The organism is Chryseobacterium foetidum (assembly GCF_025457425.1).
Classification (GTDB): Bacteria; Bacteroidota; Bacteroidia; order Flavobacteriales; family Weeksellaceae; genus Chryseobacterium; species Chryseobacterium foetidum.
In genome coordinates, this window is record NZ_JAMXIA010000001.1 from 115,343 (window position 1) to 173,013 (window position 57,671).

The 57,671-nt window shown below is 36.4% G+C and carries 57 protein-coding genes (2 of these 57 running past the window's edge); 26 read left to right on the top strand and 31 right to left on the bottom strand.

The window, feature by feature from the left end; genetic code table 11:
- From NG809_RS00510 to NG809_RS00550, 9 genes are all read left to right on the top strand, one after another.
- Positions 1-1,650, top strand: partial view of a DUF11 domain-containing protein gene (locus tag NG809_RS00510; RefSeq protein WP_262147125.1) — the 3' portion only. The gene continues 1,044 nt to the left of window position 1, outside the view; the window shows 1,650 of its 2,694 coding nt (coding positions 1,045-2,694); the start codon falls outside the window, past its left edge; it ends in the stop codon at positions 1,648-1,650.
- 121 nt (positions 1,651-1,771) lie between these two features.
- Positions 1,772-2,341 carry a hypothetical protein gene (locus NG809_RS00515; protein WP_262147126.1) on the top strand — a complete coding sequence of 190 codons (570 nt, stop codon included), beginning with the start codon at positions 1,772-1,774 and terminating at the stop codon, positions 2,339-2,341.
- Positions 2,342-2,759: 418 nt separating this feature from the next.
- Positions 2,760-2,936: a histone H1 gene (locus tag NG809_RS00520; protein WP_027381692.1), complete on the top strand. Its 177-nt coding sequence runs from the start codon at positions 2,760-2,762 to the stop codon at positions 2,934-2,936.
- A gap of 370 nt (positions 2,937-3,306) precedes the next feature.
- Positions 3,307-4,815, top strand: coding sequence for a hypothetical protein (locus NG809_RS00525; RefSeq protein WP_262147130.1), 1,509 nt, complete (start codon positions 3,307-3,309; stop codon positions 4,813-4,815).
- 3 nt (positions 4,816-4,818) lie between these two features.
- On the top strand, positions 4,819-5,847 hold the full coding sequence (locus tag NG809_RS00530; protein ID WP_262147131.1) for a caspase family protein: 1,029 nt from the start codon (positions 4,819-4,821) through the stop codon (positions 5,845-5,847).
- A complete protein-coding gene (locus NG809_RS00535) occupies positions 5,837-7,294 on the top strand; it encodes a hypothetical protein (protein ID WP_262147132.1) in 1,458 nt (485 codons plus the stop codon). The genes NG809_RS00530 and NG809_RS00535 overlap by 11 nt, the downstream gene beginning before the upstream one ends.
- A 222-nt stretch (positions 7,295-7,516) precedes the next feature.
- A complete protein-coding gene (locus NG809_RS00540) occupies positions 7,517-8,662 on the top strand; it encodes a hypothetical protein (RefSeq protein ID WP_262147133.1) in 1,146 nt (381 codons plus the stop codon).
- An 80-nt stretch (positions 8,663-8,742) separates the two neighbouring features.
- Positions 8,743-8,910, top strand: coding sequence for a hypothetical protein (locus NG809_RS00545; protein ID WP_262147134.1), 168 nt, complete (start codon positions 8,743-8,745; stop codon positions 8,908-8,910).
- Positions 8,911-8,975: 65 nt separating this feature from the next.
- Positions 8,976-9,326, top strand: a complete 351-nt coding sequence (locus NG809_RS00550) for a hypothetical protein (protein WP_262147135.1) — start codon at positions 8,976-8,978, stop codon at positions 9,324-9,326.
- Positions 9,327-9,408: 82 nt separating this feature from the next.
- On the opposite strand, the gene NG809_RS00555 is transcribed toward NG809_RS00550, so the two are convergent.
- The 3 genes from NG809_RS00555 to NG809_RS00565 all read right to left on the bottom strand — a co-directional run bounded on the left by NG809_RS00555 (position 9,409) and on the right by NG809_RS00565 (position 13,490).
- Complete coding sequence (locus tag NG809_RS00555; RefSeq protein ID WP_262147136.1) at positions 9,409-10,470, bottom strand: 3-oxoacyl-ACP synthase III family protein; 1,062 nt, start codon at positions 10,468-10,470, stop codon at positions 9,409-9,411.
- Between the two features lie 324 nt (positions 10,471-10,794).
- Positions 10,795-11,358, bottom strand: a complete 564-nt coding sequence (locus NG809_RS00560; protein WP_262147137.1) for an RDD family protein — start codon at positions 11,356-11,358, stop codon at positions 10,795-10,797.
- An 8-nt stretch (positions 11,359-11,366) separates the two neighbouring features.
- A complete protein-coding gene (locus NG809_RS00565; RefSeq protein WP_262147138.1) occupies positions 11,367-13,490 on the bottom strand; it encodes a Tex family protein in 2,124 nt (707 codons plus the stop codon).
- A 240-nt stretch (positions 13,491-13,730) separates the two neighbouring features.
- On the opposite strand from NG809_RS00565, the gene NG809_RS00570 reads away from it, so the two are divergent.
- Complete coding sequence (locus NG809_RS00570) at positions 13,731-14,408, top strand: YceI family protein (protein WP_262147139.1); 678 nt, start codon at positions 13,731-13,733, stop codon at positions 14,406-14,408.
- Between the two features lie 74 nt (positions 14,409-14,482).
- On the opposite strand, the gene NG809_RS00575 is transcribed toward NG809_RS00570, so the two are convergent.
- Both NG809_RS00575 and NG809_RS00580 read right to left on the bottom strand, forming a co-directional pair.
- On the bottom strand, positions 14,483-14,929 hold the full coding sequence (locus NG809_RS00575) for a phosphohydrolase (RefSeq protein ID WP_262147140.1): 447 nt from the start codon (positions 14,927-14,929) through the stop codon (positions 14,483-14,485).
- 130 nt (positions 14,930-15,059) lie between these two features.
- Positions 15,060-15,359: a hypothetical protein gene (locus NG809_RS00580; protein WP_262147141.1), complete on the bottom strand. Its 300-nt coding sequence runs from the start codon at positions 15,357-15,359 to the stop codon at positions 15,060-15,062.
- 96 nt (positions 15,360-15,455) lie between these two features.
- Between NG809_RS00580 and NG809_RS00585 the strand changes: the two genes are divergently transcribed.
- The 5 genes from NG809_RS00585 to NG809_RS00605 all read left to right on the top strand — a co-directional run bounded on the left by NG809_RS00585 (position 15,456) and on the right by NG809_RS00605 (position 20,506).
- Complete coding sequence (locus NG809_RS00585; RefSeq protein ID WP_262147142.1) at positions 15,456-15,815, top strand: helix-turn-helix domain-containing protein; 360 nt, start codon at positions 15,456-15,458, stop codon at positions 15,813-15,815.
- 71 nt (positions 15,816-15,886) lie between these two features.
- The gene (locus tag NG809_RS00590) at positions 15,887-16,642 is read left to right on the top strand and encodes an SDR family oxidoreductase (protein WP_262147143.1); all 756 of its coding nucleotides are present in this window, start codon (positions 15,887-15,889) and stop codon (positions 16,640-16,642) included.
- A gap of 258 nt (positions 16,643-16,900) precedes the next feature.
- On the top strand, positions 16,901-17,281 hold the full coding sequence (locus NG809_RS00595; RefSeq protein ID WP_262147144.1) for a hypothetical protein: 381 nt from the start codon (positions 16,901-16,903) through the stop codon (positions 17,279-17,281).
- Between the two features lie 221 nt (positions 17,282-17,502).
- Complete coding sequence (locus NG809_RS00600) at positions 17,503-19,116, top strand: Na+/H+ antiporter (protein ID WP_262147145.1); 1,614 nt, start codon at positions 17,503-17,505, stop codon at positions 19,114-19,116.
- 388 nt (positions 19,117-19,504) lie between these two features.
- Positions 19,505-20,506, top strand: a complete 1,002-nt coding sequence (locus tag NG809_RS00605; RefSeq protein WP_262147146.1) for a bestrophin family protein — start codon at positions 19,505-19,507, stop codon at positions 20,504-20,506.
- A 241-nt stretch (positions 20,507-20,747) separates the two neighbouring features.
- Here the strand turns inward: NG809_RS00605 and NG809_RS00610 are convergent, their stop codons facing one another.
- From NG809_RS00610 to NG809_RS00650, 9 genes are all read right to left on the bottom strand, one after another.
- Positions 20,748-22,523: an acyl-CoA dehydrogenase family protein gene (locus NG809_RS00610; protein WP_262147147.1), complete on the bottom strand. Its 1,776-nt coding sequence runs from the start codon at positions 22,521-22,523 to the stop codon at positions 20,748-20,750.
- A gap of 313 nt (positions 22,524-22,836) precedes the next feature.
- A complete protein-coding gene (locus tag NG809_RS00615) occupies positions 22,837-24,015 on the bottom strand; it encodes a thiolase family protein (protein ID WP_262147148.1) in 1,179 nt (392 codons plus the stop codon).
- 48 nt (positions 24,016-24,063) lie between these two features.
- Positions 24,064-24,417, bottom strand: a complete 354-nt coding sequence (locus NG809_RS00620; protein ID WP_262147149.1) for a four helix bundle protein — start codon at positions 24,415-24,417, stop codon at positions 24,064-24,066.
- 47 nt (positions 24,418-24,464) lie between these two features.
- The gene (locus NG809_RS00625; RefSeq protein ID WP_262147150.1) at positions 24,465-26,858 is read right to left on the bottom strand and encodes a 3-hydroxyacyl-CoA dehydrogenase/enoyl-CoA hydratase family protein; all 2,394 of its coding nucleotides are present in this window, start codon (positions 26,856-26,858) and stop codon (positions 24,465-24,467) included.
- Between the two features lie 299 nt (positions 26,859-27,157).
- Entirely contained in the window at positions 27,158-27,610 is a 453-nt protein-coding gene (locus NG809_RS00630) for a MarR family winged helix-turn-helix transcriptional regulator (RefSeq protein WP_262147151.1), read from the bottom strand.
- A 165-nt stretch (positions 27,611-27,775) separates the two neighbouring features.
- Entirely contained in the window at positions 27,776-28,699 is a 924-nt protein-coding gene (locus NG809_RS00635; protein ID WP_262147152.1) for an ABC transporter ATP-binding protein, read from the bottom strand.
- Position 28,700: 1 nt separating this feature from the next.
- Positions 28,701-28,988 (bottom strand): hypothetical protein, encoded by a 288-nt coding sequence (locus NG809_RS00640; protein ID WP_262147153.1) that lies wholly within the window; start codon positions 28,986-28,988, stop codon positions 28,701-28,703.
- Positions 28,989-29,167: 179 nt separating this feature from the next.
- Positions 29,168-30,139, bottom strand: coding sequence for an iron ABC transporter permease (locus NG809_RS00645; RefSeq protein WP_262147154.1), 972 nt, complete (start codon positions 30,137-30,139; stop codon positions 29,168-29,170).
- Positions 30,140-30,154: 15 nt separating this feature from the next.
- A complete protein-coding gene (locus NG809_RS00650; protein WP_262147155.1) occupies positions 30,155-30,721 on the bottom strand; it encodes a TlpA family protein disulfide reductase in 567 nt (188 codons plus the stop codon).
- Between the two features lie 28 nt (positions 30,722-30,749).
- Between NG809_RS00650 and NG809_RS00655 the strand changes: the two genes are divergently transcribed.
- A complete protein-coding gene (locus NG809_RS00655) occupies positions 30,750-31,874 on the top strand; it encodes a flavin reductase family protein (RefSeq protein ID WP_262147156.1) in 1,125 nt (374 codons plus the stop codon).
- Positions 31,871-32,488: a SanA/YdcF family protein gene (locus NG809_RS00660; RefSeq protein WP_262147157.1), complete on the top strand. Its 618-nt coding sequence runs from the start codon at positions 31,871-31,873 to the stop codon at positions 32,486-32,488. The genes NG809_RS00655 and NG809_RS00660 overlap by 4 nt, the downstream gene beginning before the upstream one ends.
- A gap of 3 nt (positions 32,489-32,491) precedes the next feature.
- Here NG809_RS00660 and tamL read toward each other — a convergent pair whose 3' ends face one another.
- Positions 32,492-35,089, bottom strand: a complete 2,598-nt coding sequence (gene tamL / locus NG809_RS00665; protein ID WP_262147158.1) for a translocation and assembly module lipoprotein TamL — start codon at positions 35,087-35,089, stop codon at positions 32,492-32,494.
- Between tamL and NG809_RS00670 the strand changes: the two genes are divergently transcribed.
- Positions 35,075-35,800 carry a TrmH family RNA methyltransferase gene (locus tag NG809_RS00670; RefSeq protein WP_262147159.1) on the top strand — a complete coding sequence of 242 codons (726 nt, stop codon included), beginning with the start codon at positions 35,075-35,077 and terminating at the stop codon, positions 35,798-35,800. The two genes, tamL and NG809_RS00670, sit on opposite strands and share 15 nt — an antisense overlap.
- Positions 35,801-35,872: 72 nt before the next feature.
- Here the strand turns inward: NG809_RS00670 and NG809_RS00675 are convergent, their stop codons facing one another.
- The 6 genes from NG809_RS00675 to porQ all read right to left on the bottom strand — a co-directional run bounded on the left by NG809_RS00675 (position 35,873) and on the right by porQ (position 40,050).
- Positions 35,873-36,778, bottom strand: a complete 906-nt coding sequence (locus NG809_RS00675) for an IS1595 family transposase (RefSeq protein WP_262147160.1) — start codon at positions 36,776-36,778, stop codon at positions 35,873-35,875.
- 99 nt (positions 36,779-36,877) lie between these two features.
- Positions 36,878-37,375: a phosphoribosyl-ATP pyrophosphatase gene (locus NG809_RS00680; RefSeq protein ID WP_262147161.1), complete on the bottom strand. Its 498-nt coding sequence runs from the start codon at positions 37,373-37,375 to the stop codon at positions 36,878-36,880.
- Positions 37,376-37,379: 4 nt separating this feature from the next.
- Complete coding sequence (locus tag NG809_RS00685) at positions 37,380-37,688, bottom strand: hypothetical protein (protein ID WP_262147162.1); 309 nt, start codon at positions 37,686-37,688, stop codon at positions 37,380-37,382.
- 77 nt (positions 37,689-37,765) lie between these two features.
- The gene (locus tag NG809_RS00690; RefSeq protein WP_262147163.1) at positions 37,766-38,110 is read right to left on the bottom strand and encodes a YtxH domain-containing protein; all 345 of its coding nucleotides are present in this window, start codon (positions 38,108-38,110) and stop codon (positions 37,766-37,768) included.
- Between the two features lie 93 nt (positions 38,111-38,203).
- Entirely contained in the window at positions 38,204-38,878 is a 675-nt protein-coding gene (cmk, locus tag NG809_RS00695; protein ID WP_262147164.1) for a (d)CMP kinase, read from the bottom strand.
- 179 nt (positions 38,879-39,057) lie between these two features.
- Positions 39,058-40,050: a type IX secretion system protein PorQ gene (gene porQ / locus NG809_RS00700; protein ID WP_262147165.1), complete on the bottom strand. Its 993-nt coding sequence runs from the start codon at positions 40,048-40,050 to the stop codon at positions 39,058-39,060.
- A 310-nt stretch (positions 40,051-40,360) separates the two neighbouring features.
- Between porQ and pyrH the strand changes: the two genes are divergently transcribed.
- On the top strand, positions 40,361-41,068 hold the full coding sequence (gene pyrH, locus NG809_RS00705) for a UMP kinase (RefSeq protein ID WP_262147166.1): 708 nt from the start codon (positions 40,361-40,363) through the stop codon (positions 41,066-41,068).
- A gap of 126 nt (positions 41,069-41,194) precedes the next feature.
- A complete protein-coding gene (gene frr / locus NG809_RS00710) occupies positions 41,195-41,749 on the top strand; it encodes a ribosome recycling factor (RefSeq protein WP_262147167.1) in 555 nt (184 codons plus the stop codon).
- A gap of 64 nt (positions 41,750-41,813) precedes the next feature.
- Here the strand turns inward: frr and NG809_RS00715 are convergent, their stop codons facing one another.
- Complete coding sequence (locus NG809_RS00715) at positions 41,814-42,461, bottom strand: hypothetical protein (protein WP_262147168.1); 648 nt, start codon at positions 42,459-42,461, stop codon at positions 41,814-41,816.
- Positions 42,462-42,574: 113 nt separating this feature from the next.
- Here NG809_RS00715 and NG809_RS00720 point away from each other — a divergent pair, with 113 nt between their 5' ends.
- The 5 genes from NG809_RS00720 to NG809_RS00740 all read left to right on the top strand — a co-directional run bounded on the left by NG809_RS00720 (position 42,575) and on the right by NG809_RS00740 (position 49,399).
- Entirely contained in the window at positions 42,575-44,077 is a 1,503-nt protein-coding gene (locus NG809_RS00720) for a carbon-nitrogen hydrolase family protein (RefSeq protein ID WP_262147169.1), read from the top strand.
- 142 nt (positions 44,078-44,219) lie between these two features.
- A complete protein-coding gene (locus NG809_RS00725; protein WP_262147170.1) occupies positions 44,220-44,918 on the top strand; it encodes a hypothetical protein in 699 nt (232 codons plus the stop codon).
- A 148-nt stretch (positions 44,919-45,066) separates the two neighbouring features.
- Positions 45,067-46,110 carry a RelA/SpoT domain-containing protein gene (locus tag NG809_RS00730; RefSeq protein ID WP_262147171.1) on the top strand — a complete coding sequence of 348 codons (1,044 nt, stop codon included), beginning with the start codon at positions 45,067-45,069 and terminating at the stop codon, positions 46,108-46,110.
- 67 nt (positions 46,111-46,177) lie between these two features.
- Positions 46,178-47,821, top strand: coding sequence for an ABC1 kinase family protein (locus NG809_RS00735; protein ID WP_262147172.1), 1,644 nt, complete (start codon positions 46,178-46,180; stop codon positions 47,819-47,821).
- 225 nt (positions 47,822-48,046) lie between these two features.
- The gene (locus tag NG809_RS00740; RefSeq protein ID WP_262147173.1) at positions 48,047-49,399 is read left to right on the top strand and encodes a DEAD/DEAH box helicase; all 1,353 of its coding nucleotides are present in this window, start codon (positions 48,047-48,049) and stop codon (positions 49,397-49,399) included.
- A 36-nt stretch (positions 49,400-49,435) separates the two neighbouring features.
- Here the strand turns inward: NG809_RS00740 and NG809_RS00745 are convergent, their stop codons facing one another.
- The 5 genes from NG809_RS00745 to NG809_RS00765 all read right to left on the bottom strand — a co-directional run bounded on the left by NG809_RS00745 (position 49,436) and on the right by NG809_RS00765 (position 52,343).
- On the bottom strand, positions 49,436-49,879 hold the full coding sequence (locus tag NG809_RS00745) for a lipocalin family protein (RefSeq protein ID WP_262147176.1): 444 nt from the start codon (positions 49,877-49,879) through the stop codon (positions 49,436-49,438).
- A gap of 85 nt (positions 49,880-49,964) precedes the next feature.
- Positions 49,965-50,435, bottom strand: coding sequence for a hypothetical protein (locus NG809_RS00750; protein WP_262147178.1), 471 nt, complete (start codon positions 50,433-50,435; stop codon positions 49,965-49,967).
- Between the two features lie 4 nt (positions 50,436-50,439).
- Entirely contained in the window at positions 50,440-51,096 is a 657-nt protein-coding gene (locus tag NG809_RS00755; RefSeq protein WP_262147180.1) for a GDSL-type esterase/lipase family protein, read from the bottom strand.
- 63 nt (positions 51,097-51,159) lie between these two features.
- Entirely contained in the window at positions 51,160-51,621 is a 462-nt protein-coding gene (locus NG809_RS00760; RefSeq protein ID WP_262147182.1) for a lipocalin family protein, read from the bottom strand.
- A 122-nt stretch (positions 51,622-51,743) separates the two neighbouring features.
- Positions 51,744-52,343: a hypothetical protein gene (locus tag NG809_RS00765; RefSeq protein ID WP_262147184.1), complete on the bottom strand. Its 600-nt coding sequence runs from the start codon at positions 52,341-52,343 to the stop codon at positions 51,744-51,746.
- A 142-nt stretch (positions 52,344-52,485) separates the two neighbouring features.
- Here NG809_RS00765 and NG809_RS00770 point away from each other — a divergent pair, with 142 nt between their 5' ends.
- On the top strand, positions 52,486-55,020 hold the full coding sequence (locus NG809_RS00770) for a phosphoenolpyruvate carboxylase (protein WP_262147186.1): 2,535 nt from the start codon (positions 52,486-52,488) through the stop codon (positions 55,018-55,020).
- 231 nt (positions 55,021-55,251) lie between these two features.
- Here NG809_RS00770 and NG809_RS00775 read toward each other — a convergent pair whose 3' ends face one another.
- The 4 genes in view from NG809_RS00775 to NG809_RS00790 are tightly spaced (at most 8 nt apart) and all read right to left on the bottom strand, a layout consistent with a single transcriptional unit that may run on beyond the window.
- Complete coding sequence (locus tag NG809_RS00775) at positions 55,252-55,596, bottom strand: DUF4377 domain-containing protein (RefSeq protein WP_262147187.1); 345 nt, start codon at positions 55,594-55,596, stop codon at positions 55,252-55,254.
- An 8-nt stretch (positions 55,597-55,604) separates the two neighbouring features.
- Positions 55,605-55,952, bottom strand: coding sequence for a DUF962 domain-containing protein (locus NG809_RS00780; protein ID WP_262147189.1), 348 nt, complete (start codon positions 55,950-55,952; stop codon positions 55,605-55,607).
- Between the two features lie 4 nt (positions 55,953-55,956).
- Entirely contained in the window at positions 55,957-56,562 is a 606-nt protein-coding gene (locus NG809_RS00785; protein WP_262147191.1) for a hypothetical protein, read from the bottom strand.
- Between the two features lie 6 nt (positions 56,563-56,568).
- A protein-coding gene (locus NG809_RS00790; protein WP_262147193.1) for an APC family permease crosses the window boundary here: on the bottom strand, positions 56,569-57,671 show its 3' portion. 574 nt of this gene lie beyond the right edge of the window; 1,103 of the gene's 1,677 nt are visible here — the last part of the coding sequence; the start codon falls outside the window, past its right edge — the gene reads right to left on this strand; the stop codon is at positions 56,569-56,571.

Genomic DNA, 57,671 nt, shown 5'->3' on the forward strand with positions numbered 1-57,671 from the left:
ATACAAAATGGTATCGAAAATTCAACCACTGTCTCTACAACTCCCGATACAGAAATGGAGTTTGGACAAACGTACACATGGAGATATACAGCTTTTGCAACCACCGGATTGCCAAGACAGTCTAACAGAAGAGGTGTGGTTTTCAAAAGTAGTACGATTACTTTTTCAGCATCTACAGCTACTCCTGTTATAAATACTACAGCGTCAACGTGTTCAGCGGCAGGAACTGCTACCGTTGGCAATTATGCCGCTGGTAATACTTATACATTTACACCGTCCGGGCCAACAGTAGGTCCTGGTGGAGTCATTTCTGGTCTGGTATATGGGACTACCTACACCGTTGTTGCCACCGCAGGTGGTTGCCAATCTAATGCAAGTGAAGCATTCAGCATCATATTTAATGACAGTGATGGTGATGGTGTGGCAGATGAATGTGATCTTGATGATGATAATGATGGTATTTTGGACACTACAGAATGCAGTAATACCATTAATGATATGGCAAATGCTTTCAACACCGGAGCTCTGCAGGATATTGTACCATCTGATTTTGGATTAGCCTTAAATGTAAAAAATCAAAATGTAACAGCAGATTTAAGCTCGAAATTTGGATATCCAGCAGATTCGGGAGCTGTTATAGTATCAATTTCAAACGCCTCGGTACATCCCACCGCCAATGCCTGGTGGACTAAACTCGGCCAGCAGCCATCTGTGTGGAAGGTGAGCGGAACTATGAGTGCATTTGTTCTGATGGCTCAGGATGTTCAATATTATGGTCTTGACAGTAAAACGATTCACATTTATGACACTGGAACAGTAATACCCATAGCGTTTCCAGGAATGGTGAATCAAACAGCGGTTAGTGGGCAGTGGAGTATCACTGATACGCCCAGTCAAAAAACCCTGACAAATTTAGATAATAATATTTCAACTATTGAAAATGCTAACTGGAGGTTTGCGAATATGAATTTTGGAACAAAAACTTTTGGATTCTCTACCACAACTCCAAATGCTGATCCTGTTTATGCTGTGCTGATGTATTTGGAATGTGATTCCGATGGTGATGGTATTCCGGATAGATTAGATTTAGATTCCGATGGTGACGGCTGTTCTGATGCGGTTGAAGGTTCGGCAGATATTGTAAATACCCAATTGGTGACAGCAGGGGGTACTGTGAGCGGGGGAAGTACTGCAGTAAATCAGAATCTTTGTGCAACTGGTGCTTGCGTTAATACCTCTGGGATTCCGCAGATTTCACCACTGCCACAAGGTTATTCAAATACTGCAGGACAGTCTGGTGGAGATTCTAAGAATGCTCTGGTAAATGGTTGTGTTTGTTATGAAGATCCTGCCTTGGTTACCGGTGCAACCTATCCTGTAAAACATGGTATCACGCTTCTCGGAAGAGCGGGAGCAACTGACGGAAATTGGCCAATGCTCAGAAATTCCGCATATACTGCATTGGAATCTAAAACTAAAGGTTTTGTAATTACCAGAAACAGCAGTCCTGAAACAACAATTAGCATTCCTGTTGTAGGAATGATGGTATTCGATACGGATGAAAATGCAGGAGCAGGATGTTTAAAAATTTATACAGGATCTGCGGCAAGTGAGGGTTGGAAATGTTTCAGCACTCAGGGATGTCCGTAGTTTGAAACAGATAAAATTTTTAAGTAATAAAAATTAAAAATTCGATAGGATTTGAACAATTATTAGTTTAATTCAATTTTCCGGGATTCAAAGACCCTGAAGGTTTTAAATAAAAAAAATCATGTACAAAACAGTAATTATATTAGCGCTTACATTTTCTGCGTTTTCATACTCGCAGATTAAAATAGGGGCTGCCAATTCAGCCGACAATGTTACCAATACCTCGGTTTTACTCGAATTCGGAACATATAATGACAAAGGCATTATTCTTCCTTACGTAGAAACTATTCCTACGGCGACTGCAGCTTCCCAAGGCGGAACCATCATTTTTGATGTGTCTTCTAATGCGGAATACAAAGTGAAAGTTAAAAACGAAAACGCAGGGTGGAAAGATCTCAGCGTACAATCTGGATATTCAGCGGCAGTAGAAACTGTGGTAAAACCATCACAGGCAATGCCTTTGGCAGACTTAACTAATGCAAAGGCTATCATCGGAAGTGAAACTTCTACAGCAGACGGAGTCTTAGTTTTGGAATCACCTTCTAAAGCGATGGTATTACCTATCGTAACCAACCTTTCCAACATTAAAAATCCATCACCCGGTATGATGGCTTTCTTACAGGGAGCAACTTCTGCAGGGCATCGTCTTGTGGTTTTCAACGGGCAGAAATGGGCCTTCTGGAGACCTTGACTTAATGAAGTATTGTATTATAAGCCTGTTCATTGCGAAGTGTAAGGTTTTTAGATCAAACAGACAACCTTTATTTATTAAATTACCAAATGCACAGTAAGTTTCATTTAGATTTAAAACAATAATTTCACTTTTCGGGAAGTTTTAGATTAAAGTAATATGTGCAGTTAAATGAATGTTTATTATGATAATTGTTTCCGTAAAAGAGACAGGATTTTTCTGCTGATGTGAAGAGAAAAACCAATTATGATTTTTAATTTCATCTTCTTTTTTTAAAAATTTTTGACTTTTAAAATCTGAAAAACAGCAAAAACCAACCTCAAAGCCCATAAAATGTACATTTTTGTGTTAAATTTTTGTAATGGTATTATGCTTATATCGTCTGAAACCATATATTTGCAACCTAAATTTATTAGACATGAAAGAACTTATTGAAAAAATCAACGCAGAATTTGAAGCGTTCACAACAGAAGCAAACCAACAGGCTGAAAAAGGTAACAAGGCAGCTGGAACAAGAGCTCGTAAAGCAGCTTTAGAATTAAGCAAACTTTTCAAAGACTTCAGAAAAGTTTCTGTAGAAGAATCTAAAAAATAATCAGAATTTTTTAACCGGTTTTCTTAACCGGTTTTTTTGTGCGTTTTTTCGAAAATGTAATGTGTATTTTTTCGATGACCTAGGAAGATAAGACGTTAAGAAATTTTGAAGAATTTCCGTTAAGAAATTTCTTATGTTTGAGTGGCGGCAATGTTTATTGTTTTAAAAACAATTCTTCAATCCGCCCGAGTTTAGAAATTTTAGGAAATTGTTTAAAATTTTTAGTCTTAGTTTCCAAGTCTTGAACTTTTGGTTCTTTTGTTTCAAGACAAAAGAACAATTCATCTCATTATTTTCAGTGATTTTTTAATTTATTTAAAATCTAAGCCTAAAAATTTTTATCTTAGATACTATAAAAACAAACTAAATCATGGGAATTCAAGACACTGCGCTAAGCCGCAACAACTACGTAAACGTAGGCAAGGAGGGAACTTTTCTGAAAGGAAATGACCCAATGTTCAACAGTACTCCTGAGGAGATTGACCAGCTTTTCAAAAAACTTAAAGATAAAAATCAGACAAAAATTGTTCTGTATTTTCATGGCGGACTCGTTCCCGCAAAAGACGGAATGGATACTGCGAAGCGCATCGTAAAGTATGTAGAAAAAAACACCAACGCGCATCCTGTTTGTTTTATTTGGGAAACTGGTCTTTCGAAAACCGTTGCTCACAATCTTGACATCGCCGGAAAGTCTGAGTTCTTCAAAAAACTGATGGTGAAAGTCATTAAAGTCGCCGGAAAAAAACTCGGCATCGAAGCCGTAGACAATATCGGAAACTCGAAAGGTGTGGAAACCATGAAGGAATCTGAGATTAATTCTGAACTCAATAAAGAAGAACCTTTTGGAAATTATCAGGTTAATGATTCCTCAAAATCTGCCTCTGTCGTTGATGCCGAAACCGTCAACACTGATGCTGAACTGAAAGCCAGAATTCTGCCTGAGATAGAAGCTGAACTGGAAGAGGAAATCGAAAGCGATGAAGAATTCAAAAGAGTTGCGGCAGAGGAGAAATCTGACGAAGAATCTAAACTTATCAATCCCGAATACGTTGGAGCTGAAGTTGCCGAAGGAAAAGGAATTATCAGTTCCGCAAAATTGATTACAGCGTCTGTAAAAATCACCTACAATGTCATCAAAAGACACATCCAGAAAACAGATCACGATTTTTATCCAACCGTTATCGAAGAGATTCTGCGTGAAATCTACGTATCCAATATCGGAAACTGGCTTTGGGGAAGCATGAAGAAAAAAGCTGCAGCCATGTGGAAGCCATCCGATTTTACCGGAGATTATCAAAACTGGCACGTAGGTTCTTATGTTATCAAAAAGTTGGAAGACTATCAGAAAGAAATCGGAAAGCCTTTGACGATAGACCTTGTCGGGCATTCTGCAGGTTCAATTGTTATCTGTGAATTATTTAAAAAGTTAAAATCTGAAAAGAGTGATTTGAAATTCAGAAACATTATGTTTTTTGCTCCGGCCTGCAGATGTGATCTGTTTGATGAAGCTATTCTGACTTCGCCTCAGAGATTTTCTTCATTCAGGATTTTCACAATGAAAGATGAGCTCGAAAAACAGGACCATTTGGTAAAACATTTTTATCCGAGATCTTTGCTGTATCTTATTTCCGGAATTCTGGAAGAGGAAAGAGATGCGCAAATTTTAGGTTTGCAAAGACATATTATTGGAAATAAACCTTACGTCGGCGACATGTTTACGAGAATTAAAACATTTTTAGCTGACGAAGGAAAGATTGTTTACTCAAAATCTGACGATACAGCTTTAAATGGTTTCAAAACAGGTTCACTTTCTCACAGTGGCTTTGATGATGATGAAGAGACAACTTTAGACAGCATGGTTTATATTATCAATCAGTAATTTATGCCTAAAAACAATAACGATTTTGCGGTTGTAATCGGGGTAAGTCATTACAAAGGGCTTACAAAACTTCAGGGTCCCGGTGATGATGCGCAGAAATTTTACGATTGGCTGACCGGTGAAACTGAAGGCAGTCTTCCCACAGAAAACTGCCATTTAATTTTATCCAAAGAAGATCCTTTAACGCCGGTTCAGGATGGAATTGATACTGCCTTTGCCCATATTCTTGAAGGTTTCAGGTCGGGTGGTAAAGAGGGCAGAAGGCTCTACTTCTATTTCTCCGGTCACGGTCTGGGAATCGACTGGAACGAGACGGCACTGGTTTTACCACCATGGACAGACATTCTCCGAAACTATGCACTTTCTTCCTCAGGATATTTAAAAACATTGATTCAATGTGGATATTTTAAAGAAGTATTTTTCTTTTTAGATTGTTGCAGAAACAGAATGGTAGGCGTGAACGGCGCTCAACCCCTTTTCGCCAATATTAAACCTGCTGCAGGAACCGCTGAATGTGTCTCCTACGTTTTTTCAGCAACTGAATTTGACAATAAAGCTTTCGAAGCAGTCATTCAGCCCGGAAACGGAAGTTTGTTGGATAACAACAGAACTCAGGGGTTGTTCACGACTTCTCTGATGAACGGATTGAAAGGTGCCGCCGCAGAAAACGGGAAGGTGACCACAACATCACTCACCAATTATCTGAAACTTCATTTACCGGAACTTGCAAAATCGGTGCAGAAAATTCAGATTCCAAGGTTTCATTCAGAGAGTGGAGGAGATGATGTTACGATTATTGATGGTTTTAAACCAAAAGAAATTTCACTGATCATCTCTTTTAAAGGAGATAAAAGAACGGTGATTCTGGAGGATTCAGATTTAAATATCATCAGGGAAGACAATACAGAAAACGGTAAGTGGACAGTTTCTGTGAAGAAAAGTTCGTATGCCATTTACAACAAGGGCGAAGCTGACCTTGCCAGATCGATAAGAATAGACGGAACTCAAAACGAAGTGCATTATGAATTCTAAAGAAACAGCAGTTTATCAATTTGACTTCAAAGCAGAAGGTCCGCTGAGTGAATTTGTTTTTCTCGAGCTCTTCGATGGCGATGGAAAATTAGTTGCCGGAAATTATAAAAGTATTTCTGAGCAACTTGCAAGAGGTTTGTACCAGCTGAATATTTATTCCAACGAAAAGCTGGAAACGCAGACCATCCGCTTAGACAAAGACTTTAGCGGAAATTTTATGAACACAGGTTCTTACTCATCCATTTCAGGATATTTCCTTGAAAGTTCCCATGAATATTACACTGAAACCTCAAAATACTGGAGCGATCATTTTACTTTGGATGAAAAAAAATATGATGATGGCTCGTCGGTTTTTGTGTTTTTCAGATATCCGGACAGAGAAATTCGGGATAAGCAAAGAAATGTGGCAGACTCGATGGGATGGAGGTTTTCACTTTTAGACAAAGAGAGAAACTTACTTTTCAGATTAAATGAAAATCATATTAAAGAAGATAAAGATTTTGGCTGGATGGCTTTTCATGCACCGCTCAAGTCGGGGATTTATTATTTGGTTTATAATGGCCCTGTGAAAAGGGAAATTCCTCTTTTTGTATTTGAAAACTGGCAAACGCAGTTCTTTTTAACGTTTAAACGGACTCCGATTTTTCCTACAGCGAGAATTTTATTCAGAAAACCCAATTCGCCTTTTGAGATTTTTGAAAAAGACAATATGGAAACCGACAAGCTGCTCAGAAATATGCAGAATGCCATTCACCACGTTCCACAACCGCTTTTGGAAAGCACAGCATCTGGCGACTGGCAAAATCCGATGCTGGCAATAGTGGTTTGTTACGTTTATCTTTTGAGTTCGGAGATTGAACATAATCATTTAATTAAAAAAATCCTTGAAGATCTGAAACTTAGAATTGCAAATGCTTCCGAATGTCCCGATATTAAGGCGATTGAGCTGTTGGCGGCAGTTCGTTTTGAACTGGCAATTCCCAATTTAATTTTGGATGAACCCTGTATGCTGAAAGTTGGTTTTAAAACATTTTTGGATCAGGCGGCAAGAAATCCCGATAAAGTACAGATCATCGAACTCAACGAGATCATCACAAGCTTGCATGGAGATATGGTCTGGAGCTCATACAAACCTCTTGATAAAAAGAAAAATCAAAGATTAACCGGAAGTGAAATAGGTCTTGAAATGAGTTTTTCTAAACCCATTGAAGAACCAAAAGACTGGCTCAGCCAAACGATAATCGATCAGCTTTCGTCTGAAAAATCGGGGCAGAATACAGTTGCAGATCTGGCAATTCAGTTTCAGGTGAGTCCGAATATGGTGAAAGGCTGTCTTGAAAATTTAGATTCCTATCTTTCTAAATCAGGAGCTGATGTTTTTGAAAGTTTTAATCCTGATCAGGAAGTTTTAAAATCGAATATTCAGAAAGTGATGAATTCACAGTAATCATAGGGAAGTGAAAATCATGAGAATAAAGTCGGGCGGTGATCCGGCTTTTTTCTTTTTAAATTTAATATTATCAAAGTACAATGAGTAATTATCGTTTTGAAGAATTAAATGAGTGCTGAATAAAACAAAATAATTAAAAAATAAATCATTTCATGTTGAGTTGTAACCTTTTTGATTTTATATTTGTCTAATGATATAAACAGTTACAAAAGTTTTACTATGAAATATTTTTCTTTTTTTATTTTCCTTTCGGTATTTTTTCAGGCTCAGAAACTTCAGATTACTGATGCCGAAACCGGAAAACCTATTTCCAATGCCAGAATTATTTTAAAAAACCAGATTCTGTACACCAACGATGACGGTTTTGCGCCTGTTGAAGGTACTTCTGCCAATTTTGAAGTGACTGCGGCGGGTTTCAACAAAGAAACTGTAAAAATGTTTAAAAGTGTAATCAGGTTAAAACCAACTATAAAAGTGCTGGATGAAGTAAAGATTATTAGCGTCGATTTAAAGGCTCTTTTCAATGATTTAAGAAAGAATTATCACAAAAGGTATTACGACAAGCCGTCAGTTTATGATATTACTTACAAAGCGAAAGGCTTTAATAATGATCAGCTTTTCTTTATGATTATTGCCGAAGCTAAACTTTGGAGTAAAAGTAATTCTTACAATTTCAAAGATGGTATAAAGCAAAGGTATGATGAGATTCTTCAATTTCAGCTTAACAATGTAAAATATAGGAAGGAAGTACAATCTGATGTCGTTTTTAATATTACCACTGAAGAATTCAGACACTCTGATATGGGAAATTACTTTTTTTCTTACGAAATCCACAGATTACTGGGGAATATGGACTTGACAAATTCTAAAAGTTCTGGTAAGATAATAGCAGAAGAAGGCGATGAGCAGTTGATTAAAGTGAAAGTGAAATCGGCAAATGGAATTATTATCGACGGAGAATTTAAATATAACAAGGCAGATAAAGCAATCACCTATTACAGCATGAATTATCAGCAAACCGGTTTTCCGCCTTACAACCGAACGAATACTGAGGGTAAAGAATTTCAGTATCAATTAGGCGATGTGGTAACAACATATGATTTTTACAAAAAGAACGGAACATATCTTCCGGCAATGAAGCGTAATGAGGGAAGCAAATTTTTTATTTCATACGAGGATAAAAAAGATGAACGAAGATTTGTAAATGAAATTATTTACAACACTTTCGCAGAGTCTAATAAAAAAGGTTTGGAAAATAAAGCTGACTTCAGCAAAAACGTTTGGGAGAATATTTCAGTAAAAGAAGATAAAGAATCTACCATTCTACTTTCCAAAGAGGAACAGGAATTTGTGAACAAACTTTAATATTCAGAAACTGAAAATCTTCAGAACTCAATTGGTTGTACCGTTATTTTTGCTTTGAATTTTTTGCCTAAATTAACTCCATGAAATTATTCTGTCTCACATTTTTCTGCCTGTCCTCAATTCTATTCAGTCAAAAAATAAAAATAGTTGATGCTGAAAACGGGAAAGCCATTTCGGGTGCCAGAATTATCCTGCCAAATAAAGTTTTGTACACCAATGACGATGGTTTTGCGATGGTAAATCAGTAATCGAAGGAAATTTTAGGTATCATCCTTTGCACAAAGGCATCATGTATTATCAGTCAAAATATTTGATGGAGAAGATTCCCTTACAGCAGAAAGTCTCACAAGACAGAGTAATCTTCATGCAGAAATACGGTGATGCTACGCTTACCTATGGCTTTTACAGCAAAGACGGCAAATATCTCCCATCGTTTGCCAGTTTTGAAGCTGATAATTACAAAATGTATTCACAAAGTAAGTCGCATACCAAAAAGCTTGTTCGGGAAATGATTTTTAGTCATTTTTCTGAATCCGACAAAAAAGGACTTGACCCAAAGGTTGATTTCCGTAAAAATATCTGGGAAAATGTAGAAGTAAAATCTGGCGGTGAAAGCAACATTTTGCTTTCCGAAGAAGAGCAGGAGTTTGTGAATCAGAAATAATTTGAGATAAAAATGGAAAAGCAGCCTGATTTCCAGGCTACTTTTCAGTTTCTAAAGTTGTATTTTTAAAATTAAATCAGTCTTAAAACTGATAAACAATCGCATTGATGTTCATTCCAGCGCCCACAGAAGCAAAAAGAACGATATCGCCTTTTTCAATTTTGTGAGATTCCAGTTCATCCTGCATAATCATGGTGAGGAGTGACGGAATTGTGGCAACACTGCTGTTTCCAAGCTTGCTGATGACCATCGGCATAATATCGGGTGGAGTAGGAACGCCATACAGCTCGTAAAAACGGTTGACGATGGCTTCATCCATCTTTTCATTGGCCTGATGAATAATTATTTTGTTGAGCTGATCAATTGTAAAACCGCTGTCGTCCAGACATTTTTTCATGGCAACAGGAACGTTCAGAAGGGCAAATTCGTAGATTTTTCTGCCATCCATTTTGATGTATTTCGTATCCTGACAGCTGTCATTGTTGTACGATTTTCCAAAATAAAGAAAATCTTTTTCGTTTAAAGTATAGGAAGCCGAAAGGTGAGATTTGATACCTGCATCGTCATTTTCATTGGCTTCAATAATCACAGCACCGGCTCCGTCAGCGTAAATCATACTGTCTCTGTCGTGAATATCAACCACTCGCGAAAGTGTCTCAGCACCGATCACAAGACATCTTTTTGCAATACCCGATCTTACAAAAGCATTTGCCTGAATCACCCCTTCAATCCAGCCCGGACAGCCGAAGAGTACGTCGTAGGCAACACAGAAATTATTTTTAATCTGCAGCAGATGTTTAACCCTTGAAGCAAGACTCGGAACCGTATCCGACTGAACTGTGTTGTGACGCACGTCGCCAAAATTGTGTGCGAATATGATGTAATCCAAGGTTTCAGGATCGATACCGGAGTTTTCGATTGCTCTTTGGGCAGCAATAAGACCAAGATCTGAGGTTACCTGATCGCTTGTGGCGTATCTTCTCTCTTCAATACCGGTAATTTTTTTCAGTTTGCTGGTAATCAGAGCGTTGTCTTCTTTTAAAGTGATGCCATGTTCATTCAAAAAAACATGCTTATCAAAAAATAAATTGGTTATGGTTTCTGAAGGGATGTAGTTGCCCACCCCAATAATTTTGCCGGTCATTCTAAATGTAGATTTCTAATTCTTAATATATAAAAGCTTTTTTATAAATGTTTATGCAGGGTACAATCTATAGTTCCTGAGCAAAACACCTTTGGCTTATGCCTTATCATTCAATGATATTTATTGTAAAAAGTTGTGATCAGTGTCGGTAGAATCTCAAATTTTACGGATAAAGGTAAATGAATAAAAATAAAATATACTATAAAACAGATTTTTTTTTCGATATATTAATAAAAATTAAATTTTATTGAAAAGCTATTTTTAGCATAAAAGATTTGTTATTAAAAATTTAATAATTATCTGATTTTAATAAAGATAATTCTTTCAAATTATTTGTTTGTTACTTTGGTTAAGTAACATTTTGATTTCTCTTAGTTTGCTTTCTTTTACTATATGTGTCTTGCACAGGATATTATTCATATGCATTGTAAAGTTGGCTTCTTTATGTTTGATACCCAAAATTTCATTTAATGGAGGAATGAAATCTGACAACAGCATTGAAAAAACTGCCAGACACAGAATATTTCTACCGATTGATCTTAAAATATGAGGATTATTTCCATTGTCATCTATCACCTTTATTTTGAATATTTTTTTTCCTAATGTGGTTCCAAAAAAACTTTCAGAAATGCTTCCGACAATAATCACTGCCGGAAGTGACAGTATGACTGCTAAAAAAGGAGACTGATCAAGCAACAAAAGTGCGATAAGCAAAACAGGCACAGCGTCAATTATTTTTGCCAGAATTCTTTCCCGTTCGTTGTCTTCATAATCAGTTTTAAAAGGCAGATCGTATTCAAAAACATTATAAACACGTTTTCCGTCAACATCAAAATTCTGAGTTGGCCTGTGAATTACTTTCTTTTCTTTTAATTCTGAAACTTTCATTAGCTTCTCTACAAAATCATGCTCAGCTGAATTCTTTTTCTCTGTTCATCAACTTCCGTCACCTTCACCTGAACGTGCTGATGAAGTTTTACCACCTCATTTACATCAGAAACAAAACCGTCTTTCAATTGTGAAATATGAACGAGCCCGCTTTCTTTAATTCCTAAATCTACAAAACACCCGAAAGCTGTGATATTATTTACTATTCCAGGCAGAATCATTCCCGTTTTCAGGTCTGTAATTTTTTTGACATTAGGATCAAATTCAAAAACCTTCGCCGCTTTTCTTGGATCCAAACCTGGTTTTTCAAGTTCCTTCAAAATGTCTCTGATTCCTAAAATTCCAATATCTTCTGTAATGTATTTCTCAGGTTGAATCAGACTTATTTTTTCTTTGTTTGCGATAAGTTCATTTGTTTTTAAACCTAAGTCTTTTGCCATTTTTTCGATAATCCCGTACGCTTCAGGATGTACGGCAGAATTATCTAAAGGATTTTCTCCATTGGTAATTCTGATAAAAGCCGCAGCCTGCTGGAAAGCTTTTTCGCCAAGTCTTGGGACTTTCTTCAGTTGTTTTCTGTTTTCGAAAGCTCCGTTTTCAGCCCGATAGTTCACAATATTTTCAGCCATCTTTTCGCCAATTCCAGAGACGTAGCTCAGTAAAGATTTGCTTGCCGTATTCAAATTAATTCCAACAGAATTTACGCATCTCATTACCGTAGAATCGAGTTCGTTTTTCAGCTGAGTCTGATCCACATCATGTTGGTATTGGCCCACACCAATAGATTTTGCGTCAATTTTTACCAGTTCCGCCAAAGGATCAGAAAGTCGGCGACCGATAGAGACGGCACCACGAACGGTCACATCAAAGCTCGGAAATTCATCTCTTGCAATTTTACTGGCAGAATAGACCGATGCACCGGCTTCCGAAACCACAAAAACCTGCAAAGGTTTATCAAAACCTATTTTTTTTATGAAAAATTCTGTCTCACGGCTCGCCGTTCCGTTTCCGATAGAAATTGCCTGAATATTATAAGCATTCACCATCGAACGGATTTTCTTCATTGCCATTCCGCTTTCATTTTGTGGAGCGTGAGGATAAATGGTTTCGTTGTGAAGTAAATCTCCTTTTTCGTCTAAACAAACCACTTTGCAGCCACTTTTGTATCCCGGATCGATCGCTAAAATCCGTTTTTCACCCAAAGGCGGAGCAAGCAAAAGCTGACTGAGGTTTTCAGAAAATATTTCAATTGCTTTTTTATCTGCTTTTTCTTTGGCTTCCTGTAAAGTTTCGTTTGAAATAGCAGGTTCAAGAAGTCTTTTGTAGGAATCTTTTATGGCTAAAGCAATCTGCTCAGAGCTTTCATTTTTAGATTTAATAATGGCATTTTCAATAAAATCCAAAGCTTCGTCTTTATCGATTTCGATATTTATTTTTACAAAACCTTCAGATTCAGCTCTCAGCATTGCCAAAAGTCTGTGAGATGGTGTTCTGTTTAAACTTTCTTCCCACTCAAAATATTGTGAAAATTTCTGGGCACCTTCTTCCTCTTTTTTAGCCTTTACGACTTTTGAAGAAATCAAAGCTTTTCTTTGAAAAAGTCGACGGAGATTTTTACGGACATACATATTTTCGTTGATCCATTCAGCAATGATGTCTCTTGCGCCCTGCAAAGCTTCTTCTTCAGACGAAACACTTTCATTTAAATATTTTGAAGCCAAAAACTGAATATCCTGAGCTTTCTGGCTCATGATAATTTTCGCCAAAGGTTCAAGACCTTTTTCTTTAGCCGCATCAGCTTTGGTTTTTCTGCGTTTTTTGAAAGGCAAATACAGATCTTCCAGTTCCTGAAGACCAAAACTTTCGTCAATTCTCTGTTTTAATTCGGTTGATAAAGAATTCTGCTCTTCAATTGATTTTAGAATACTTTCTTTACGTTTTACAATGTCATCAAACTGTTTACTCAATTTTGAAATCTGCTCAATCTGAATTTCATCTAAATTTCCTGTCGCATCTTTTCTATATCGCGAAATAAACGGAATAGTGCAGTCTTCGGATAATAATTTTAAAGTAGCATCAATGCTTTTATCTGATATATTGAGTTGTTTCTGAATGAAATTTAAAGTGTTCATGAAAGAATTTTGATTGGGCTAAAATACTGAAATTTTCAAATGAAGAAAGCAGATTATTCTCTTTATATTGACAATGAAAATTCAAAAAAACAATAACATCCTGAAATTTTCTTGATGTATGTTAATGATTTTCTGTTGATCAACTCTATATCTTTGCCTCATTAATAACTCAAAGATTGGTAAATAAAACAATAAGTATTATATTTATCACTTCTAAAACATTTAAATAATTAAATTAATATGAAAAAACTAAGCGTAATCGCATTGGTAGCTGTAGGTTTGATCTCAGCATCTTGTAACAAAGACAAAACTGCAGACACTGCAAAAACGGGAACTGAGCAAAATGTTGCAGAAGGGAAAGGTGAAGCTTTGAAAGCTGACGTTGCTGCATCAAAAGTTAACTGGAAGGCTTTCCACAAGGGAGGTTTTGCTCCAAGATGGGGAACACTTTCTATTCAGTCTGGTGAGTTAAATGTAGATGGCGGACAGCTTACTGCAGGTAACTTTGTAATCGATATGGCTTCTTTGAAAGTTGATCCGGCCTCAGTAACTGAAAAAGACAAAAAACCTGCTGATCTTGAAGGTCACTTGAAAAACCCTGATTTCTTCGACGTTACAAAATTCCCGACTGCGGATTTCAAAATCACAGGCGTTGCAGATCTTGCAACTGCACCGGCTGATGCTGTAGCGGGAGCTAACAAAACTGTAAGCGGAAACCTAACTTTATTGGGTAAAACGGTAAACGTATCTTTCCCTGCTAAAGTAGATGTAGCTGAAGGTACAGCGGCTGTTCAGGCTAAATTTACGGTAAACAGAGCAGACTGGGGAATCAAATTCGGTACAGACGAAACAGATCCTGCGGAATGGATGATCAGCAAAGACATCGAAATTTCTGTAGATGTAAAAGCTGCTAAATAATTTTTTAAGTTAGATAAAAGTTAAGGCTCATTTCTTTTGAAGTGAGCCTTTGTTTATATATTATTTCTTTAAGTTTAATATTTCTCGGAAAGGTACCTGTAAGCCTTCAGGTATTTATTGAAACGGTGAATATCTTTTTGCGTCAATTCTCTGTTGACCCTTCTCAAATCCATATTATCACGCAGATCGTTCAGTTTTACAGCAACAGCAAGGGGAGAACGCTCGGTACGTTTTACAAAATCGTCATAATTTTCTTCCGGATCGTATTTGGTGAGGCAGTTTATTGCAAAAAGTATGTATTCAGGAAATCCTTCCTCTCTTAAATATTCAAAACTGAATTCTTCAGGATGATCTTCCACCACGTCGTGCAGCACGCCCACAATTTTTTCATCCATCGTCTTTCCGTACTCCATTACACGCATAACATGCGCAATGTAAGGAGCGTGGTATTTATCTTTTTGGCCACGGTGAGCTTTGTCTGCAATTTTAATGGCCCGATGCAGTAATTCTTCTTTGGTCATGTTTTTAAAAGTAGACTGCAAAAATAAAAAATGAATTACAATTTTCAGGATTTGAAGTGATGAAAAAAATATTAAAATTTTATTGTATCATACAGTTTTTTCATCTGCATATAGTTTGAAGAATCTCAAACTATTTCTTCGGAACCGCTTTCGGATCATCAAATGTTACAATCAGGTCTTTCTGCTTACCTGCAGTGAGAATTTCGATCATTTCAGTATCAGTTGTTTTCTTTACGAGACTCAAATATAAAGAGTCTGAAGGTTTTTTAACCAAAATTAAATCCCTTTTCAGCGAGACAGAGTCAAGAGGTTTTTTAAATGAAAATTTCTCAACTGCAGTTGAATCATTTTTGATGATCAAAGGTCTTTTAAGGCTTTGGCTGAAGAATAACGCTGAACTGAAAGTTGTAAAAAGAATAAATAACTTCATAGGTACACAGATTTTTTTTTGGATAATTTTTAATTTGAAAGGTTAAATTAAATCCCTGAGCAATTTATTAATATTTTTGCAGTCAAAACTACATTGATGGAAAAAAAGATCAGAGCAAAAGAAATTGCAGAAAAATATTTCAGTTTTCTTGATGATCATATTGGAAAAGTGACGCGTGGCGAGGTACAGGATTTTTTAGAACTTAAAGAGATTGCTTCCCGGCTTGCGATTTCGCACCAGCATTTAAGTGATACCATCCAAAAAGAATTTGGTCATCATCCCTGTCATTTTTATGATCTTAAAATCATTGAAAAAGCTAAAGAAATGCTTTTGAATAATGAAATTTCTATTGCCGAAGCAGCCCGTAAACTGACCTATGATCCCTCGAATTTTTCAAAATTCTTTAAAAAATGGACAGGCGAAACACCCGGAAGTTTCAGAAAACAAAATACCTGATTTTCCCGAAAAGTTCACCATGTTTTAAATAATCAGTCTTGCGAAATTTGTACCTATAAAATTTACAGATTATGTCAAGAAACGATTTAAACGGAAAAACAGTATTAATTGCAGGTGGAGCAAAAAATTTAGGTGGACTTCTAAGCCGTAATTTTGCCCAGAAAGGTGCAAAAGTAGCCATTCATTACAACAGCGACAGTACAAAAGCAGATGCCGAAAAAACTTTAGCGGAAATCACAAACGCAGGTGGAGAAGCCTTTATTTTTCAGGCAGATCTAACTAAAGTTGAAAATATTTCAAAACTTTTTGAAGCCACAAAACAAAAATTCGGAGGCATCGATATCGCCATCAACACAGTTGGAATGGTCTTGAAAAAACCTTTCCTGGAAACTACAGAGGCAGATTACGACACGATGTTCGACATCAATTCAAAAGTCGCTTACTTCTTTATTCAGGAAGCCGGAAAACATTTGAACGAGAATGGAAAAATAAACACCATTGTAACCTCATTATTAGCGGCTTACACCGGTTTATATTCCACTTATGCAGGTGCAAAAGCGCCAGTTGAGCATTTCACGAGAATGGCTTCAAAAGAATTCGGAGAAAAAGGAATCTCAGTTTCCGCAGTTGCTCCGGGACCGATGGATACGCCATTTTTCTACGGACAGGAAGCTCCAGAAGCAGTTGCTTATCACAAATCAGCATCAGCTTTGGGCGGATTGACGGACATTAAAGACATCGCTCCTTTAGTAGAGTTTTTGGTAACCGACGGATGGTGGATTACAGGGCAAACCATCTTTGCAAACGGCGGTTATACCACGAGATAATTTTTTACCAAATGATATTTGCCACGAATGCACGAATTATTTACAGATTTATTCGTGAATTCGTGGCAATTTATTTTTTAATTATTTGGGCAGCTTAATCCGCCTTCCACTCCCGCTTTTTTGCTCGTCGTACCTCCTCACAAAAAGAGCTCCGTTCAAGTCGGGCTGCGGGCAATTCGATGTTAATTACTGATTTTCTGAAACTTAGTTTTTATTATAAAATTTTTATTAAAATTTAAAAAACTAAAAACCAGGAAAATGAAAAAACTAATTTTATTCACATCTGTAGCTTTGGCGAGCGGAGTTTTGTTTACCAACGTTTTTAACTCGATGGTCATTTCGGAAGCTGTTAAAAGTGATATTCCGAATTCCGTTGTTGCAGCAAGAGCATATTTCAAAACTGTAAATCCCAGAGATTTCTTCAAAATATTTTCGCCGGCAGTACAGATTTTCGCAGTATTATCTCTTATTTTATTTTGGAAGACTGCAAAATCAGTAAGGGTTTTTCTCGGAATTGATTTACTCTGTTCTGTTGCAGGAGACATCTTAGCCTTTACTTATTTTCATCCCCGAAATGATCTGATGTATCTTTCCAAACCCATTTTGGATTCCGAAAGGCTTAAAAAAAATTTCCTGTGAATGGAGTTCCATAAATTGGGTTCGGTCATTTATACTTTTTGTGGGCGTAGTTTGTTCATTTCTGGCTGTCGACAAAATTTATAAACTTCGGGGAAGAGAGTGAGAGCAAAATTCTAATCTTTTGTTTATTTTTGCCGCTTGATTAAAGACAAAACCCTTTCAGTACGAGACATTTTGGGAGGGTTGATTTTTACACAAAATGAATTAAAATTTTAACGACCATGCATCACAATTTACTCCTCATTCTCTTCCTTCTTTTTGCCGTAATGATGCTCGTTTTACTGGCTAAAAAGATAAAAATTGCTTATCCGATATTTTTAGTTATTGCAGGTTTGGGAATAAGTTTTATTCCGGGAATTCCTGTCTTGAAACTTGATCCCGATATTATTTTTCTTCTTTTTCTGCCACCACTTTTGTACGAAGCTGCGTGGTACACATCGTGGAAAGACTTTTGGAAATGGAAAAGACCTATCAGCCTTTTAGCGTTTGGCTTGGTGTTTTTTACATCGCTTATCGTGGCCTATATTTCTACATCGATGATTCCGGGATTTACACTGGCACTTGGATTTTTGTTAGGTGGAATTGTATCTCCGCCGGATGCTGTAGCAGCTGCAACTGTGATGAAAGGTCTTAAAATTCCGAAAAGATTACTGACGATTTTGGAAGGTGAAAGTCTGGTAAATGATGCTGCATCATTGATTGTTTTTAGATTTGCTTTGGCGGCAGTTCTCACGGGAACTTTTTCCATGCAGGAAGCTACCGGACAGTTTTTTCTTGTTGCAGGAATGGGCGTTGTAGTCGGAATTATTGGCGGAAATATTATGTATGCCATTCATCGGTTTTTACCCACAAGTCCGGCTATTGACGCGGCTTTGACGGTGATGACGCCTTATATTTTGTTTCTTGCCGCAGAACAGTTTCACTTCTCGGGAGTAATGGCTGTGGTAACTGGAGGATTGTTTATTTCATGGCGTTCGCACGAAATTTTCAAAACGGGAAGCACGAGATTGAATATGCTCGGCGTGTGGACAACCATGATTTTTGTAATGAATGCTTTGGTTTTCATTTTAATAGGACTTGAACTTCCGGAGATCGTTCAGGGTTTGGGTAAACACTTGGTTTTTCAGGGATTAAAATATGGAATTCTCATCAGCTTGATTGTCATTGTTTTAAGATTTTTGTGGGTGTATCCCATTGCTCATATCCCACGGTTTTTGTTTAGAAGTATCAGAGAAAACGAGCCAAGTCCGGGCTGGAAAGGTTCACTGATAACGAGTTACGCAGGAATGCGGGGCGTGGTTTCTCTGGCAACTGCGTTATCAATTCCGATCTATCTGGATGAAAACGGAACTTTGTTTCCGGAGCGGAATATGATTATTTTCATCACGTTTGTGGTTATCTTTATCACTCTGGTTTTTCAGGGACTTACGCTTCCATTGATTATTAAATGGATTAATATTGGTGAAATCGACAGCACAATTCCTGAAGATCAGCAGCGAAAAAGAATTCAGATTCGTCTGGATGAGTTGGGTCTGAATTACATCAGTGAAAAATATCCGCAGGAAATTTCTGATAACGAGCTGATTGAATTTTATAAAAACAGTCTTCAAAATGAAATTGTAAACAACCAGAAAAGTTTTGATTCCGTAGAATGTCGGGACACCAAAAAGGAAGAGGTAGAGGAGTATCACCACATGCTTTTGGAAATTCATGCACTTCAGCGCAAGGAATTATTTAAAATGAGAAAGCACAAAGAATTTGAAGATTCCGAAATCAGAAAAGCTGAACTGCAACTGGATCTGAATGACCTCAAAGTGACAGGATCGGAACATTAAATATGAATGATAATTGATTATTGATGAGTGATTTGAATGCATTAAAAATTTTGCAAAAACCACTTTTAATCTATTATCAATTATCAATTGTAAAACGAAAAAGGCTTCGACATGCTCAGCCTGACACTGCTTAAAACTTTTTTTCAAATTAGACATAAATAAGCCTAAAGTCTTTCAAAAAAAAAAATTAAATCAAACATCAATTATCAAATGTAAGTCAAAAAGGCTTCGACAGGCTCAGCCTGACACTGCTTAAAATTTTTTTGAAATTGGACATACATAAGCCTAAAGTTTTCAAATGAAAAAAATAAATCAATCATCAATTATCAATCATCAATTATCACTCATCACTCATCACTCATCATTCATCATTAATCAATTATAAAACATGAACGCAGGAAGAAAATTTACACCGAAAGAATTCATTCTCTGGACACGCAGAACCATTTACAAAGTCTTTATTTTAGCCGCTATTCCAACCTTATTTTATTATTTGGGAGCAGAATATCTTTCGCTTCCATGGCAGCCGATTGCTATTTTGGGAACGGCGGTGGCATTTATTGTTGGTTTTAAGAACAATGCAAGCTACGGCAGACTTTGGGAAGCAAGGCAGATTTACGGTGCGATCATTAATGACAGCAGAGCTTTCGGGTATACTTTGAGGGACGCATTGCAGGGAAATAATGAGGAGATAAAAACTATATTTTACCGTCATTTTGCATGGCTTACGGCACTGCGTTTTCAACTCAGAGAGCCGAGAACATGGGAAAATATGGAACAGAAATCGAATCTGGAATATTTGTCGGTTTACGACATTCCGGAACGTAATTCTACGATTGAAAATGAATTAAAACCGTTATTGTCATCCTCTGAATACGAGTATGTTTTGACCAAGAAAAACCGTGCAACTCAGCTTTCGGCTTTGCAGTCGAAAGATTTGGCTGAACTTTACAAAAACGGGAAACTGAATGATTTTCAATGGACTTTTCTTCAGCAATCTTTATCAAAATTTACAGACCATCAGGGAAAAGCGGAAAGGATTAAAAATTTCCCATACCCGAGAAACTTCTCTTCAATTACAACTTATCTGCTTTTTCTTTTTGTGATTTCCGTGCCTTTTGGTTTGCTTAATGAGTTTGCAAAACTCGGTCAGGGAACTGTTTTGGAAGGCTATTCTGTTTGGTTAAATCTTCCGTTTTCTATGATTCTGATGTGGGTTTTCATCACGCTGGATACAGTAGGAGAGAGCTCGATGAATCCTTTTGAAGGCAGCGCCAATGATGTTCCAATCACGCAAATTAGCAGAACGATTGAGATTGATATGCGTGATATGTTGGATGAGGAATTTCTGCCGTCAGCGATTACGCCGAAGAATAATATTGTTTTGTAGGTTTTGGTTTTATTCGGAAAATAGTGATTTTATTGAAACTTATGGATTTCTAAATAATTTCCGATTGCGCCCCGACCTGAGTGGAGCTCTTTTTGTGAGGAAGAATGACGAACAAAAAAGCGGGAACGGAGGGCGGAAACAGGCGCCCAAATAAAGATTAAAAGTAAAAAATCCCGAAATATAATTCGGGATTTTTTAGATTATCTATGAACCTTAAAGGTTTTGTTTTTTAAGGGTAAGATTAATAGTGCCCTTTCCCAATATAATGCGCCGCAACCTTCTCAGTCAAAGCCACAACATTCGGGTTATTGGTGTATTTTGTAAATCTTCTTAATCCTGAAAGCATCATTCTCTGCTCGTCGCCTTCTGCGAAAGAAATAATTCCTTCCTTGGCGGCAACGATAATTTTTTCTACAGCTTTGTAAAGGTTTAATTGAGCCATTGCAACTTCAACAGAATCGGCAGCGAAATGTTTTTCAGCTCTCAAAATTGTAGATTCCGCCATGTAGATTTGATTTAAAATTTCTGAAGCATTCAACAGTAAATGTTGCTGTTTCTCAATATCCATCATGAACTTCTGAAGCGCAGCTCCCGAAACCATCAGGAAAACTTTCTTCAGATTAGCAATAATTGCTTTTTCTTCACTCATCAATTCAGAATAATCCGGAACTTCAAAAGACGGAATTCCCATCAATTCTTTTGAAATTGCCATTGCCGGAGAAAGTAAGTCTAATTCACCTTTCATGGCTCTTTTGATCAACATTCCGACAGCCAAAAGCCTGTTGATTTCGTTGGTTCCTTCGTAGATTCTGCCGATTCTTGCGTCTCTCCATGCAGCTTCCATCGGTGTATCTTCAGAAAAGCCCATTCCACCATAGATCTGAATTCCTTCGTCTGCGGTATTTTGAGTTAAGTCTGAAACATAAACTTTCAAAATAGAAGCTTCCACTGCAAATTCCTCAACACCTTTCAGTTCAGCTTGCTGATGATCCATGCCACCAGCAACCAATTCTGCGATTTTATCTTCCACATTTTTTGCCAAACGGTACGAACCTGCTTCACTTACAAAAACTCCCGTTGCCATTTCAGCAATTTTCTTTCTGATCGCTCCAAAAGTTGAAATATAAACGCCAAACTGCTTTCTCTCATTAGAATATTGAATCGAGTGATTTAAAATTCTTCTCTGTCCGTCAAGGTTTGCGGCAGCCAATTTAATTCTGCCAACATTCAGCGCATTCAAAGCGATTTTGAAACCATTGTTTCTTTCGCCAAGCATATTCTCAACAGGAATTTTCATATCATTAAAGAAAACCTGACGGGTAGACGATGAGCGAATTCCCAATTTGTGCTCTTCTTCACCAAACGTCAAACTTTCAGGGTTCTCAAGTTCAGATCGGTTGATTACAAAACCAGTAATATTTTTATCATCATCAATTTTGGCAAATAAAGTGAACGTGTCTGCAAAACCGGCGTTAGAAATCCACATTTTTTGTCCGTTGATGATGTAATGTTTTCCGTCCTCAGACAGTTTTGCTCTTGTTTTCCCTGAATTCGCATCAGAACCGGCATCAGGCTCAGTCAGGCAATATGCTCCGAATTTTGTTCCCGTTGCCAGATCCGGAAGATATTTCTGTTTCAGTTCCTCACTTCCATAAAGTAGGGTAGGAAGCGTCCCGATTCCGGTATGCGCTCCATAGGCCGTCGCCAGTGAACCATTTCCACCCGAAACATAGTCACAAGCCAACATCGTGCTCACAAATCCCATTCCCAAGCCACCGTATTCTTCAGGAACTGTAATTCCTAAAAGTCCCATTTCGCCGAGCTTACGCATAGTTTCCTCCGTTAAGGCATAATCTTTTTTCTCAAAACGCTCATGATGCGGAATTACTTCTCTGTCGATAAATTCTTTCGCAGAATCACGAAGCATTTTTTGCTCTTCACTCAGTTCTTCCAAACTGAAAATTTCATTTGCAGGAATCTCTCTGATAAGAAATTCTCCGCCTTTTAAATTTGACATATTATTTATTTTTTTAATTTTTTATTTTGGTAACCGTTCGAAAATTTCAGAGAGATTACTTTTATTTGGGCAGCTTAATCCGCCTGAATTTATCCTGAGCCTGACGAAGGGCTCCCGCTTTTTTCTGAAAAAAATCCAGCGCTTTTCCCTTCCCATTTTTTCAGAAAAAGAGCTCCGTTCAAGTCGGGCTGCAATTTCCCCCTGTCCCCCAAGGGAGAAACCGTCAGAAGGTAACAGTTTTTATGTGTAATAAATTAGTATTTATTTTTTAACTCGAATTTTAGAGATGTTCCCCCCTTGGGGGAAATGGGGATTACAGCAACTCAAAAATACTCGCCGCACCTTGCCCCGTTCCCACGCACATAGAAACCATTCCGTATTTATTTCCGCGTTTTCTCATTTCGTCGAGAAGCTGAACCGTCAATTTTGTTCCTGTGCAACCAAGTGGATGACCGAGAGCGATTGCGCCACCATTAACATTTAAAATATCAGGATTTAAATTCAATTCCTTTTTAATCGCAACCGATTGAGAAGCAAAAGCTTCATTTAATTCAATCAATTCAATATCTTTCAATTCTAAACCAGCCTGCTTCAGCGCTTTCGGAATGGCATAAACAGGACCCATCCCCATAATTCTCGGCTCCAAACCTGCAGCTGCGTACGCAACCAATCTCGCTTCAGGTTCCAGTCCTAATTCTTTCACCATTTCTTCAGACATTACGATCACGAAAGCTGCTCCGTCGCTCATTTGAGAAGAGTTTCCTGCGGTTACGCTTCCTCCGTTGGCAAATACTGGTTTTAGTTTAGCCAAACCTTCCAAAGAAGTGTCTAATCTCGGACCTTCATCTACTGAAAAATCGAATTTCTTAGTCTGCATTTTTTGGTTTTCATCCAAAAAATTATATTCAACAGGAATGGATACGATTTGATTGGCAAATTTACCTTCCTGATTGGCTTTCAAAGCTTTTTGATGCGATTCAAAAGCAAATTGGTCCTGCTCTTCACGGGAAATGTTGAATTGTTTTGCAACTTCTTCTGCCGTGTAACCCATTCCCCAATAATAATCGGGATTTGATTTTGCAATTTCAGTTTCAGGAACGGGTTTATAACCACCCATTGGAATATAAGACATTGATTCTGTACCACCTGCGATGATACAATCCGCCATTCCTGCTTGAATTTTCGCCGAAGCGATCGCAATTGCCTCAGAACCTGATGCGCAATATCTGTTCACGGTAACACCAGGAACTTTGTCGGTTTGTAATCCCATCAAAGAGATTAAACGTGCTACATTTAAGCCTTGTTCAGCTTCCGGCATTGCGTTACCAACGATTAAATCATCGATTCTGTCTTTATCTAGTTGTGGAACGGCTGCCATCAGTTTCTCGATAACTGTTGCTGCCATTACGTCGGGACGTGTGAATCGGAGTGAGCCTTTTGGCGCTTTTCCGACCGCTGTACGGAATCCCTTGATTATATATGCTTGTCTCATAATTGTAATATGTATTTATGTATAAAGTACAATGTATTTTTAAAAGTTTTAACTTGAATAAACTTGTTTCAGTTTAATAATCATATTTTGTATATGTTGAATCTCAGTAAGAACAATTTCGAATTTTTCCTGTGGAAAAAATTCACATTCATTTGCAATAATTATCTGTGTTTCGAACTCAAAAGAAGATCCTAAAGCTATATTTAAGAAATGTGAAAACTGAGCTTTTGTATCTCTGCCGGCTCCTTCAGCGATATTCGATGGAATCGAATACAATGATCTTCTAGATTGAGATGTGAGACCAAATAATTCATCTTTCGGAAATTCTTTTGAAAAGAAATAATACGTTTTACAGAGTTTAATAGATTTTTTCCAAACTTCTAATTGTCTGAAATTGTGCATAACAAATACTTTTTACGTTAATACTTTCTACTTTGTACAAAAAAAAATTAATTTCTCAACGGCTTTCCTTTCTGCAACATAAACTGAATTCTCTCCAAAGTTTTTCTCTCTCCACAAAGCTGTAAAAAAGTTTCTCTCTCAAGATTCAATAAATACTGTTCGGTAACAACTGTTGGTTCAGAAAGATTTCCGCCTACCAGAACATTCGCTAGTTTATCTGCTATTTTCTTATCATGCTCGGAAATGAAATTTCCGGTTAACATTTGGTCAGTTCCCACGTAGAACATGCCCAAAGCATCTTTTCCAAGAACTTTTACAGTTTGCTCGATGGGTTGAGTATAGCCGTGTTCTGCCAGACTTTTAGCCATCATTTTTGCGGTCATAATCTGCGTTCTTTTATCAACGACCACGATGTCTTTTCCTTTTTCAAGAATTCCCATGTCGTAAGCCTCGTAGGCTGAAGTGGCGACTTTTCCCATTGCGATATTCATGAAAGCCTCACGGAGACGGTTGTTTTTCACATCATCACTGTGGAATTCTCTTGAAGTTCTCAAAGCAAATTCTTTTGTTCCGCCACCACCAGGAATGACGCCGACTCCGGTTTCAACCAATCCGATGTAGGTTTCTGCAGCTGCGACTACTCGGTCGGCGTGCATCGTCATTTCGCAACCACCGCCTAAAGTCATTCCGTGAGGAGCGACTACGACAGGAATTGAGGAATAACGAACTCGCATCATCGATTTTTGGAAATATGCAATCGCCATATTCAAATCATCCCAATCTTGCTCGATTGCCATCATTAATATCATCGCTAAATTGGCTCCGACAGAGAAATTCGTGCCTTGATTTCCAATCACTAAACCGTCGTATTCTTTTTCAGCTAAATCAATGGCTCGGTTTAATCCATCCAGAACTTCGCCGCCTAGAGAATTCATCTTGGAACGGATTTCAAAATTGATAATTCCGTCGCCCAAATCTTCAATAGAAGAACCTGAATTGCTCCAAAGCGTTTTGTTTTTTCTGATATTATCTAAAATGATAAATGATTCCTGACCTGGAATATTATTGTAATTTCCTGAGTTTTTATCGAAGAAAATGCTTTGTCCGTCGTCGTTGACTTTGTAGAATGATTCAACGTTTTTTACCCAATCAGAAACTTCATAACCCGCTTCTTTCGCCAGTTCAATTCCTTTTTGAACTCCAACAGAATCCCAAATTTCGAAAGGTCCGTTTTCCCAACCGAAACCTGCTCTCATCGCATCGTCGATTTTGTAAACTTCGTCAGAAATTTCAGGAACTTTGTGAGAAACGTAAGCGAACAATGCGCCCAAAGATTTTCTGTAAAGCTCTCCAGCTTTGTCTTTTCCACCAATTAAAACTTTGAAACGGTCAATTGGTTTGTCGATATTTTTAGTTAATTCTAAAGTCGGGAAAGAAGATTTTCCCTGAAGTTCGTATTCTAAAGTGTCGAGATTTAATCCGTGAATTTCAGATTTTCCGTCCTTACCTTTCACTTTTTTATAGAAACCTTGTTCTGTTTTTGAACCCAACCATTTGTTGTCTACCATTTTCTGAATGTACTCAGGAAGGGCGAAAACATTGTTGAAATCATTCGCTTCAGCACCGCTTTGACGAACTCCGTTGGCCACCATCACCAAAGTATCCAAACCAACCACATCGGCTGTTCTGAAAGTTGCAGACTTTGGTCGACCAATAATTGGACCCGTCAATTTATCAACATCAGAAACATTTAAACCTAATTTCTGAACATTATGAAGCAAATCCATCATCGAGAAAACGCCGATTCTGTTGGCAATAAACGCGGGTGTATCTTTTGCTAAAACGGTTGTCTTTCCTAAGAATTTTGCACCGTATTCCATGTAGAATTTCGCGATTTCTGGGTCTGTTTCTTTAGTTGGAATGACTTCAAGAAGCGGTAAATATCTTACAGGATTGAAAAAGTGCGTTCCCGCAAAATATTTTTTAAAATCATCGCTTCGTCCTTCCACCAACATATTGATTGGAATTCCTGAAGTATTGGACGAAACTAAAGTTCCGGCTTTTCTGAACTGTTCGATTTTTTCGTAAACCGATTTTTTGATGTCGAGTTTTTCAACGACAACTTCAATAATCCAGTCTGTGTCTTTGATTTTTGGTAAATCGTCATCGAAATTTCCGACCTTAATTCTTTCCGCAAATTTCGGAGAATAGAGTAGTGCTGGACTTGATTTCTTCAGTTTTTCAAAGTTTTCTGAAGCAATTCTGTTGCGAACGGCTTTGTCTTCTTTGGTCAAACCTTTTTTCTGCTCGGCTTCGTTCAGCTCAAACGGAACAATATCGAGCAGTGAAACCTGCACGCCGATGTTGGCAAAGTGCGCAGCTATACCGCTTCCCATAATTCCTGAACCGAGAACCGTTACGTGTTTGATTCGTCTTTTCATATGTAGATTTTATTATTTTGATTAATTTATGAGTTGATTTATAACCTTATTCTTTTACTTTTTCCCTTCCTTTTTCTAGCAGCGAATCTGTCACAGCCCGACCTGAGTGGAGCTCTTTTTGCAAATTTCAGGGCTGGCAAATGCGATGGGAAATCTGCAAAAAAGTGGGAACTGAGGACATAAATGAAATAAAGCTGAGGCTTTACCGAAATTTACGAACGAAGTTTATAACTGCCATAAAAATAAAATAGCTTGGACAATTCCAATTGCTGCACCAATAAAAGGCGGGATCATTTAAACTATTTCTTATTGTTCAGGTCGCTTGATATTTTCATAATTTCAGTCATGACTTCTTTGAAAACCTCCAGTTTTTCAGGGGCAATTTTTTCCATGACTCTCTTGTTGAAGTTAACAACGACTTCTTTTGATAAATTTCTTGAGTTCAGCCCTTTATCTGTAAGTTTGATAATCACTTCGCGCTTGTCCTGCGTTGTTTTTTCTTTGTAGATATAGCCGTTGTCTTCCAAAAGCTTAATGATTCTGGTAAGAGAAGTGGGCTCGATGGCCATTTTTGGACCTAAATTAGTGCTTCTGGTTCCTTCTTTAGGATCGATCTTGAGAAGTGTGAGCGCCTGTACCGCGGTGGAATCGTACTCCTGCGCAAGGTCTGAGTACATTTTCTGTACCGATATCCATGTCTGCTTCAGAATAAGATCGATGTTTTCAGTTTTTTCTTTATTGTTTTGATCCATACTTTTTTGTGTTATGGTGTTATCCAAATTTAATAAATATTATGCATGCATAACAGTTTATAAAGTTAAAATTTGTTAACAATCTGACTGATAAGGACTTAAAAAGTATGAAAAGCATAATACTATGCATGCATAGTATGTAATATTGTTAACCAGAATGCTTTGTTAATGAATGTTTTGGATGATTTTCAGAATATCTTCGAAAGATTCGCATTGATAAGTTGTATTCGTATCAGAAATGTTCCAGATTTTGTTCTGATAAGTAAAACTGAGACCTGACAGGTCTTTCTGAAAGTTTTTCTGCAAAAGCGAGTAGAGCATTTCTTTCTGAATCTCCGGCGAGCTGATGGATGGTGCCACGAAGTTTTTATTGACCTGAAAAAGTGAGGCGTTGGTAAGCTCATCATTCTGTATCATAACATCTTCAACCATCCCGGCAAACAACTGTTTTTCTTTGATGTACCAGATTTTATCCGCAAATTCCTTTGCCAGACGCCAGTCGTGGGACGAAAAAAGGATTAATTTATTCTGTTCTTTGGCAAGTTTTCTGAGTGTTTTCAGAATGATGATTTTATTTTTCTCGTCGAGATGCGTTGTTGGTTCATCCAAAATTATAATGGGCGAATTTTGCGTCAATGCCCGTCCTATAAATGCTTTCTGAAGATTTCCGTCGGAAAGATTTTTGAGCGGTGTATTTTTATATTGTGCAAGATCGAGTTCTTCAATAATTTCCGCAACTTCAGCTCTATCCTGTTTTTTCAGCTCGAAATAAAAGGGATAGTAAATGTATTTTCCTAAAGAAATCAGGTCTTCAACTGTATAATTTTGCGGAATAACCGCTTTTGAAAAAACGATGGCAATATTTTCTGCAATTTCTTTTACAGTTAAATCTTTTACGTTTTTATTTTCAATTAAAATTTCGCCACCCAACAAAGGATTCTGATGGAGAATAGATTTGATTAAAGTTGTTTTTCCTACACCGTTATTTCCTATCAAAAGGCAGACGTCTCCCAATTTCAAAGATGCGTTGGCATTTGAAATAAGGGTTTTGTCGTAGCCGATGTTGGCTTGGTTGATTTGTAGGTGCATTTTATACTGAAATTAGAATAATAAATAAAATAAGTGGAATAAGACTAAAAATAAAGTACAAAAATTTATATTCTTTAATATCAATTAAACTTAAAATCCCTAAAATTAATGATCCCAAAAATGCTGCAGGTATTCCAATCATAAACCACCAATTATGACCGAAAGAGTAAATCCAATGCTTATCTAAGCTCATTCTAAACAGTTTTGAATATTCCAGAATTGCCACGCTAAATGCGAACATAAATATATTAGCAATAATTAATTTCTTATATGTAATTCTGGCATTCATCTGTTTATTATTTGATCATGCTAAAAAGGCCATCATAAAATTAGTTTAGATTCCTACGGAAAGACAAAGTGGAAGTATTTGTAGGACATTAAATTTTAAAAAAGATCCAACATCTGCGTCATCTGGAAAATCTGCGGGAGATTTAAAAAATTCACTATTGACTCATTCACAATTCACTTTTACACTTTATTCTGCCTCAACAACATCATCAAAATTACAGGAATTCCAAAAACTGAGCTTATTACATTAAGAGGAATTTGCGTTTTTTCTGCGGCGATGGAGAAAATGAGCATGATGAGCATTCCTAAGAAGATATTTAAAATCCATTGCTGCCATAATTTTGCGGGATTGTAAATTAATCTGCAAAAGTGGGGAACGATAATTCCGATGAATAAAATGGGTCCTAAAAAAGCTGTAATAGAAGCAGAAAGCAGGGAAGAAGTGACAATGATAAGCAATTTTAAATGATTTAAATTTACTCCTAAACTTTGTGCGTAAGAACTTCCCAAAGAATTTCCGATTAGAGGTTTTATGGTTTTAAAACAAACAAATAATCCGATTGCTACCAATACTGAAAGGACAAAAATCTGATTTCGGGAAACCATATTGTTGGCTCCAAATGACCACAGAATATAATTTTTTAAACTTTGATTTTCAGCGTAAAACTGTAGCAGAGAAACAATCGCTCCCGCAAAAGCCGAAACTAAAAATCCGAAAATAATCAGGTAAGATTTATCCTGAAATTTACCGGACATCGACAGTAAAACAAGCATCAGAAGTAGACTTCCGACGATTGCGGACAAGCTTAAAAAACTGTTTTGTAAAAATTCTGGAAGCAAAATACTGTTTGAAAAGAAAATGTAAAATGCTACCGATAAACTCGCAACTGATGTGATTCCTAAAATATCTGGTCCGGCAAGCGGATTTTGAAAGTATTCCTGCATCAGAAAACCTGAGGTTGGAATGGAAATGCCAGCCAAAAGCATTGCCAAAACCCTGTTTACACGTATTTCAGCAATCTGACTGTTGGAATTTTCTCCAAAAAAATCATTGAAATTTAAACTTAAAAATCCTGTGTTCAAATTAATAATAGAAACAATGAATATTGCTAAAATTAATACTGAACACAGGATTTTGAATTTTTTTGACATTTTCTGAACGGAAAATTATTTTAAAAGCTTTGCCATCTTTTCATTCAACTGGGCTTCGCTGATCATACCTAGAGTTTCATCGGTTTTGTCGCCTTTCCTCATAAAAGTAAACGGAATTGCGCTGCCGTTCCACTCCTTAAAATTGGAAGCAAAAAAGTTGGCATCCAGCTGTGTTCCATCCAGTAAAACGGTGTAATCCTGAATTCCCTGCTCCTGTGTGAAACGCGGAACCTCAGAATTCCAGACTTCTTTCTGGTCTAGGCTTACAAAAGTAATTTTTACAGGCTGGCCTTTGAATTCTTCAATTTTATTTTTGAAATGTGGAATTTCTTTTACACACGGTCCGCACCATGTTGCGAAGAAATTGGTAACATAAAGAGTATCGTTTTTCTTTCCCAAAAAGTCTGCTGTCTTTGCCAGAGTTACCATTGGCAAAGGCTTTGCTGCAGGTTGATCTTCTGTTTTTGCAACGGAATCTGTATTTTCAGAATTTGTATCTTGAGCTGTTTCCTGATTTGTATTTTCCTTTTTGCATGATGACAAAGCGACCAAAACAAATGCTGACAAAATTAGTTTCTTCATATTTTTTATTTATTTTTGGAATGAACTTATGAAAGAGCAAATTTACAAAGGCAAACCCACGGAATTTCATCCGTTAAAAATAGCTAAAAAGCAAGACCTGACCAAAAATACTTTCACCCTGGAATTTGAAATTCCAGAGGATTTGGAGTGGCTTTTTTCGTTTGAGTCCGGTCAGTTTGTGACCGTTCTGTTTGAGGATGACGGGAAAGAATTTCTTAATGATTATTCAATAACTTCGGCTCCGTTTGAAAAAAAGATTACTTTAGGAATCAAGATCAGTTCTGAAGACAGCAGTGCTTCAAAACTTTACCAAAAATTTAATGAAGGCGATATCTTATTTGTAAGTAAGCCGGCAGGAAGATTTACTTTGGTTTCAAAACCTAGCGAGTTCAGAACGATTGTGGGTTTTGCAGCTGGAATTGGGATTACGCCGGTTTTAAGCCATTTTAAAAATATTCTTCATCAGGAACCGAGAACAAGGCTTTTCCTTTTTTACGGGAACAGAAACTTTGAAAACCTTGCTTACCGTGAGGAACTTGATCAGCTTGCCCGTTTTTATGGCGACAGATTACAGATTTTCTACTTTTTTTCAAGGGAAAATACAGCAAACTCTTTTTTTTCAGGAAGACTTGATGAGAAAAAATTAAATTTAATCATCAATCAGATTCTCCATTTGGATGATACCGATGAAGAATCAACGATTTGGGATGCGGTGGATGAAGTTTTGATTTGTGGGAAAGGTGAAATGATAAAAAGCCTCGCCAACGCCTGCTACCAACACGGAATCCCGAAAAACAATATTCATTTTGAGCTTTTTGAAGAGTTTAACGACGATATTTATCCTATAGAAAAAGAATTTCCACTGATAGAAAATATTGAGATTGAATATACGATGCTCGGGAAAAATTACCAGACTAAACTTCCTGATAACAGAGAAAAAATTCTGCAGCAGCTTTTAACTTTAAAATTTCCAGTACCATATTCCTGCAAATCAGGGATTTGTGGGAGTTGTGAATGTTATTTGGAAGAAGGCGAAGTTGAGCTTCTGGAGAACGAATATTTAACTGAAAAAGAAGAATCTCAGGGAAAAATTTTAGCCTGTATGTCGATTGCTAAAACTAAAAAAATAAAGCTTAATTTTGATTTCAGTTGAGAATCATTAAAAACATATTCAAATTTATTTTTCTGTCAGCGGAAGTTGTTATTCTGCTGATGGCTTTGTGCAATGCGTGGGTTTTTGGGCTGACCAACGGAAGAACGTACACTAAAATTTCAAAAATTCCGCCACGTGAGGTTGCTTTGGTGTTGGGAACTTCGCCAAGAATGCGTTCAGGAGTTTCCAATCCGTATTTTACCAAAAGGATGGATGCAGCGGCACTACTTTATCATCATGGAAAGATAAAAACTATCATTGTAAGCGGTGAAAAAAGCAAGGGTTACGACGAACCTGCTGCCATGAAAAATTATCTGATTTATCAGGAAGGCGTTCCTGAACACATCATTGTAGAAGATCCAAAAGGTTTTAATACTTATAAAAGTATTCTCCGTTGCAAGAACACGTACAAAAAGAAAAACGTCATCATTGTTTCTCAGGGGTTTCACAATCTAAGAGCTTTATTTTTCGCCAGAAACAATTCTATGAATGCTTTGGGATTTGATGCTCAGGATGTATCAAAACCTGAGAGTTTCTATAGAAATCAATCCAGAGAAAGTCTTGCAAGAGTAGCTGCTGTGGCCTATTTCATACTCGGTATTTCGCCGGATTAAATTTTAGAACGGATATCCGAATGCGATGTTCATCGTTGGTTTAAACAGATCGAAATTTTTCAGTCTCCATCTTTCTGAATCAGGTTTGTTTGGGTCATAGATTTTGTAGGCAAGATCCAGTCTTAAAGTGATATAAGCAATATTCACTCTCAATCCCAATCCACTACCTACACCCATCTGACGGATGAATTTGCTGAATTTAAATTGGTCATCAAAACCGCTGTCTTCGAGATTCCAGATGTTTCCGATGTCTGTAAATATGGCTCCTTCGTACATGTCATTAAAGGGCAGACGGTATTCAATATTCGTTGTCAGTTTTACATTTCCCATCAAATAAGTACGAACACGCTCATCGATCTGAGAAGCTCCAGGCCCCAAACCACCGAAGGCAACCCAAGCCCTGATATCATTGGAACCTCCGTTGAAATAAGAACGCACAAAAGGCATCGATGAAGAGTTTCCGTAAGGAATTCCGACACCGACGAACTGTCTCAGAGCCAATGTTTGGTTTCCGTTGATTTTATAGTATTTTCTGACATCAAAATCAAACTTCACAAATTGCGCATAAGGAATTCCGAAAATCGTTTTTTGCGGACTCGTTACCACGCCGCCTTCATCTCTTTTCTGATTAAAAATACTTGGGATATTTCCTGCCAGTTCTACTTTTCCGTTAAAATAAAATGCATTCGGATAGTCTTTTTTACCAATTTCATTATAAACAAAATTGTATATCATGGATGAAATAATTACGTCCTGCGTCTGTCTGTCTTTATTCACCAAAGTTCCGGTGAATGCCAGCAAACGGCTTGCTCTGGTGGGATCTAGCGTGGCAACATACCCCTGATCTCCAACGATCATCATAGAAACCTGATCTCTTGTAAGCTGACCTGCATTAAACTGCTGACCCAATTGAGGATTATATACAAAATAATCATCAAAAGCAGCTCTTCTTATATTATCGTCACCTACAAAAAAATCGTAATAGCTGTCTTTATTTTTGGTTAAACTAAACTGTGTATTAAACAGTGAAAGTCTGTGTGAAACCTGATCATTTACATTGGCAAAATAATTTAGACCTGTATTGAAATTGACTCTTCCCAAACCGATATTGTTTTGTACAGAAGCTCCTAAAACAATGGATGAAGTAGGAGTGTACCTCTTCGGAATCAGTTTATAATAAGAAAAAGGCAACAATAATCTTGGAAACTGAAGCGATGCCTGAGCAGAAATTTCGTAAGCACCAATTCTTTTGCTGATGTCTCTGGGGTTTACAATTCTTCCAAATGTGCCGGAAAGACTTGTAGAAAGGTTTTCAGCACCTCCAAAAATATTTCTAGTTGTAAGGTCAACCGAAGGTGAAATACCTAAATTTAAAAGTTGAGAATAGTTGATGTCGGTTCCCAGTTTCAGTTCAAATTTATCCAGAGGTTTTAGTATATACAAAACATCAAGGATGCTGTCACTCACTTTTCCGCCGTCATCTTTTCGGTAATCAACTTCACTTTTCAAAATACTGAAATTGTTCATTGCTGAAAAATTGCGTTTGGTAAGGTTGAGTTTTTTCTGATCATAAACAGATTTATGATCTTCAATTACAGCCCGCCACAAAGCCTGATTTTTGTAACGGTCATCCACTTTATGGAAACGGATTCTTCTGAGGCTGTCCTGTGTTGTTCTCTTTTCGTAATAATCTGAAATATCATCCACAACCGCCACATCAATATTACCAATGGTTGCCACTTTGTAAGGTGTATTTACAGAATCTTTATGTATTTCAAGGGTAAGAGGAACTTCTTTTCTGCTTTTTAAAGAATCTGCTACAAAGAAAACTTCATTATTAGCGCTATTGAATTTATAATAACCGCGGTTTCGCATGATTTCGTTGATTCTCGATACTTCTTTTTCAAGATTGGTCTGATCAAGAATTTCACCTTTTCTCACAATAGATTTTGAAATATTGTCTTTAAAGTGTGACTTAATTGCCAAATCAGGAATATTGTAATAATAATCTTTTATAATTGTGGGGCTGTTGTGTTTGATGGTATAATTTACACTTGCCTTTTTATCTGCCGAATCTCGTTTATCAGAAACTGTTACCTCTCCATCCCAAAAACCTCTGTAGGTAAGGCGGTTTTCAATTGATGCTGCGCTTTTTTCAGTTCTTGTTTCGTCAAAAATAACGGGTGGACTTCCCCAATTGTGGTAAAGTCTGTCCATAAACAAACTTTTCCCTACGCTGCTCTGCATGTTGTATTTAATGAAAAGTGAGTCTCTCAGCTTCTGATTTCTCATTTCGCTGGGGTACGTCATGTATTCATTTAAAATCGTATCGTATTTCGGGTTTGCAGCGTTATAAAACCAAAGACTCAGAGGAAGAAAAAGAAGTTGTTTTTTGTTGGGTTTTTGCTGAACGTAATCTTTCAGCTCGTCGTCAAAAGGCTGTTTTCCATCTTCAAATTCAAAGGTGTTTTTGGTAAGAAGATATTCCCCGTCAGGTACTTTTTTGGTGGTGCTGCAGGCATAAAGTAGAATAATAAATGTTGCAAATGATAGAATTTTATAATACTTTTGAGGAGATTTCTTATAATGCTTACAGCTCATACAATAAAAGTTTTACAGTCTCTTGATAAAAAGAAGTTCAGGCAAAAATACAATTTGTTTTTGGTTGAAGGCAACAAAATCATTTCAGAACTTCCTCAATCTAACTATAAAATTAAAGAAATATTTTCTACCGATCCGGAAAAATTAGATTTAAAAGATATTTCAGGCATACCAGTTACCGTAAGTGAATTAAAAAAAATAAGTTTTCTTCAAAATCCAAAAGATTCTGTAGCAGTTTGTCATTTAAATGAAGAATCGGAATTTAAGGAAAAAGATTTTCAGATTGTTTTGGATGGAATACAGGATCCGGGAAATCTTGGGACAATCATCCGTCTGGCAGACTGGTTTGGTATTGAACAGATTGTTTGCAGTGAAGATACGGTAGATTTTTACAATCCAAAAGTCATTCAGGCAACAATGGGATCTTTTACGAGAGTGAATATTGTTTATGAAAATCTTGTTGATTATTTGTCTCAGACTGATAATCAAAATATCGGTACAGATATGACAGGCGAAAATATTTACAGTTTTAAAAAGCCGGAAAAAATCAACTTAATTTTGGGAAACGAGGGCAAGGGAATGCGTCCCGAAACTGAAAAATTACTTCATGAAAGTGTCTGCATCCCAAGATTCGGAAAATCGCAATCTACAGAGAGCCTCAATGTCTCCATGGCTGCAGGAATTATTTTAGGTCAGCTTTTTTCGAAATAATTTAAATTTTTCCCACAAAAAAACTGAGATTAAGAAATAAATTTTATTTTTTTAATGTATATCCGTTTTTAATCATACCGCTGTAATATTAGCAATAATGAGCCTTTCGAAGAGTTGGTCGCCGAAATATCTCCGATTTAGTTTGTAGATAAATTCATTTAAATACAGTTGAAGGTATTTTCTTTTGATTTTATGATAATTTCCCAATAAATTCCGTTTTGCATTACTAATGGTAATATGAACCCATTTTAAGGTTTCATTTGTGGTTTCTTTATCCGATTTCTCTGTGATATGAAGCTCTACAAAATCAGAGATATCAACGTACGAGGTACTTTTATCAGTGAAAACAATACTTTGATTATCGATCGATTCCTTAATGGTTTCGTTGATTTCAAGGGAAAGATGCGTTTCTAAAACTTTAGCTTTAAAGTATCTGCAGGATTTTGATTTTTCACCAGTCTCTATATTTTCCAAAGGCGTAGATTCGGCCATTACAGCAACATTTTGTTTGCCCGCTGCACCTCTGCCGCGGACTCCTTTTTCCTGCTCAATCTCACTGGATTCTACTGTAAAATAGCCTTCATCAAATTCAATCATTCCTTCTAAAGTATATTTTTCGTCCCGTGTTCCCATTGCTTTTCTTAGCTTATGAACCATTGCCCAAACAGGCTCATAGCGTTTCAATCCCAATTGCTTCTGAATTTCTTTAGACGAAAATCCTTTTTTTGTAACGCTCATTAAGAACATTGTCTTATACCAAATTAAAAATGAAAGATTAGAGTTCTGCATAATGGTGCCGCTTTTCAAAGAAGTCCTTTTACGGCATTTTTTGCATTCGTAGCTCCAAATGCTCTTAATCCAGAAATGTTCTTTATGACCACATTTGCATGCCACGCCAATCTTATCTCTCTGTTTCTTAAAATGAATTCTGCAATCTTCCTCTGTCCCAAAATGAGCGGTAAAGCTAAATATATCCATCTAATTATTTAAATTACAGATAAATATACGAAATTATTACGAATTACGGATATACATTATTTTTTTTCTTAATCACAGCCTTAACCTTAACCTGATTTTTCAAATTAACTGTTCCATGCTGGAAACGCTTTTTGTTTTCTGGTAAGCTTCCATTTTATTTCTCAAAAATTTCAAGGCAACAGGTGCAAGATAAATCAGTGCGATACCGATTGCTTTTTTCTTCCAGTTACTGCTTTTCAGATTTTTCTTGGCATAGTTTGCTACCAGAGCAGTTGTTCCAAGTTTAATCAAACCTTCCAGAGCATCACCTTTGAAAGCGCTTCCTGCTAATCCTACAGCTGTGTTTCTGCTGAAAATCATATTTTTTACTTCAGAAGTTACCTGTTTTGCGATAACATCTTTTCTCAGAACGGTTTTTTCTTCACCATCCTCGTCTGTTTTTTCTTTCAGATACTGGTCTGTAAAACCGTTTGTAAATGCGCTTAAACTTTCTTTGGCATTTTTAAATGTAAGAATTGCTTCCAAATCATCCACTTCTGCCTGTAAAAGTTTTTTCTTTCTTTTAAGCTCTTCAAGACTGTTAAAATTTACACTCATAATATTAATGATTTATAAATTGTACCACTTTATCAGCGATAATATTGACTATTTTTTTCTTGAAAACTGCGACAACTATCATCACAACTACATAAAATCCAGCTACAATCATAAAACCATAAGAGGTGTTGTTTAAAGCTTTACCGATGAGATATGCCAATCCGAAATTGAACAGGATAATAAAAAAGGCAAATGCAATAAGGAATATGATAAGATAAGCGATAATTCCTGCAGAAATAGAAGTTTTTTCGGTAGCCTGTATCTTGATAAGATCTAGCCTTTTGGTTGCATATTCTTTTAGAGTTTCTACCATTATGTTTATTTTTTGAAAGTTACAAAAAAAGGAACTTTAATACAAAGTTCCTTCAACTATATTGTTGTGAAAATAAATTATTTCAAGTCGTTAAGACCATTTTCCACATCTTTTACGACGTCTGAAGTTTTAGATACGATCTGGTCTTTGTATTTGTCATATCCGTCTTTTACAGTATGAGCTACATTATTGGCAGTATCTTTAAAAGTAGTGGAAATACTGTCATATTGCTCCTTTACTTTGTCCGAAACTTCTCCGTATTTATTTTTAGCCTGATCTTTAAGATCATTAGCCTTAGTTTTAATTTTTTTTCTTGTTTCTTTACCTTCTTCAGGAGCGTAAAGCATTCCTAAAACTACGCCAGCTGCGGCACCTGCTAATAATCCTGCTAAAATCCCTGCTGTATTTCCTTTTTTAGACATTTTTTGTTTTTTTTAATGGTTAATATATTCGGTTTGTTGTTTTGTAAGTTTGCAATTAATATACCAATCAATGGAAATGAATATTAAAATCTGTTAAAAATTTTCAACATAATTTAATATCTTTTCGATGGTTTCTTTTTTTGTCATTTCAGTATTGTCAATAACGATCGCATCGTCAGCCTGTTTCAATGGGGCAACTTCTCTTTCACTGTCTATTTTATCCCTTTCAATAAGATTTTGTTTCACCTGATCTTCATTGGCATCGATTCCGAGAGTAAGAAGTTCCTGATATCTTCTTTTTGTACGTTCGTCTATGCTTGCGGTGAGAAAGAATTTAAAATCTGCGTCAGGTAAAACCACAGTTCCGATGTCTCTGCCATCCATGATGATTCCTCCTTTTTCTGCCAGTTTTCTTTGGTGATCAAGTAAAAATTCTCTTACTTTGGCCTGTTTTGCGACATTGCTGACGTTTTCAGTCACTTGATTGCTTCGGATTTCTTTGGTGATATTGATTTCGTTCAGAAAAAGAACGAGCTCGTTTTCAATATTTTTAAATTCAAGATGAATGTGATGAAAGTTGTTAAATAAATCATCAAGATCAACGTTGCCGTCTTCTTTGCAGCAGTTTTGAAGAGCAAACCAAGTCACGCCGCGATACAGTGCTCCCGTGTCTAAATGTACAAGATCAAGTTTTTGCGCAATGATTTTAGAAATCGAACTTTTTCCAGTGGAAGAAAATCCGTCTATGGCAATTACCGGTTTTTTCATCTGTAGATGTTTATTGTTTTTTAAAAGACATATGGAATCCCTTAATCTTCAAAGGTGTTTGTGCTTTTAAATCATGGGGGATTTCATAAAGACAAATTTCAAGAAATTTTATCAAAAAATCAACAGTCGTCTTATTTTTAAATAAGATAATTCTGAGAAATGTCTAATAAAAATAAAAATTATTCTCCCCTGCGGCTTGTAAGATCCACAGAAACGCCCAGCTGATTTACATTGGAAGCATTGTGATATCTGATGTGAGCATAATCTAAACGGAATCTTGAAAGTTTAATTCCAAAACCTCCGGAAAGACCTGAAAAGTTTCTCTGATCAACAACTGCAAGTTCGCTTCCACGTCTCACGTTGTATCCTAAACGGATGTTGAAGCTTTTTTCAGGGAAAAGTTCGGCCCCAAGAGAAAAGTGGTCGGCAATTTTTCTGCCTATATTGACTTCCTGTCCGTTGGCGTTTAATTCAGAAGAAATATCAAACTGTTGAAGATCGTGTGCTGTAATGGTTACTGCCAAAGGGAAATTAGGAATAATTCTCGTATATCCAAGATCAATTCTGAAAGGAAGATTTTCTCTTGTTCCGTTAAACGATTTAAACTGATACCCGAAATTCCTGAAAATGATTGATGCCGTTTCCTTATTTTTCTTGTGATGATAAGTGATTCCGGCATTCCCAGAAAGAGCAGAAGAAGTATAAGTGTCAATTTTTGACGTGATGAAATTTAAACCTCCACCAATCGTCCAGTTTTCCTCAAACTGATAGGCATATCCAGCTCCCACAGCAACATCTGACGCTGAAAATTCACCCATTTCAAAACCGCTTTCGTCAGTTCTCGGGATATTTCCATAGTTCATATATCTTGCATTGGCAGTAAGAAAATGGCCATTGTCCATATCTTTTGCAAAGGCAATGGTTCCATATTTAGAATCTGCAAGATATGCGGTAGCATTGAGTGCAAGCTGCATATCAGAATCCTTATTTAATAAAGAAGGATTGGCAATGGCAAAAGACACATCCTGATCTCTCACAGAGATGGCATCACCACCCAAAGCTGCCTGACGTGCAGACACAGGGATATTTAAGAAAGGGTATACATTGTTTCCGTTCTGTGCAAACGAAACGATACCTGCGAGCAAAAGAGGGAAAACTAAAACTTTCTTCAATTCTTTATATAATTAATGCAAAAATAATCCTTTTTAGAACTTATCAAAATATTTGTTTAAGTATTTGATCGATTTATTGATAATTTAATTTCAGTGTAGGTGCTGATTTTCAGTTTAAACCAAAAAAATGACCTGTTCAAATTTTAATTATTATCTTTTTTGACTTAGATTTCAATTAAATTTTGATACAGTTTAGAATGAAATTAAAACTTTTGATGCCGTAAAATTTCTGAAAAATAATTGCTATTAATGTTTATATTTGCACAATTAATTTTGAAAAAATTAATGCCCTAAATTATTATTGAAAGACATGAAATATAAAAGAATCCTTCTTAAACTGAGTGGTGAAGCCCTGATGGGCAACAGACAATATGGTATTGATACTGAAAGACTGCAGGAATATGCTGCAGAAATCAAACAGGTTGTAGACAGAGGCTGTGAAGTTGCTATTGTAATAGGAGGAGGAAATATTTTCCGTGGTGTAGCCGGTGCTGCAAAAGGGATGGACAGAGTGCAGGGCGATTACATGGGAATGCTTGCAACAGTAATCAACGGAATGGCATTACAGGGAGCTCTGGAAGATGCCGGAATCAAAACCAGACTGCAGTCTGCGATTGAAATGGACAAAGTTGCAGAGCCTTTCATCAAAAGAAGAGCAGTAAGACACCTTGAAAAGGGTAGAGTAGTGATCTTCGGAGCTGGTACAGGAAATCCATATTTTACTACAGACACTGCAGCGACTTTGAGAGCAATTGAAATTGGTGCTGACGTCATTCTGAAAGGGACAAGAGTAGACGGAATCTACGATATGGATCCTGAGAAAAATGAAAATGCTGTAAAATACAACTCTTTATCTTTCGACGAAGTTTTCGAGAAAAACCTTAAAGTGATGGATATGACTGCATTCACATTAAGCCACGAAAACAAACTTCCAATCATCGTTTTCGATATGAACAAAGACGGAAATCTTATAAAAATCGTCGACGGCGAAAACGTTGGAACGTTAGTGAATCTTTAATAGAAAGAGACAAGGAAAAAGTAAGAAGACCCAAGTGAGAAAAGGGATATTGTTAAATTCAAATCACTTATTACTCATTACTTATCACTCATAAAAATGTGTAACTTTTCAAATTTTAAATATATAATGGAAGAATTAGATCTTATATTAGAATCTGTAAAACATGACATGGACGCGGCAGTAAAGCATTTGGATCATGCATTTCAAAGAATCAGAGCGGGGCGTGCGTCTACAGCTATGGTTCAGGATGTAATGGTAGAATATTACGGTGCGATGACTCCGCTTAATCAGGTTGCCAACGTGTCTGTGCCGGATGCGATGACGATTTCTATTCAGCCTTGGGACAGAACTGCAATTAACGCAATTGAAAAGGCAATCATCAATTCAAATTTAGGTTTTGCTCCTTCCAATAATGGTGAAAATATCATTCTGAATGTACCCCCATTGACTGAAGAAAGAAGAAAAGAGCTTGCAAAACAGGCAAAAGGTGAAACTGAAGATACCAAAATTGTAATCAGAAACGCGAGACAAAACGGTATTAAAGAATTGAAAAAATTAGATGGTGTTTCCGAAGATATTATTAAAGATTCTGAGGCGACGATACAGGATTACACAGATAAATATGTGAAAATCTGTGATGATCATCTTAAGTCTAAGGAAGCTGAAATTATGAAAGTTTAATCTTCATACATTTCATTAAAATATAAAAGAGATTTCCGGTTGTGGAAATCTCTTTTTCGTTTATTTAAAGACATTGTCTCCTTTCTTTTTTGTAGTTTTTATGTTTAATCAGTTTTTCAAATTCTGAAAGCAGTTCTGCACTTTTACAGTTTTTTGAAGCCTGATTTGGAATTTTTGAGACGTCAGGTTGGCTTTTCTCAACCGATCTTATGGTGTACTTTTTTTCGAGACAGTCAATAACTTTATTTTTCACCAAATAAATTCTGGACTCTGTGACGTCGTCTTTTGTTTCAGGATTTTCAGCATTACCGCCGTCAAACTGCCACACTGTTTCATCTTTTAATATAAAAAACGGTTTGTCTTCATTCAGAAAATAGTTTTCAACAGCAGAATAGTGACTGTATTCGGAATATTGATTTCTGATCACCATCAGTTGAGAATCTTTAGAAAAATAGGTTACAATTCCTTCTCTGCCGTCACATTCATATTTAAAAGATGCAGAGTCAAGCGATTTTTTATCTAATTCATTTTGATATTCAGCATAATATTTCTGAATATCTTCCTTTGATTCAATCACAATTTTATTACTTACAGCAGGTGTTTCAACCGTTTTATTATTGGCTGGGTTTGGAATAGAATTCTCAGATGTTTTCTCTTTTTTACAGCTTTGAAAACTCAGTGCAGCGAGCAGAAGAATTGGAATTATTTTCATATTTAAATTTTAAGAATACTTACAAAAACTGTGCGGGTTGGTGTAAATCTTGTTTAAATAATGCCTTCAACAAAGTTTTTAAACTTAAAAATCACTAACTTTAAAAGAAAAATATGCAGATAGACGCAAGAAATCTAAGTGTAGACGATCATGATGAACTGGTAAAAACAATGAAAAGGGCTTACCCAACCATGTCTGACTACATTTGGCCAAAGAAAAGCATAGAAAAACTCACCAAAATATTTCCTCAGGGACAAATCTGTATCACAGTTGACGGTAAACTCGCAGCAGTTGCCCTTTCTATCATTGTCAATTATGATGACTTTGGGGATGATCATACTTATAAAGATATTACTGGAAATTATACGTTCAGCACTCACACCAATTCAGGAAATGTGCTGTACGGAATAGAAGTTTTCGTAGATCCCGAATACCGCGAACTGAGATTAGGCCGTAGATTATACGATCTCAGAAAAGAACTTTGCGAACAGCTTAATCTGAGAGCAATTGTTTTGGGAGGAAGAATTCCGCATTACCATAAATACAGCGATGAGTTGTCTGCCAGAGATTACATCAGAAAAGTAAGGGACAAAGAAATTTATGATCCTGTGCTTTCGTTTCAGCTGTCCAACAACTTTTTACCGATAAAAGTTCTGAAAAAATACCTTCTTGAAGACGAATCATCCAAAGAAAATGCAGTTCTCCTTCAATGGAACAATATTTATTACAGTAAACAGCCTAATACAATGCAGGACAGCGTCATCCGTCTTGGTTTGGTGCAGTGGCAGATGAGACAGTTTAAGGACATTCATGCATTTTATGAGCAGGTCGAGTTTTTCGTAAATGTGATGGGAGATTACAAAGCTGATTTCGTTCTTTTCCCTGAGCTTTTCAACACGCCTTTACTCGCACCTTTCAACCATCTTTCTGAACGTGACAGTATGATCGAGCTGGCAAAACTTACCGATGATATCAGAACGAAAATTTCGGAATTGGCGATCAGTTACAACGTCAACATTATTTCCGGAAGCATGCCTTTTTACGATGATAATGATTTGTATAATATCTCTTACATGATGCATCGTGATGGCAGAATTGATGAATACAGAAAAATTCACATAACACCTAATGAAAAGAAATATTACGGAATGAAAGGCGGCAGTGAAATCAAAGTCTTCGACACCGATTGCGGAAAAGTTGGACTGGTGATCTGTTATGACGTAGAATTCCCTGAATTACCAAGAATTTTAGCCGATCAGGGCATGAAAATATTGTTTGTACCTTATCTCACCGACACACAAAATGCTTACATGAGGGTTCGACACTGTGCCGCGGCAAGAGCTATAGAAAATGAATGTTATGTAGCCATCGCCGGGTGTGTTGGAAATCTTCCGGGTGTGAATAATATGGATATTCAGTTTGGTCAGGCGGCAGTTTTTACCCCTTCTGATTTTGCATTTCCTTCAAATGCTGTGAAAGGTGAAGCCACCCCGAATACAGAAATGACTTTAATTGTTGATGTGGATTTAAATTTACTAAAAGATCTTCACCACAACGGTTCAGTGCAGATTTTGAAAGACCGCAGAACCGATTTGTATGAAATCAATCTAAAATAAATTCATGATATTTTTAAATTAATTCATCAGATTTATTAAAACTTAAAACAATTATCACAAAACGGTAATTGTTTTTTTTGTTCATTTTTATATCACGTATAATTAGAATTATTTGTATTTTGCATTTAATAAAAACAAAATGATGATTAAAGAAAAACAGAACAGTCTGATCAATGACAACGTAAAATACTTAGCAAAGCTTGTCAGCCGTGCTACTTTAAGTTTCCTGAAAATCAATATTGCCGGTCAGATTTCTATTGCAGTTTTGGGTACAGCCACGATCGGTATTATTATTTTCCAGACTTTTAAAAGCGGCGGCGGTCCTGTGCATACAAGTGGTGAAGCAGCTGTTCTTGTGCTTTTGATGGTAAGACCTGTTTCTTTTGGCTTGACAATTCTAAGTGCTTTTGGAGCTCCGTTTCTTCTGTTTACACTGGGAAATAAATATGTGATGACAAGCACGATCAACAGATTGATTTCTGACAGAGGCGAGCAACTGCTTTTCCCAATTATTGACAGAATTTTAAATAAAGTGAAAGCCAATCAGCCCCAGTTAATGCAAAGCGGTGTTGATAAAACCAAGCTTCAACTTAAAGTTTTGCAGGAAATCAGAGATTCAAAAGAAAACAAATGGTTTAAAAAGATCATTGCATTTGGCTTCAGGAAAATTGATCTAAATGAAGTTGATTTCAGAGATGAAAACGTAAGCTTTACCGAAATTATCAAAAACAAAATCATTGATAAACTGAAAGATATTTCAGCGCCAAGCCGCCTGTTTTTTTATCTTATTTTGGGGTGGATGATGTTGATTTTGGTGCTGACGATGATTAATGTTATTTAATTTTTAAATGATATATATATAGTAGATATCTACTATAAAATTTGACTATATTTTTAAAAATTTCCTTGAGATTTCCGTAATTAGTACAACTTTTTTTTGTGAAATATCGATAATATTTTTTTATTTTTACTTCTAATGATTATTAAATATGAAATTTAGCAGAAAACAAATTTCAAAAGCGGGTGAAAAACTGCTTGTATCCAAATCCGACAAAGAGATAGAGGAAGCATTAAATGTTATTAATCTTTGGAGAACTAACCATCTTCATCCATTAGTTGTATTAAAAAATAGTCTTTTGAGATTATTGTTTAAAGTAAACATTGATCCAAAACTCGTTTCTCAAAGACTTAAACGTCTTACATCAATAGAATACAAATTAGATTTAAATCCGAGTATGGGACTTGGTGGAATGCAAGATATTGGTGGTTATCGAGCCGTATTAAAAGATGTCAGAGATCTGAATAAACTTCACAATGCGTTAATTTCTCAAAGAAGTATTCACAAATTAGAAAGAGTAGTTGATTATGTAGATGAACCCAAAAATACAGGTTATCGAAGTATTCATTACATATACAAATATTCTTCGACTAAAGAGGAATATGACGGGTTAAAGATTGAGTTACAAATTAGAACAAAGTTGCAACATAATTGGGCAACTGCTGTGGAAACAGCGGGAATTGTGACAAAAACCTCATTAAAGTCCAATCAAGGACCTGATGAATGGTTAGATTTTTTTAAAGTAGTGAGTTCGTTATTTGCTATTAAAGAAAAACTTCCAGTTATGAAAGAACATAAATACCTTACCATGGAACAGTTGATGGTTAGGTGCTATAATTATTGTACTGATTTAAATATTCTTAATAAATTGAAAGCTATTAGAGTTTCAACTAATAGAATTGAGACAGACAAATTTCCTGGAGATTATTATTTACTTAATATCGATTTGGTAGATATGTCTGTCAATATCAAAATTTATAATAAACGGCAATTTCACGATGCAACCATTGAGTATTTACGGTTAGAGAAGAGCATCAAAGAAAATGAAAACGCAGTTGTTTTAGTTTCTGCATCTTCGCTGAAGATGTTAAAAAAAGCCTATCCCAGTTATTTTCTTGATACATCTGAATTTATTCAAGCTATTGAAAAGATGAATGCTAACTGCTTAGAAAGAGATTATCTACACTTGCCTTAGACATATTTTACGTAGATATTTGTCATTTTAAACCTTCGGATACTAGAAAAATCAACTTTAGTAAAATATGTTCGACAAGCAACAGCGAAAACTCAAAAGATCGGCAAAACTGATTTCCGTTTTAAGCAAATACGGATTCAAAGACATGATCGCCAGAATGGGCAAAAAACCGGAAGAAAATTCTGCACAATCTGAAGAAATTATTTCCAAAGGAACCGTGTATGAACGCATCAGGCTTGCTTTGGAAGAATTGGGTCCCACGTTTGTGAAACTCGGACAGACATTCAGCAATCGTGAAGATCTGCTTCCGCCGGAACTGATTCAAGAACTGCAGAAACTTCAGGATAGAGTAGAAGTTGTGGAAATGAATGTGCAGGAAATTCTTGAGAATGAATTTAATATTATTCCAAAAGAACATTTTTCAGAAATTATCTCAAAACCTCTGGCAACAGCTTCAATTGCTCAGGTGTACAGAGCGACTTTACTCAACGGCGATGAAGTGATTTTAAAAATCAAAAAACCGGACGTGCTTTCGGTGATCGAAGATGATTTACTTTTAATTAAAGATTTAGTTAAGCTGATTTCCACTTATTCTGAAATCGGTTCAAAATTAAATTTAAAACAGGCCATTTCCACTTTCGAAAAGTCTCTGCTTGAAGAGGTTTCACTGGTCAATGAAAGGAACAACATTCAGCAATTTGCTTTAAATTTTAAAAATAATAAAGAAACTTACGTTCCGAAAGTCTATGATGAATTTTCCAACAACAATGTTTTGTGTATGGAATTTATCGACGGCATCAAAGTGACCGATCAGGAAGAATTGCGAAAAAATGACATCGATCCCGTTGTCGTTTCTGAAGTGGGTTTAAGACTTTTCGTTTCCCAGATTTTAGATTATGGTTTTTTCCATGCCGATCCTCACGCGGGAAATATTTTAGTAAAAAAAGACGGAAAAGTAGTTTTCATCGATTTTGGAGCTGTCGAAAAAATTCAGCCCAACGACAAAGAAATTCTGGAAAGTTTAATCGTTGCTTTTGTGGCAAAAAATTCTCATAAAATCGTACGCTACCTCAAAAAAATGGCGGTCAGCTACGAAATTCCGGATGAAAGACGTTTTGAAAATGACGTTCAGGAAGTTCTGACTTTTGTTCACAGCACTTCCCTGAAAGACATTGACCCGAATGTCATTATGAATAAAATGAAAGATGTTCTGAAAGACAACAGGCTATACATGCCCGATTATTTTTATCTTTTATTTAAAGGAATCGGTCTGATAGAAGGAGTTGGCAGAACCATCAATCCTGACCTTGATGTGGTGAAAAGTCTTCATCCTTACACCAAAAAAATCCTCACAAGAAAAATCAGCCCAAAAAAACTTTTCAAAACAGGAATGGAAAAGATGATGACCTTCACGGATAATGTGGATGAAATTCCGAAGGAGTTACGGTCTGTTCTGCAAAAATTGGATGATAACAGTTTTACCATTTCCAGTGAAATTAAAAATATTGAAAAGACCAACCGGCTGATCAAATCAAGTATTGTCAATCTCATTTTAGCGATGATTTTAGGAGCAAATATTATTGCCACAGCGATTGTTTTTGTTTCAGAATCAGGCCCGAGAATCGGCGAAATGTCTTTAGTAGCAGTTTTAGGATTTTGCTTTTCTGTTTTGCTGGTGGTTATTCTGCTGTTGAGAATCTTCCGCAAGTAAAGTTTTCATCACCTTCGGATCCAAAAAATTTTGTAAATGAAAAAGCTAAGATCCAGATTATCTTTAAAAAATGGGTACAAAATTCTCTCGCTGATTTTACAGATTTTGCAGAAAACTTAGAGTAAAATCTGCGCAAATCCGTGAAATCTGAGAGACAAAACTTCCAGCTCCCCTCATCCACGTCCCAGCCTCAAAATACAAATTTTAATTCCCTATCTTTGCAAAATGGAAAAACTCACTTTTGCAGACTTTGACCTTCCGGTGAAGGTTCTTGATGTTTTAGCAGATTTAAATTTATTTGAGCCCACTCCAATTCAGGAAAAAAGTATCGGTCCGATCCTTTCAGGAAGGGATGTGATGGGAATTGCGCAAACGGGAACGGGAAAAACACTGGCGTATTTACTTCCGGTTTTAAAGACTTGGAAATACAACAAAAATGGAAATCCTACGGTTGTGGTTTTGGTTCCGACAAGAGAACTGGTGGTTCAGGTAACGGAAATTGTAGAAAAACTGACAGAAAATCTTACTGCAAGAGTAATCGGTATCTATGGTGGAAAAAATATCAATACGCAAAAATTATTATTCAAAGATGGTTGTGATATTTTAGTAGGAACACCGGGCAGAATCATGGATTTGGCGATTGATAATGCTATTTCTTTAAAGGAAGTTCAGAAATTAATCATCGACGAATTTGACGAAATGCTGAATCTTGGTTTCAGACCACAGCTGACGCATATCTTTGAAATGATGCGTGACAAAAGACAGAATATTCTTTTCTCAGCAACGATGACAGATGCCGTTGACGAAATGCTGGATCAGTATTTTGCCGGCCCGATCGAAATTTCACTGGCAAAATCAGGAACTCCGCTGGAGAAAATTGAGCAGACTGCCTATAAAGTTGAAAATTTCAATACGAAAATTAATTTACTGGAGCATTTGTTGAAGAAGGATGACGAGATGTCTAAGGTTTTGATTTTCGCAAACAATAAAAAACACTCAGACTTACTTTTCACTCAGATCAACGAGCTTTTTCCTGAACAGTTTGATGTGATTCACTCCAATAAATCTCAAAACTACCGTTTGAAAGCGATGAAACGCTTTGAAAACGAAGAAATCAGGGGTTTAATTACAACCGACGTTATGGCGAGAGGTCTGGATATTTCAGATATTACCCATGTCATCAACTTTGAAACTCCCGAAGTTCCGGAACAGTATATTCACAGAATTGGTAGAACGGGTAGAGCTGATAAAGACGGTAAAGCAGTAACATTTGTTGCTAAAAAAGAGGAAGAATGGGCTGTAGAAATCGAAATGTTGATGGATAAAGAGTTGGCTTACATTGATTTCCCTGAAGAGGTAAAAATCAATCCTAAGAAAATTGCATCTGAAGAAGATTTGATTGTAATGAAAAATCCTGCTCAGGTAAAACTTTTTGATGGTGGTGGAGCTTTTCATGAAAAGAAAGACAAAAACAAAAAAGAAAACTGGGGCGGACCTTCAAAAAGGAAAACACCAAAGAAATTCGGAGCCAACAGAGCGCAGCAAAAAGCAATTTCGAAATCGAAACGTAAGAAATAAGACAAAAAAAACACTTCCAAACGGAAGTGTTTTTTGTTATTTTACAATCACAATGATAATTTTATCGTCGATCCCGTCACCATCTTCGTCGTCATAGTGACTTACAAACTGCAGTTCATTTTGAGTACGGCTTATAATTTCAATATTTTCACCGTCAATAATGAGTTTCGAGTTGGTGTGATCGTAAGAGTAATTTACGGTTTCAATACCTGTACTTACACAGTTTCCGTTGATGTTATTTTCAAAAATATTGGAAACGACCGTGTTGTTTGTTTTAAAATCCAGTGTGCTTGATTTGTAGCAAGGCGAGTAATCTGTATTGGAAAGTGTAACGCCACTACTTCCGGAAACTACAATTTCTCTTGAAGGGTGCCACACGCCAACCAGCGAAAACTCATTTGTGAATTCATCATCTTCATCTACCGTACATGAACTGAAGATAAAGCCGGCAGCCATTGCCATTAATAATATTTTTTTCATAATTCTGGTATTAAGTCTGCAAATAAAAGAAATTTTTATCAAATATTGGTGAGTTTAATAATGAAATTAATAATTCTGCATTACATCACTCATCATCATCTTCATAGAGAAAATTAAGCTCATCGTCTCTTTGGACGTAATCCCTTGAGATCCCAGGCGGATTAAATAGTCCCCAGTCGTCTACAATAAAATGCTTTGGATTGAAACCTTCAACCCATTCGGCAAACAAAATCCTGAATTCTTCAACGAGTTCACGCACTATTTTATAATATTTAGCATCCTCAAAACCAAACATCGCCAAGCAGTTGCCACCCACCATAATATCTCTTGCCGCTTTTCTGATAATGGCAGCATTTTCCATTTTAATGTCGTAGAGTTTTACAGCCTCCGCACCGGAAATTTTAGCCTGAATAATCATGCTGTCGCCCAGGAGATTGTGCTTTACATCCTGTAAATAATCATTATCTTCGGGAAATAAGGCAGTAATAGTTTTTAAAGCTTCATAAATTTCCTGAGATTTCTTGAATAACGGAGTGTTTCTTGAAGGTCTGTCCATATTTTTATTTCATAAAAGGTGTCATTACAATTGTCCAGAGTCTGTAACCTTCCGGCGTCATGTGAAGCATGTCTTCCACAAAAAGTTCCTTTCGTACTGCCCCGTTTTTATCGGCCATAATTCTGGTGATATCTATAAATTCAGCATTTTTTTCTCTCCACATAAATTTGGCGATCTGCTTGTTGGCTTCTCTCATTTGAGGCCACAGATGCGCTCTGCTTGGTGAATATTTAATAGAGATAAAATCAACTTCGATTGTAGGGAATTTTTTGCGGATTTTTTTGTAAAAAGATTTAAACCTGTCAACCACAACATCAGCTTCCAGTTTGGAATTATCCGCAAAATCATTCTCGCCGCAGTAGATAATAATTTGTTTTGGCTGATAGGGTGAAAGTAAATCTTCAGCATAAAAATTCAAATCTGTCAGTCTTGAACCTCCGAATCCTCTGTTGATAATATTTTTACCGAGAAAATATTCGTTTACATCAGTCCATTTTGTAAAAGAAGAGCTTCCGATGAGTAGAATTGAGTTTTTAGGAGGTGGATTTTCCTTATCCTGTTTTTTAAATTCCTGAATTTCCTGCCAGTACATTGGTTTTTCCTCCTGAGCAAAAAACATAGCATACGTCATCAGTAAGAATACCGAAAAAATCTTCTTCATTTATTTTAAATTTTAGAAGCATAAAGGTAATAAAAAACTCCCAAAAGGCTCGGGAGTGTAGTATTATCTTTTAAAACTAACGTATGTGAAGTCTGCCTTTGTATCTCCGTCATAATCGAAGTTTCCGGATTTCTGTTTTAATCTCAATTCTGTACTGCTGAGGATTACAACTTCATAAGGTTGTTTTCCGTTAGCTTTAAGATCCATAACCATTTCTTTGGTTTGCTCATCATAAGTAAATGTCCCTTCAGTGAGAAGTATAGAACATGTGTTTACATTTGATCCTGTGAATGTGTGAATTTTAATCTGATTGTTGGTGTTAAAATTAATTGTACTTTTTGCATCGCATCCCGTAGGTACCTCAGTATTTAAAACGGTTTTACCGTCAGCTCCCGATATAATTTCGGTTTTTTCTGTCTTCCAGTCACCTTTCAGCAAATCTAATTCGTATGCATAAATATCATCATCTTTACAAGATGTAAGAGCTATTGCAGAAAAGGCAAATAAAAGTAGGTGTTTTTTCATTTTCACAATTTTAATAATATGCTAAAATATAAATAAATTTGAAATATTTGTAATGAATATCAGGATTTTTGGTGTAATAGTTGTAAAAATCCCTGGTTGTATTTATTTCTAGTCTAAATTTGCTACTCGCAGCTCTTTTTTGAAGAGTAAATTCCGTTACTTTGAGACGTCGTTTGTCCGTTTTTTCTCTCGATGGTAACTAAAAAAGATTCTCTTACTTCAGGACATTTGTGTGACTTAAAAGTTTTCAGATAAAAATTATTTTCATCTTTTTTGAATGATCCTCCTTCCGCATTGTTGATGTCGATAGAAAAACCATATGTGTTTACAATCAACACAGCTTCAGCAATATTATCCACTTCTGCGATAAATTTCCGCAGGTCATTATCAGTTTTAAAGTATTCAGGTCTGTCATTCTTACATGCAATAATATAATGATAGCAGTTTTCGCCTGAACATTTCTGAAAGAAACCTCTTTCAGGTATTGGTTCAAGAATAGTCATTGGTTCGGGATACTGACTTTCATACAGAACTGCTTTCTCATAATCAGAATGATTTGTAAAAACTTTCCAATACGACATATTTTCTGAAGGTTTAATGAACGGATAGAGATTTTCCGGTGTATCAAAAACATCAGGAATTTTTTGATAATTCTGCGTCTGCGAATTTTGGCTCAAAAAAAGCTGAGCAATAAGTAAAGTTATTAATCCCGATTTTTTCATAACTTATATAGAGTTGTGTTGATTCTGAAAATTAATAATTATAGATCAAATTGACAATGCAATCGTTTAAATTACGTTAAATTTAATAATTTTTAAATCTTAAACCTGTTAATTTTAGATATAAATCTATTACTTTTGTTGTATGATACACGACCAGCGCACAGAAAAATTCAGGCAGATTGTTGAAAATAAGTTTCAGATTTACAACTCACTTTTTATGAGTTTGCCGTATGATAAAATGACCAATATCGGGATGCTTCTTCCTTTTTTATATGAAGAAAGTAAGAATGGCTACGAAGCAGGAAAAACACCTGAGGAAATAGTTGAAGAGTTTTTTAAAAGCCATACAGACCTTCAGACGGAAGACCAAAAACTGGAGTTGCTGTTTAAAATCATCCAATATATTGAAAGACAGGTAGTTTTGTTCGATAGTATTGAGGATGCAGCTTTCCCGAGCCTTCACGCCGAAAACGATAACGGTACCGTGACTCATTTATATGAAAAGGCTGTGAACAATTATGAGCTTGAAAAAGTGCGACAGAAACTGGACGATTTTAGTGTAAAAGTTGTATTCACAGCACACCCAACACAGTTTTATCCCAATTCTGTACAGAAAATCATTCACGACTTAAGAGCTGCAATTACTTCAGATTCAATTACCCAAATTGACACTCTGTTGCAACAGCTCGGGAAAACACCTTTCGTTAATAAAGAAAAACCAACGCCTATCGATGAGGCCTTAAGCATCATTACTTATCTAAGATTTGTTTATTACGAAACAGTAGGAGATTTGTTCACTAAAATCAAGAGAACTTTTTCTAATGAAGATTTTCAGTTGCACGAAGACCTTATCCAACTAGGATTTTGGCCAGGGGGCGATCGTGACGGAAACCCTTTTGTGACTGCTGAAGTAACCAAACGAGTTGCATGTGAATTGCGTTCTGCCATTTTAAAATCATATTACAATCATTTGAAATTTGTCAGGAGAAGACTGAGCTTCAGAGGCGTTTCCGATATTTTACGGGATTTAAGCGAAATGCTGTATGATGCAATTTTTAAAGATCAAGAACTCAATGCAAGACAGATTCTCCAAAAAATTGATGAGGCAGAAGAAATCCTGATGAAGCACCACAACGGACTTTTCCACGATATTCTTTTAGGATTTAAAGATAGAGTGAAAATTTTTGGAACTCATTTCGCAACTTTAGATGTGAGACAGGACAGTAGAGTACACCAGCAGGTAATTGATACGGTTTATTCTACATTGTTTGGCAATGAAGAAGCTGATTACAAAATGAAATATTCAAAATTAATTGAAGTCTCAGATAAAATAGATGTAGATCAGTTTGAAGATATTGTAAAGGATACGCTTGAAACAGTTTGTCAGATCACGGATATTCAGCGTCAAAACGGTTTGAGAGGAATGAACCGCTATATTATTTCCAATTCTGATGATATAAAAGATGTGATGAATGTGTATGCATTTTTCAAGATTTGTGGTTATAAAGAAGAAGATATTAAAATGGATATCGTTCCGTTGTTTGAAACCATGGAAGGTCTTGCCAACGCCGAATCTGTGATGACAGAACTTTATGCTCATCCAATCTATAAAAGACATGTTGAAAACCGCGGACAACAGCAGACCATCATGCTTGGATTTTCAGACGGAACCAAGGATGGCGGTTATTTAAAGGCAAATTGGGAAATTTATAAAACCAAAGAAGTTTTAACTTCAATTTCAGAGCAGAATAAAATTAAAGTCGTATTTTTTGATGGCAGAGGTGGTCCGCCAGCGCGTGGTGGTGGTAAAACCCATGATTTCTACGCATCACAGGGAAAAACAATTGCCAACAATAAAATTGAGCTGACCATTCAGGGACAGACCATTACCAGTATTTTTGGAAACAAGGAACAGGCGACATTTAATTTTGAGCAACTTCTAACTGCCGGAGTAGAAAATGATGTTTTTAAAAGCAGTAAAAAAGATCTTACGGATGAGGAGAGAAAATTAATTTCAGAACTTTCGGAGATCAGTTTTAAAAAGTATTCAGATTTAAAAGCTCATCAGATGTTTGTGCCATATCTTCAGGAAATGAGCACGCTTCAATACTATGGAAAAACCAATATAGGAAGCCGCCCTTCCAAAAGGGGAAGTGGTAATGAACTGAAGTTTGAAGATCTTCGCGCGATTCCTTTTGTAGGATCGTGGTCTCAGCTTAAACAGAACGTTCCTGGATTTTTCGGTTTCGGTTTTGCGATGAATCAACTTAAAAAAGAAGGAAGATTTGATGAAATTAAACAATTATATGCGGGCTCTGATTTCTTCAAGACCTTAGTATTAAACTCAATGATGAGTATGAATAAAACCTATTTTCCGTTAACTTATTATATCAAAAACAACCCGAAATTTGGTGAATTCTGGACAATTTTGTTTGAAGAATATCAGCTTTCAAGAGATATTATGCTGGAGCTTACAGGATTTACGATTCTTCAGCAGGAAGATCCGCTTTCCAGAAAGTCGGTGAAAATTCGTGAGAAAATTGTTTTACCACTTTTAAGCATTCAACAATATGCTTTAATGAAAATTCAGAAAGGCGAGGGCAATAAAGAAGCTTACGAAAAGCTCGTGACGAGGTCACTCTTTGGAAATATTAATGCGAGCAGAAATTCTGCTTAAAATTTTCCTGATAATAAAACTGCCCTGAAAAAGTATAAATTTCTTCAGGGCAGTTTTCAATTAAATTTAAAAACGATGCTGATTAATTACTTATTGAAAAAGGAAGATGAAAGTGGTACTTTTTTTGATTTATTGGTCGTGATAAAAACGCTTGCTAAATGAAATTAAAAGAAGATTCATTTTCTTACCTTTTCAAAATACACAACAATTTTAGAGTCACACTCAAAACTTTTACTTCTTAACTTTATCAATAATTCTAACCAAAATATACCTCACAGAAGACCTATCCGCAGGCACATTTTCTACTTTCTCCGTTCTCACTTTCAGTTCATATTCAAAACCAGGCTCGTAAGTAAAACCTTCGATGTTTGAATAGAAATTTTCCCAGCTGTCAGTAGCTTTTTCTCTAACCTGAAGGCATTTCATAGGGACGACACCGGTGCAGTCTTTGGTTTCTGAGCCGACAAACAGGGTTTTATCCGAAGAATTTTCAGTTGATGGATTTGCTGTACAGTTTAAAAGAATCAGTGAAAAAATTGTAAGGCAAGACCCTTTTATAATCGATAATGTTTTCATGATCAATATTATTTTGAATTTTGTTGTTCGGGCTCATCTTCTTTCGGTTGCGAAAATTTCTGTTTTCCTGATACAAGTTCAAAAAACAGTTTAAAATCTGAAATCAATGACCACAGAGGATATTTAAAGGTCGCAGGGCTGTTTCTTTCAATCACAGCATGGCTGAACCACGCAAAACCGTATCCAAAAAGCGGAACATACCAGAGAAATCTTTCTTTACCGGAGTAAATGACGTAACCAACGACAAAAAATACCAGCAGTGTGCCGATGAAATGGAAAATGCGCGTTCCTGTTTTGCTGTGTTCAGTGAGATAAAACTGATAGAATTCACTGAATGTTTTTATTCTCTCAGACATAACTTTAGTATTTTAAAGTTCCGATCATATAGGTTTTTGAAGCGTTCAAAGCTTTTGAGCTTTCTGTTTTTTCTTTTACCACACCTTTATTCTGAATGTAACTTGAGTGGATAAAATATGTGTCTCTGTTCTCCCTTGTGATGAATCCTGTATGGAAATCGAGGCCGACGATGTAAACTGTGTTTTTCGGTTTGGAAAGGATATATTTTTCCAGATCTTCTCTTTCTGTGAAGTATTTGATTTCACTACAGAGCTTTTTTATCATCACTGAGGAAGCCTGCTGTGCCAGATAAATCCTTTCAATTTTAATACCAAAATCGCTCAGAACGTTTGTTACAAAGTATCCGCAGGCGATAGTGCCGGATTGTGGAGTGCGGGTTGTCCCTCCAAAAGACCATCGGGTACCCTGCCAGTATTCCGGAATGTCATAATTGATATATCTGAAAAAGTAACTGCGTTTTTGAGTCTCAGTTTTTGATTTAATCTGAGCTAAAAAATCTTTATAAGAAACTTTTTCTATAGTGTTTTCCGTTGTGGAAGCACGAATATTTTCGGTCTTTTCACTGCATCCCAAAATCATCAGGACGAACAAAAAAAGTATTTTCTTCACCGGAAGTTAAGCTTGTCTGAGTTTGCTGTTTTTATAGCCGTAGAAGAAATAAATCACAAGACCGATTGCAAACCAAAGCCCGAACCAGAACCAGTTGTCATGGCTCATTCCTGTTAAAAGATAGAGACAGGAGCTCAATCCAATTAATGGAATGAGAGAGAAATTCTTAATAAATGTGAAAACACAGAGAATTAAATTAATGATAATGAAAAAGAATATTGAAGCTCTGAATTCTCCTTCATTTGGATCTTTCCAGTCCATTAAATTTTCAAAAAATGCAGGCTGTAAATAATAAAATCCAATTAAAGTTCCGATGAAAATAACAGGAAAAATAATCTTTCCATTGATGTAAGGGAGATGAAATCTGCCTTTAATTTTTTCTTTCGCAGGCAACATCAAAACTCCGGCGCAAACCAATACGAATGCGAAAATAGTTCCAATACTGGTAAAGTCTAAGATGAAGCTTTTATCTGTAAAAAGAATAGGAATTCCCACCACAATTCCTGTTACAATCGTAGCGAAAGACGGTGTTTTATATTTTGGGTGAACATCCTGAAATTTTTTAGGCATCAGTCCGTCACGGCTCATGGCATACCAGATTCTCGGCTGCCCCATTTGGAATACCAAAAGTACTGTCGTAATGGCAATAATCGCAATAAAAGAAACGGTAAGTTCCATCCACGCAACATTGGCATTGGTTTTTTCAAAAATAAACGAAAGCGGATCTCCCACACCGTCAAATCTTCTGTAATCCACCATTCCGGTTAAAACTAAAGTCAGTGCAATATAAATTACAGTACAAAGCGCAAGGGAAATAATCATTCCTTTAGGCAAAGTTTTCTGAGGGTCTTTTGTCTCTTCTGAAAGTACGCTCAGAGCATCAAAACCAATGTAGGCAAAAAATACTCCCGAAACAGCACTCATCACTCCGGCAAAACCGTTTGGCATAAATGAACTTACCTGTGTTTCAGGATTCAGGGGAGTCCAGTTTCCGGTGTTGATGAATTTATATCCTACCAGAATTACAAGAACGATCACGGCAAGTTTTAAAATTACCAAAACATTGTTGAAATTTTTACTTTCTTTCACTCCTACAAAGCAAAGCCATG

Bases quoted from the DNA above. Each gene is read 5' to 3' on its own strand.
- NG809_RS00620 (WP_262147149.1), bottom strand. From the start codon at position 24,417: ATGCACAATTTCAGACAATTAGAAGTTTGGAAAAAATCTATTAAACTC.
- NG809_RS00675 (WP_262147160.1), bottom strand. From the start codon at position 36,778: ATGGATATATTTAGCTTTACCGCTCATTTTGGGACAGAGGAAGATTGC.
- NG809_RS00610 (WP_262147147.1), bottom strand. From the start codon at position 22,523: ATGTCAAATTTAAAAGGCGGAGAATTTCTTATCAGAGAGATTCCTGCA.
- NG809_RS00730 (WP_262147171.1), top strand. From the start codon at position 45,067: ATGAAATTTAGCAGAAAACAAATTTCAAAAGCGGGTGAAAAACTGCTT.
- NG809_RS00780 (WP_262147189.1), bottom strand. From the start codon at position 55,952: ATGTCTGAGAGAATAAAAACATTCAGTGAATTCTATCAGTTTTATCTC.
- tamL (WP_262147158.1), bottom strand. From the start codon at position 35,089: ATGAGCTGTAAGCATTATAAGAAATCTCCTCAAAAGTATTATAAAATT.
- NG809_RS00605 (WP_262147146.1), top strand. From the start codon at position 19,505: ATGAACGCAGGAAGAAAATTTACACCGAAAGAATTCATTCTCTGGACA.
- NG809_RS00515 (WP_262147126.1), top strand. From the start codon at position 1,772: ATGTACAAAACAGTAATTATATTAGCGCTTACATTTTCTGCGTTTTCA.
- cmk (WP_262147164.1), bottom strand. From the start codon at position 38,878: ATGAAAAAACCGGTAATTGCCATAGACGGATTTTCTTCCACTGGAAAA.
- NG809_RS00720 (WP_262147169.1), top strand. From the start codon at position 42,575: ATGCAGATAGACGCAAGAAATCTAAGTGTAGACGATCATGATGAACTG.
- NG809_RS00595 (WP_262147144.1), top strand. From the start codon at position 16,901: ATGAAAAAACTAATTTTATTCACATCTGTAGCTTTGGCGAGCGGAGTT.
- NG809_RS00615 (WP_262147148.1), bottom strand. From the start codon at position 24,015: ATGAGACAAGCATATATAATCAAGGGATTCCGTACAGCGGTCGGAAAA.
- NG809_RS00650 (WP_262147155.1), bottom strand. From the start codon at position 30,721: ATGAAGAAACTAATTTTGTCAGCATTTGTTTTGGTCGCTTTGTCATCA.
- NG809_RS00565 (WP_262147138.1), bottom strand. From the start codon at position 13,490: ATGAACACTTTAAATTTCATTCAGAAACAACTCAATATATCAGATAAA.
- NG809_RS00640 (WP_262147153.1), bottom strand. From the start codon at position 28,988: ATGAATGCCAGAATTACATATAAGAAATTAATTATTGCTAATATATTT.
- NG809_RS00530 (WP_262147131.1), top strand. From the start codon at position 4,819: ATGCCTAAAAACAATAACGATTTTGCGGTTGTAATCGGGGTAAGTCAT.
- NG809_RS00745 (WP_262147176.1), bottom strand. From the start codon at position 49,879: ATGAAAAAAATATTATTAATGGCAATGGCTGCCGGCTTTATCTTCAGT.
- NG809_RS00580 (WP_262147141.1), bottom strand. From the start codon at position 15,359: ATGAAGTTATTTATTCTTTTTACAACTTTCAGTTCAGCGTTATTCTTC.
- NG809_RS00560 (WP_262147137.1), bottom strand. From the start codon at position 11,358: ATGAAAGTTTCAGAATTAAAAGAAAAGAAAGTAATTCACAGGCCAACT.
- NG809_RS00685 (WP_262147162.1), bottom strand. From the start codon at position 37,688: ATGGTAGAAACTCTAAAAGAATATGCAACCAAAAGGCTAGATCTTATC.
- NG809_RS00575 (WP_262147140.1), bottom strand. From the start codon at position 14,929: ATGACCAAAGAAGAATTACTGCATCGGGCCATTAAAATTGCAGACAAA.
- NG809_RS00770 (WP_262147186.1), top strand. From the start codon at position 52,486: ATGATACACGACCAGCGCACAGAAAAATTCAGGCAGATTGTTGAAAAT.
- NG809_RS00570 (WP_262147139.1), top strand. From the start codon at position 13,731: ATGAAAAAACTAAGCGTAATCGCATTGGTAGCTGTAGGTTTGATCTCA.
- NG809_RS00740 (WP_262147173.1), top strand. From the start codon at position 48,047: ATGGAAAAACTCACTTTTGCAGACTTTGACCTTCCGGTGAAGGTTCTT.
- NG809_RS00555 (WP_262147136.1), bottom strand. From the start codon at position 10,470: ATGACCGGCAAAATTATTGGGGTGGGCAACTACATCCCTTCAGAAACC.
- NG809_RS00760 (WP_262147182.1), bottom strand. From the start codon at position 51,621: ATGAAAAAACACCTACTTTTATTTGCCTTTTCTGCAATAGCTCTTACA.
- NG809_RS00590 (WP_262147143.1), top strand. From the start codon at position 15,887: ATGTCAAGAAACGATTTAAACGGAAAAACAGTATTAATTGCAGGTGGA.
- NG809_RS00755 (WP_262147180.1), bottom strand. From the start codon at position 51,096: ATGAAGAAGATTTTTTCGGTATTCTTACTGATGACGTATGCTATGTTT.
- NG809_RS00520 (WP_027381692.1), top strand. From the start codon at position 2,760: ATGAAAGAACTTATTGAAAAAATCAACGCAGAATTTGAAGCGTTCACA.
- frr (WP_262147167.1), top strand. From the start codon at position 41,195: ATGGAAGAATTAGATCTTATATTAGAATCTGTAAAACATGACATGGAC.
- NG809_RS00690 (WP_262147163.1), bottom strand. From the start codon at position 38,110: ATGTCTAAAAAAGGAAATACAGCAGGGATTTTAGCAGGATTATTAGCA.
- NG809_RS00645 (WP_262147154.1), bottom strand. From the start codon at position 30,139: ATGTCAAAAAAATTCAAAATCCTGTGTTCAGTATTAATTTTAGCAATA.
- NG809_RS00525 (WP_262147130.1), top strand. From the start codon at position 3,307: ATGGGAATTCAAGACACTGCGCTAAGCCGCAACAACTACGTAAACGTA.
- NG809_RS00630 (WP_262147151.1), bottom strand. From the start codon at position 27,610: ATGGATCAAAACAATAAAGAAAAAACTGAAAACATCGATCTTATTCTG.
- NG809_RS00680 (WP_262147161.1), bottom strand. From the start codon at position 37,375: ATGAGTGTAAATTTTAACAGTCTTGAAGAGCTTAAAAGAAAGAAAAAA.
- NG809_RS00585 (WP_262147142.1), top strand. From the start codon at position 15,456: ATGGAAAAAAAGATCAGAGCAAAAGAAATTGCAGAAAAATATTTCAGT.
- NG809_RS00625 (WP_262147150.1), bottom strand. From the start codon at position 26,858: ATGAAAAGACGAATCAAACACGTAACGGTTCTCGGTTCAGGAATTATG.
- NG809_RS00765 (WP_262147184.1), bottom strand. From the start codon at position 52,343: ATGAAAAAATCGGGATTAATAACTTTACTTATTGCTCAGCTTTTTTTG.
- NG809_RS00750 (WP_262147178.1), bottom strand. From the start codon at position 50,435: ATGGACAGACCTTCAAGAAACACTCCGTTATTCAAGAAATCTCAGGAA.
- pyrH (WP_262147166.1), top strand. From the start codon at position 40,361: ATGAAATATAAAAGAATCCTTCTTAAACTGAGTGGTGAAGCCCTGATG.
- NG809_RS00540 (WP_262147133.1), top strand. From the start codon at position 7,517: ATGAAATATTTTTCTTTTTTTATTTTCCTTTCGGTATTTTTTCAGGCT.
- NG809_RS00735 (WP_262147172.1), top strand. From the start codon at position 46,178: ATGTTCGACAAGCAACAGCGAAAACTCAAAAGATCGGCAAAACTGATT.
- NG809_RS00535 (WP_262147132.1), top strand. From the start codon at position 5,837: ATGAATTCTAAAGAAACAGCAGTTTATCAATTTGACTTCAAAGCAGAA.
- NG809_RS00655 (WP_262147156.1), top strand. From the start codon at position 30,750: ATGAAAGAGCAAATTTACAAAGGCAAACCCACGGAATTTCATCCGTTA.
- NG809_RS00545 (WP_262147134.1), top strand. From the start codon at position 8,743: ATGAAATTATTCTGTCTCACATTTTTCTGCCTGTCCTCAATTCTATTC.
- NG809_RS00635 (WP_262147152.1), bottom strand. From the start codon at position 28,699: ATGCACCTACAAATCAACCAAGCCAACATCGGCTACGACAAAACCCTT.
- NG809_RS00670 (WP_262147159.1), top strand. From the start codon at position 35,075: ATGCTTACAGCTCATACAATAAAAGTTTTACAGTCTCTTGATAAAAAG.
- NG809_RS00550 (WP_262147135.1), top strand. From the start codon at position 8,976: ATGGAGAAGATTCCCTTACAGCAGAAAGTCTCACAAGACAGAGTAATC.
- NG809_RS00725 (WP_262147170.1), top strand. From the start codon at position 44,220: ATGATTAAAGAAAAACAGAACAGTCTGATCAATGACAACGTAAAATAC.
- NG809_RS00600 (WP_262147145.1), top strand. From the start codon at position 17,503: ATGCATCACAATTTACTCCTCATTCTCTTCCTTCTTTTTGCCGTAATG.
- NG809_RS00775 (WP_262147187.1), bottom strand. From the start codon at position 55,596: ATGAAAACATTATCGATTATAAAAGGGTCTTGCCTTACAATTTTTTCA.
- NG809_RS00715 (WP_262147168.1), bottom strand. From the start codon at position 42,461: ATGAAAATAATTCCAATTCTTCTGCTCGCTGCACTGAGTTTTCAAAGC.